This is a genomic window from Chloroflexota bacterium (genome assembly GCA_026706485.1).
Taxonomy (GTDB): Bacteria; Chloroflexota; UBA11872; order UBA11872; family UBA11872; genus JAJECS01.
The window spans coordinates 1-55,118 of sequence record JAPOYR010000006.1 but is presented as its reverse complement, the minus strand read 5'-3'; the positions used below and the strand labels follow the sequence as shown (position 1 = coordinate 55,118).

At 67.2% G+C, this 55,118-nt stretch carries 60 protein-coding genes and 1 pseudogene; 33 read left to right on the top strand and 28 right to left on the bottom strand.

The window, feature by feature from the left end:
* Positions 1 to 143 precede the first annotated feature (143 nt).
* Positions 144 to 995 (bottom strand): phytanoyl-CoA dioxygenase family protein, encoded by an 852-nt coding sequence (locus tag OXG79_05055; GenBank protein ID MCY3783136.1) that lies wholly within the window; start codon positions 993 to 995, stop codon positions 144 to 146.
* Between the two features lie 132 nt (positions 996 to 1,127).
* Here OXG79_05055 and OXG79_05050 point away from each other — a divergent pair, with 132 nt between their 5' ends.
* The 3 genes from OXG79_05050 to OXG79_05040 are packed head-to-tail and all read left to right on the top strand — an operon-like array spanning position 1,128 to position 2,992.
* The gene (locus OXG79_05050; GenBank protein ID MCY3783135.1) at positions 1,128 to 1,871 is read left to right on the top strand and encodes a hypothetical protein; all 744 of its coding nucleotides are present in this window, start codon (positions 1,128 to 1,130) and stop codon (positions 1,869 to 1,871) included.
* Between the two features lie 12 nt (positions 1,872 to 1,883).
* Positions 1,884 to 2,558 carry a DUF488 domain-containing protein gene (locus tag OXG79_05045; protein ID MCY3783134.1) on the top strand — a complete coding sequence of 225 codons (675 nt, stop codon included), beginning with the start codon at positions 1,884 to 1,886 and terminating at the stop codon, positions 2,556 to 2,558.
* A complete protein-coding gene (locus tag OXG79_05040) occupies positions 2,555 to 2,992 on the top strand; it encodes a DUF488 domain-containing protein (protein MCY3783133.1) in 438 nt (145 codons plus the stop codon). The genes OXG79_05045 and OXG79_05040 overlap by 4 nt, the downstream gene beginning before the upstream one ends.
* 39 nt (positions 2,993 to 3,031) lie before the next feature.
* On the opposite strand, the gene OXG79_05035 is transcribed toward OXG79_05040, so the two are convergent.
* The 4 genes from OXG79_05035 to OXG79_05020 form a co-directional block, all read right to left on the bottom strand.
* On the bottom strand, positions 3,032 to 4,147 hold the full coding sequence (locus tag OXG79_05035; protein MCY3783132.1) for a Xaa-Pro peptidase family protein: 1,116 nt from the start codon (positions 4,145 to 4,147) through the stop codon (positions 3,032 to 3,034).
* A 69-nt stretch (positions 4,148 to 4,216) separates the two neighbouring features.
* On the bottom strand, positions 4,217 to 5,125 hold the full coding sequence (locus OXG79_05030) for a TIGR01777 family oxidoreductase (GenBank protein MCY3783131.1): 909 nt from the start codon (positions 5,123 to 5,125) through the stop codon (positions 4,217 to 4,219).
* Between the two features lie 148 nt (positions 5,126 to 5,273).
* Positions 5,274 to 6,179, bottom strand: a complete 906-nt coding sequence (locus OXG79_05025; GenBank protein ID MCY3783130.1) for an acyl-CoA desaturase — start codon at positions 6,177 to 6,179, stop codon at positions 5,274 to 5,276.
* Positions 6,180 to 6,300: 121 nt separating this feature from the next.
* Complete coding sequence (locus tag OXG79_05020) at positions 6,301 to 7,545, bottom strand: cyclopropane-fatty-acyl-phospholipid synthase (protein MCY3783129.1); 1,245 nt, start codon at positions 7,543 to 7,545, stop codon at positions 6,301 to 6,303.
* Positions 7,546 to 7,774: 229 nt separating this feature from the next.
* Here OXG79_05020 and OXG79_05015 point away from each other — a divergent pair, with 229 nt between their 5' ends.
* The 3 genes and pseudogenes from OXG79_05015 (at position 7,775) to hisI (ending at position 9,451) form a co-directional block, all read left to right on the top strand.
* Positions 7,775 to 8,212, top strand: coding sequence for a Fur family transcriptional regulator (locus OXG79_05015; GenBank protein ID MCY3783128.1), 438 nt, complete (start codon positions 7,775 to 7,777; stop codon positions 8,210 to 8,212).
* A 150-nt stretch (positions 8,213 to 8,362) separates the two neighbouring features.
* Positions 8,363 to 9,073, top strand: a complete 711-nt coding sequence (locus OXG79_05010; protein MCY3783127.1) for a DUF169 domain-containing protein — start codon at positions 8,363 to 8,365, stop codon at positions 9,071 to 9,073.
* Positions 9,074 to 9,118: 45 nt separating this feature from the next.
* A pseudogene (gene hisI, locus OXG79_05005) lies at positions 9,119 to 9,451 on the top strand (phosphoribosyl-AMP cyclohydrolase).
* 25 nt (positions 9,452 to 9,476) lie between these two features.
* On the opposite strand, the gene OXG79_05000 reads toward hisI, so the two are convergent.
* The gene (locus OXG79_05000) at positions 9,477 to 10,778 is read right to left on the bottom strand and encodes a peptidoglycan DD-metalloendopeptidase family protein (protein MCY3783126.1); all 1,302 of its coding nucleotides are present in this window, start codon (positions 10,776 to 10,778) and stop codon (positions 9,477 to 9,479) included.
* A 195-nt stretch (positions 10,779 to 10,973) separates the two neighbouring features.
* Between OXG79_05000 and OXG79_04995 the strand changes: the two genes are divergently transcribed.
* Positions 10,974 to 11,669 carry an aquaporin gene (locus tag OXG79_04995; protein ID MCY3783125.1) on the top strand — a complete coding sequence of 232 codons (696 nt, stop codon included), beginning with the start codon at positions 10,974 to 10,976 and terminating at the stop codon, positions 11,667 to 11,669.
* Here OXG79_04995 and OXG79_04990 read toward each other — a convergent pair whose 3' ends face one another.
* The 3 genes from OXG79_04990 to OXG79_04980 form a co-directional block, all read right to left on the bottom strand.
* Positions 11,670 to 12,608, bottom strand: coding sequence for an aminotransferase class IV (locus tag OXG79_04990; GenBank protein MCY3783124.1), 939 nt, complete (start codon positions 12,606 to 12,608; stop codon positions 11,670 to 11,672).
* Positions 12,609 to 12,752: 144 nt separating this feature from the next.
* Positions 12,753 to 13,055: a Fis family transcriptional regulator gene (locus OXG79_04985; protein MCY3783123.1), complete on the bottom strand. Its 303-nt coding sequence runs from the start codon at positions 13,053 to 13,055 to the stop codon at positions 12,753 to 12,755.
* Positions 13,052 to 13,399 carry a type II toxin-antitoxin system RelE/ParE family toxin gene (locus OXG79_04980; GenBank protein MCY3783122.1) on the bottom strand — a complete coding sequence of 116 codons (348 nt, stop codon included), beginning with the start codon at positions 13,397 to 13,399 and terminating at the stop codon, positions 13,052 to 13,054. Before OXG79_04980 ends, OXG79_04985 begins: the two co-directional genes overlap by 4 nt.
* 109 nt (positions 13,400 to 13,508) lie before the next feature.
* Here OXG79_04980 and OXG79_04975 point away from each other — a divergent pair, with 109 nt between their 5' ends.
* Together OXG79_04975 and OXG79_04970 are read left to right on the top strand one after the other, a co-directional pair.
* Positions 13,509 to 14,687, top strand: coding sequence for a hypothetical protein (locus OXG79_04975; protein MCY3783121.1), 1,179 nt, complete (start codon positions 13,509 to 13,511; stop codon positions 14,685 to 14,687).
* 501 nt (positions 14,688 to 15,188) lie between these two features.
* Entirely contained in the window at positions 15,189 to 16,145 is a 957-nt protein-coding gene (locus OXG79_04970; GenBank protein ID MCY3783120.1) for an IS1595 family transposase, read from the top strand.
* 121 nt (positions 16,146 to 16,266) lie between these two features.
* Here the strand turns inward: OXG79_04970 and OXG79_04965 are convergent, their stop codons facing one another.
* From OXG79_04965 to OXG79_04955, 3 genes are all read right to left on the bottom strand, one after another.
* Positions 16,267 to 16,575, bottom strand: coding sequence for a hypothetical protein (locus OXG79_04965; protein ID MCY3783119.1), 309 nt, complete (start codon positions 16,573 to 16,575; stop codon positions 16,267 to 16,269).
* A 43-nt stretch (positions 16,576 to 16,618) separates the two neighbouring features.
* On the bottom strand, positions 16,619 to 16,822 hold the full coding sequence (locus OXG79_04960) for a hypothetical protein (GenBank protein ID MCY3783118.1): 204 nt from the start codon (positions 16,820 to 16,822) through the stop codon (positions 16,619 to 16,621).
* A 143-nt stretch (positions 16,823 to 16,965) separates the two neighbouring features.
* Positions 16,966 to 17,373: a hypothetical protein gene (locus tag OXG79_04955; GenBank protein ID MCY3783117.1), complete on the bottom strand. Its 408-nt coding sequence runs from the start codon at positions 17,371 to 17,373 to the stop codon at positions 16,966 to 16,968.
* A gap of 108 nt (positions 17,374 to 17,481) precedes the next feature.
* On the opposite strand from OXG79_04955, the gene OXG79_04950 reads away from it, so the two are divergent.
* Positions 17,482 to 17,628, top strand: coding sequence for a hypothetical protein (locus tag OXG79_04950; GenBank protein MCY3783116.1), 147 nt, complete (start codon positions 17,482 to 17,484; stop codon positions 17,626 to 17,628).
* A gap of 184 nt (positions 17,629 to 17,812) precedes the next feature.
* On the opposite strand, the gene dgoD is transcribed toward OXG79_04950, so the two are convergent.
* The gene (gene dgoD, locus OXG79_04945) at positions 17,813 to 18,955 is read right to left on the bottom strand and encodes a galactonate dehydratase (GenBank protein ID MCY3783115.1); all 1,143 of its coding nucleotides are present in this window, start codon (positions 18,953 to 18,955) and stop codon (positions 17,813 to 17,815) included.
* A gap of 209 nt (positions 18,956 to 19,164) precedes the next feature.
* Positions 19,165 to 20,130, bottom strand: coding sequence for a GRP family sugar transporter (locus OXG79_04940; GenBank protein MCY3783114.1), 966 nt, complete (start codon positions 20,128 to 20,130; stop codon positions 19,165 to 19,167).
* On the opposite strand from OXG79_04940, the gene OXG79_04935 reads away from it, so the two are divergent.
* Genes OXG79_04935 through OXG79_04920 form a run of 4 tightly spaced genes read left to right on the top strand, consistent with a single transcriptional unit; the run spans position 20,129 to position 24,272 of the window.
* Positions 20,129 to 21,085 (top strand): ornithine cyclodeaminase family protein, encoded by a 957-nt coding sequence (locus OXG79_04935; GenBank protein MCY3783113.1) that lies wholly within the window; start codon positions 20,129 to 20,131, stop codon positions 21,083 to 21,085. The genes OXG79_04940 and OXG79_04935 overlap by 2 nt on opposite strands.
* A 19-nt stretch (positions 21,086 to 21,104) precedes the next feature.
* A complete protein-coding gene (locus OXG79_04930) occupies positions 21,105 to 22,589 on the top strand; it encodes a proteasome accessory factor PafA2 family protein (protein MCY3783112.1) in 1,485 nt (494 codons plus the stop codon).
* A 3-nt stretch (positions 22,590 to 22,592) separates the two neighbouring features.
* Positions 22,593 to 22,766: a hypothetical protein gene (locus OXG79_04925; GenBank protein ID MCY3783111.1), complete on the top strand. Its 174-nt coding sequence runs from the start codon at positions 22,593 to 22,595 to the stop codon at positions 22,764 to 22,766.
* A 12-nt stretch (positions 22,767 to 22,778) separates the two neighbouring features.
* The gene (locus tag OXG79_04920) at positions 22,779 to 24,272 is read left to right on the top strand and encodes a proteasome accessory factor PafA2 family protein (protein ID MCY3783110.1); all 1,494 of its coding nucleotides are present in this window, start codon (positions 22,779 to 22,781) and stop codon (positions 24,270 to 24,272) included.
* On the opposite strand, the gene OXG79_04915 is transcribed toward OXG79_04920, so the two are convergent.
* From OXG79_04915 to OXG79_04905, 3 genes are all read right to left on the bottom strand, one after another.
* Entirely contained in the window at positions 24,269 to 24,727 is a 459-nt protein-coding gene (locus tag OXG79_04915) for a MarR family transcriptional regulator (GenBank protein MCY3783109.1), read from the bottom strand. The genes OXG79_04920 and OXG79_04915 overlap by 4 nt on opposite strands.
* A 249-nt stretch (positions 24,728 to 24,976) precedes the next feature.
* Complete coding sequence (locus OXG79_04910; protein MCY3783108.1) at positions 24,977 to 25,363, bottom strand: type II toxin-antitoxin system VapC family toxin; 387 nt, start codon at positions 25,361 to 25,363, stop codon at positions 24,977 to 24,979.
* On the bottom strand, positions 25,360 to 25,617 hold the full coding sequence (locus OXG79_04905) for a type II toxin-antitoxin system VapB family antitoxin (GenBank protein ID MCY3783107.1): 258 nt from the start codon (positions 25,615 to 25,617) through the stop codon (positions 25,360 to 25,362). Before OXG79_04905 ends, OXG79_04910 begins: the two co-directional genes overlap by 4 nt.
* Before the next feature lie 557 nt (positions 25,618 to 26,174).
* Here OXG79_04905 and OXG79_04900 point away from each other — a divergent pair.
* From OXG79_04900 to OXG79_04830, 15 genes are all read left to right on the top strand, one after another.
* Positions 26,175 to 26,390, top strand: a complete 216-nt coding sequence (locus tag OXG79_04900) for a type II toxin-antitoxin system HicB family antitoxin (protein ID MCY3783106.1) — start codon at positions 26,175 to 26,177, stop codon at positions 26,388 to 26,390.
* The gene (locus tag OXG79_04895; GenBank protein ID MCY3783105.1) at positions 26,390 to 26,611 is read left to right on the top strand and encodes a type II toxin-antitoxin system HicA family toxin; all 222 of its coding nucleotides are present in this window, start codon (positions 26,390 to 26,392) and stop codon (positions 26,609 to 26,611) included. Before OXG79_04900 ends, OXG79_04895 begins: the two co-directional genes overlap by 1 nt.
* Before the next feature lie 101 nt (positions 26,612 to 26,712).
* Positions 26,713 to 26,949: a ribbon-helix-helix domain-containing protein gene (locus OXG79_04890; protein MCY3783104.1), complete on the top strand. Its 237-nt coding sequence runs from the start codon at positions 26,713 to 26,715 to the stop codon at positions 26,947 to 26,949.
* Entirely contained in the window at positions 26,943 to 27,287 is a 345-nt protein-coding gene (locus OXG79_04885) for a type II toxin-antitoxin system PemK/MazF family toxin (GenBank protein MCY3783103.1), read from the top strand. The genes OXG79_04890 and OXG79_04885 overlap by 7 nt, the downstream gene beginning before the upstream one ends.
* Positions 27,288 to 27,568: 281 nt before the next feature.
* Entirely contained in the window at positions 27,569 to 27,844 is a 276-nt protein-coding gene (locus OXG79_04880; protein ID MCY3783102.1) for a type II toxin-antitoxin system prevent-host-death family antitoxin, read from the top strand.
* Positions 27,841 to 28,221, top strand: a complete 381-nt coding sequence (locus OXG79_04875; protein ID MCY3783101.1) for a PIN domain-containing protein — start codon at positions 27,841 to 27,843, stop codon at positions 28,219 to 28,221. The genes OXG79_04880 and OXG79_04875 overlap by 4 nt, the downstream gene beginning before the upstream one ends.
* Before the next feature lie 97 nt (positions 28,222 to 28,318).
* Positions 28,319 to 28,783 (top strand): 3-hydroxyacyl-ACP dehydratase FabZ, encoded by a 465-nt coding sequence (fabZ, locus tag OXG79_04870; protein ID MCY3783100.1) that lies wholly within the window; start codon positions 28,319 to 28,321, stop codon positions 28,781 to 28,783.
* Between the two features lie 222 nt (positions 28,784 to 29,005).
* Entirely contained in the window at positions 29,006 to 29,986 is a 981-nt protein-coding gene (locus OXG79_04865; GenBank protein MCY3783099.1) for a phosphoglycerate dehydrogenase, read from the top strand.
* Positions 29,986 to 30,840, top strand: coding sequence for an HAD-IIA family hydrolase (locus tag OXG79_04860; GenBank protein ID MCY3783098.1), 855 nt, complete (start codon positions 29,986 to 29,988; stop codon positions 30,838 to 30,840). The genes OXG79_04865 and OXG79_04860 overlap by 1 nt, the downstream gene beginning before the upstream one ends.
* A gap of 6 nt (positions 30,841 to 30,846) precedes the next feature.
* Positions 30,847 to 32,298, top strand: coding sequence for a menaquinone biosynthesis decarboxylase (locus OXG79_04855; GenBank protein MCY3783097.1), 1,452 nt, complete (start codon positions 30,847 to 30,849; stop codon positions 32,296 to 32,298).
* A 75-nt stretch (positions 32,299 to 32,373) separates the two neighbouring features.
* The gene (gene ubiA / locus OXG79_04850; protein MCY3783096.1) at positions 32,374 to 33,240 is read left to right on the top strand and encodes a putative 4-hydroxybenzoate polyprenyltransferase; all 867 of its coding nucleotides are present in this window, start codon (positions 32,374 to 32,376) and stop codon (positions 33,238 to 33,240) included.
* Positions 33,233 to 33,829 (top strand): UbiX family flavin prenyltransferase, encoded by a 597-nt coding sequence (locus OXG79_04845; GenBank protein MCY3783095.1) that lies wholly within the window; start codon positions 33,233 to 33,235, stop codon positions 33,827 to 33,829. The genes ubiA and OXG79_04845 overlap by 8 nt, the downstream gene beginning before the upstream one ends.
* A gap of 117 nt (positions 33,830 to 33,946) precedes the next feature.
* Positions 33,947 to 35,392: a cache domain-containing protein gene (locus OXG79_04840; protein ID MCY3783094.1), complete on the top strand. Its 1,446-nt coding sequence runs from the start codon at positions 33,947 to 33,949 to the stop codon at positions 35,390 to 35,392.
* A 233-nt stretch (positions 35,393 to 35,625) separates the two neighbouring features.
* A complete protein-coding gene (locus OXG79_04835) occupies positions 35,626 to 36,672 on the top strand; it encodes a Gfo/Idh/MocA family oxidoreductase (GenBank protein ID MCY3783093.1) in 1,047 nt (348 codons plus the stop codon).
* A gap of 25 nt (positions 36,673 to 36,697) precedes the next feature.
* Complete coding sequence (locus tag OXG79_04830; protein ID MCY3783092.1) at positions 36,698 to 37,696, top strand: TIM barrel protein; 999 nt, start codon at positions 36,698 to 36,700, stop codon at positions 37,694 to 37,696.
* Positions 37,697 to 37,718: 22 nt separating this feature from the next.
* Here the strand turns inward: OXG79_04830 and OXG79_04825 are convergent, their stop codons facing one another.
* The 5 genes from OXG79_04825 to OXG79_04805 form a co-directional block, all read right to left on the bottom strand.
* Positions 37,719 to 38,930: a sialidase family protein gene (locus OXG79_04825; GenBank protein MCY3783091.1), complete on the bottom strand. Its 1,212-nt coding sequence runs from the start codon at positions 38,928 to 38,930 to the stop codon at positions 37,719 to 37,721.
* Positions 38,931 to 38,964: 34 nt separating this feature from the next.
* Entirely contained in the window at positions 38,965 to 40,167 is a 1,203-nt protein-coding gene (locus tag OXG79_04820) for a sialidase family protein (protein MCY3783090.1), read from the bottom strand.
* A gap of 34 nt (positions 40,168 to 40,201) precedes the next feature.
* Positions 40,202 to 41,410 carry a sialidase family protein gene (locus OXG79_04815; GenBank protein MCY3783089.1) on the bottom strand — a complete coding sequence of 403 codons (1,209 nt, stop codon included), beginning with the start codon at positions 41,408 to 41,410 and terminating at the stop codon, positions 40,202 to 40,204.
* Positions 41,411 to 41,444: 34 nt separating this feature from the next.
* On the bottom strand, positions 41,445 to 42,650 hold the full coding sequence (locus OXG79_04810; GenBank protein MCY3783088.1) for a sialidase family protein: 1,206 nt from the start codon (positions 42,648 to 42,650) through the stop codon (positions 41,445 to 41,447).
* Positions 42,651 to 42,810: 160 nt separating this feature from the next.
* On the bottom strand, positions 42,811 to 44,493 hold the full coding sequence (locus tag OXG79_04805; protein MCY3783087.1) for a formate--tetrahydrofolate ligase: 1,683 nt from the start codon (positions 44,491 to 44,493) through the stop codon (positions 42,811 to 42,813).
* Between the two features lie 230 nt (positions 44,494 to 44,723).
* On the opposite strand from OXG79_04805, the gene OXG79_04800 reads away from it, so the two are divergent.
* The 3 genes from OXG79_04800 to xylB all read left to right on the top strand — a co-directional run bounded on the left by OXG79_04800 (position 44,724) and on the right by xylB (position 48,191).
* Complete coding sequence (locus tag OXG79_04800) at positions 44,724 to 45,740, top strand: NAD(P)-dependent alcohol dehydrogenase (protein MCY3783086.1); 1,017 nt, start codon at positions 44,724 to 44,726, stop codon at positions 45,738 to 45,740.
* 121 nt (positions 45,741 to 45,861) lie between these two features.
* Positions 45,862 to 46,632, top strand: a complete 771-nt coding sequence (locus OXG79_04795) for an SDR family oxidoreductase (GenBank protein ID MCY3783085.1) — start codon at positions 45,862 to 45,864, stop codon at positions 46,630 to 46,632.
* Between the two features lie 41 nt (positions 46,633 to 46,673).
* Entirely contained in the window at positions 46,674 to 48,191 is a 1,518-nt protein-coding gene (gene xylB, locus OXG79_04790; GenBank protein ID MCY3783084.1) for a xylulokinase, read from the top strand.
* A gap of 99 nt (positions 48,192 to 48,290) precedes the next feature.
* Here xylB and OXG79_04785 read toward each other — a convergent pair whose 3' ends face one another.
* Together OXG79_04785 and OXG79_04780 are read right to left on the bottom strand one after the other, a co-directional pair.
* Positions 48,291 to 48,692: a secondary thiamine-phosphate synthase enzyme YjbQ gene (locus OXG79_04785; protein ID MCY3783083.1), complete on the bottom strand. Its 402-nt coding sequence runs from the start codon at positions 48,690 to 48,692 to the stop codon at positions 48,291 to 48,293.
* Between the two features lies 1 nt (position 48,693).
* Positions 48,694 to 49,452 (bottom strand): HAD-IA family hydrolase, encoded by a 759-nt coding sequence (locus tag OXG79_04780; protein ID MCY3783082.1) that lies wholly within the window; start codon positions 49,450 to 49,452, stop codon positions 48,694 to 48,696.
* A gap of 272 nt (positions 49,453 to 49,724) precedes the next feature.
* Between OXG79_04780 and OXG79_04775 the strand changes: the two genes are divergently transcribed.
* Positions 49,725 to 51,062 (top strand): sialidase family protein, encoded by a 1,338-nt coding sequence (locus OXG79_04775; GenBank protein ID MCY3783081.1) that lies wholly within the window; start codon positions 49,725 to 49,727, stop codon positions 51,060 to 51,062.
* Positions 51,063 to 51,284: 222 nt separating this feature from the next.
* Here OXG79_04775 and OXG79_04770 read toward each other — a convergent pair whose 3' ends face one another.
* The 4 genes from OXG79_04770 to OXG79_04755 all read right to left on the bottom strand — a co-directional run.
* Positions 51,285 to 52,037 carry an HAD family hydrolase gene (locus OXG79_04770; protein MCY3783080.1) on the bottom strand — a complete coding sequence of 251 codons (753 nt, stop codon included), beginning with the start codon at positions 52,035 to 52,037 and terminating at the stop codon, positions 51,285 to 51,287.
* Between the two features lie 568 nt (positions 52,038 to 52,605).
* The gene (locus OXG79_04765; GenBank protein MCY3783079.1) at positions 52,606 to 52,920 is read right to left on the bottom strand and encodes a hypothetical protein; all 315 of its coding nucleotides are present in this window, start codon (positions 52,918 to 52,920) and stop codon (positions 52,606 to 52,608) included.
* A gap of 143 nt (positions 52,921 to 53,063) precedes the next feature.
* A complete protein-coding gene (locus tag OXG79_04760; GenBank protein MCY3783078.1) occupies positions 53,064 to 54,116 on the bottom strand; it encodes a hypothetical protein in 1,053 nt (350 codons plus the stop codon).
* A gap of 115 nt (positions 54,117 to 54,231) precedes the next feature.
* Positions 54,232 to 55,118, bottom strand: an 887-nt coding sequence (locus tag OXG79_04755; protein MCY3783077.1) for a restriction endonuclease, incomplete at its 5' end; no start/stop codon positions are given.

Here is a 55,118-nt window from a genome sequence, read left to right as displayed (position 1 = left end):
TCGAAACCGCTAGGAATGCTCTGAAAAAGCCCATCGATTCGACCCTGATCCGTTCGCCCTGAGCGAAGTCGAAGGGCCGTTCATGGTTCGACAAGCTCACCACGAACGGCTTGGCGCGGATTAGGGGTTTACTCAGAGATTTCCTAGACCAACTCCCAGCGGCTGGGGTTCATGCCCGGCGCCTCGGACTGCATTCCCTCGGGTTTGTTGCCGCCCTCGGGTAGCCAGTGGCGGGTGTTGCGGTCGGCGAAGAGCGAGCGCACGTGGTCGGGCAGCGCCGCCACGGCATCGGCGTCCCAGGCCGGCACGTCGCCCTGCGGCCCCGCCCAGGCGGGCCGATAGGCGATGGCGATCATCTCCCGCGGCCGATCGCCGGTGTTGGGGAAGTTGCCGTGGAACACGCGGTGGTTGATCAGCACGGCCGATCCCGCCTTGGCCGGGACCATGACTTCTTCGGGGTGGCCCTCGAACCGGAGATATGGATTCGCGTCGGCGTGGAACGAGAGATGCGACCGCGGTACGACGCGAAACGGCGAGACCTCGGGCGTCAGGTCGTCGAGGTAGTAGAGCACCCGGACCATGAACGGCGTGCTGCCGCCCTGACCGAAGATCCTGGATCCGTAAGGCTGGCCGTCGGTGTGCAGGCTGATGCCGGGATGGCCCGGCTCCGAGCGGGCGTAGGCCACCGACATCAGGATGATGTCCGGACCGCAGAGCGCGCGCAGGAACTCCAGCGTCGGCGGATTCGCGATGAGATCGTTCATCAGACCGCCGGCGAACTCCACGCCGGGGCGCACCTGCTGGCTCTTGCTGTAGTCGGTGGCAATGGTTTCCCAGGTCGCCGTGACCGCCTTGAGGCCGGCCACCTGCTCGGAGGTGAGCAGGTCGGGCAGCACCAGGTAGCCCTCGACCTCGATTTGCCGGATGCGCTCGCCAAGGGTCAGCGCCGCCCAGTCCCGGTCATCAATCCGCTGCGTCGCCGCCTCAACGGCCATCGCCGCCTCCGTCACAGATGCGTTGGTGGTGGGTTGACCTTCCCGCATGGGTGCATCGTGGTCAACTGTCGCCCTTCCTCGACCGGCGCCCAGCGGGGCTCGCCATAGAGATAGGGTGACAGCCTTAGGGTGTTGAGCCTGGACCAGTCGCGAACGATGAACTGGCTCGATCGACTTTGGGCGAGAAGCAATCCGAGGTCGTCCGCCACCACCAAGCGCATCGTCTGTCTCGCAAACTCGCGCAAGATGGGTGGGCGCTGCGTGGCCGGGAAAGAGCTCCTCGCGGACGGACGCACGGGCGGGTGGATCCGGCCGGTCAGCGATCGAGATCACGAGGAAGTCTCGGCGTACGAGCAGCAACTCGAAGATGGGAGCGAGCCGCACACTCTCGACGTCATCGACGTGCCAGTTCTTCGCGCAAGGCCGCAGGGTTACCAGCAAGAGAACTGGGTGCTCGACCCCAAGCGCCGTTGGGCCAAGATTGGCCGCATCGCCTGGAACACCTTGCCGCAGTGGGCCGACCAATCCGAGACACTCTGGATCAACGGGCACAACAGCGGAAGCGGTCTCAACGACAGCGTGCCGGAAGATCTGGCCAATTCTCTCCGCAGTTCACTACGCCTTATCAAGATCGAGAGATTGAAAGTACGTATTTCCCGCAATCTGGAGAACAATGCCTATCGGCTGCGGGGCAAGTTCAGCTACCACGGGAATATCTATTCGCTCCGCATCACCGATCCCGCCAGCGAACAAGCGGCCACGGAGTTGGGGGCGGGCTCATTCGTGGTCGACGACGACCGATTCCTGACCCTCAGCCTCGGCGAACCGTTCGAGGGCTTTGCGTATAAACTCATTGCCGCCGTCATCAGACCCTGACGCGGAAGTGCCGTGAGCGCAACGCAGCACCCGGTTCTCACCATCGGGCACTCCAACCATTCGCTTGAAGCGTTTCTGGAGTTGCTTCGGACGCATGGCATCGATGAAGTGGCGGATGTTCGGTCGTCGCCGTACAGCCGGTATACACCGCACTTCGGCCATCGAGTCCTGTCCGAGGCGCTGGAAAGCGCCGGAATCGGCTATGCGTTCCTGGGCGGAGAGCTGGGCGGCCGACCACGGGATCGGTCGTGCTATGACGCCGAGGGGAGAGTGCGATACGACCGGCTGGCGGAAAGCGACGAGTTCGACGACGGCATCCGGCAGATCGTTCACGGCGCCGATGAGCGTCGCATCGTGCTGATGTGCGCGGAGAAGGAGCCGCTGGACTGTCACCGCACGCTGCTGGTCGCCAGGGCGCTGGTCGACCGCGAGGTGGACGTGGCACACATCCATGCGGACGGCAGCCTTGAAGAGCACGCCGCCGCCATGGACCGGCTGGTGAGCCTGCACAAGCTGTCGCCAGTCCAGCAGATTGAAATGTTCGCGATGGAGGGTCCCGACAACGGGGGGACGCCTCGCTCCCGTGATGATTTGATCGCCGATGCGATGGCCCGTCAGACGGCGAAAGTGGCGTATGTCGGCGCGGAATCGACCGTCGGCGGGGACGACTGGGAGAATGGCTCTTGAGGCTCTACACCATCGGCTTCACAAAGACCTCCGCCGCCGACTTCTTTGGGCGCCTTCTGGCCTCGCGTGCGAAGCGAGTCGTGGATGTGCGGCTGAACAACGTCTCGCAACTGGCGGGCTTCGCCAAGCGAGATGACCTGGCCTACTTTCTCCGCGAGATTTGTCGGATGGAGTACGTCCATGCGCCCAATCTGGCGCCCACCAAGGAGATGCTCGACGCATACCGCAAAGAGCATCGCGATTGGGCGACCTACGAGCGAGAGTTTCTCGCGCTGATGGATGATCGGCGCATCCAGGAAACGCCGAGCGTACGGCAGGCCCTCGCCGACGGATGCTTGCTATGCAGCGAGGACACGCCGGAACATTGCCACCGGCGCCTTGTGGCGGAGTATCTCGGTCGGCATTGGGAAGACCTCGAAGTCGTCCACCTCTAGGCTCGTTTCGGCAGCAGGCTCGTCGCGGGTCTGAATCGGCTACACCAGCCCCAGCCGGTGATTCGAGAGCCGCTCCAAACCATCGGCGGTGACGCGATAGTTGTGCTCCAGGCGCACGCCGTGGAAGGGCATGCCGTAGGCGCCCGGCTCGAGGGCGATGACCATGCCCTCCAGCACCTCGCCTTCGACGCCCGGAACGAAGTCCGGCGCCTCGGGATGCTCAAGACCGAGCGAGTGTCCGGCGTGGCCCGGCAGACCCCAGTCCGGGTTGGCCCGCCGCAGCACGGCGTCCTGCACGGCGTAGATTTCGTGCGCGCGCACGCCGGGGCGAATCATGGCCTCGGACGCCGTCAGCGCCTCGTGCACCGCGTCGAAGGCGTCCTGCTGCCCCGGCGTGGGCCGCCCGCCGAGGGTGATGGTGTTGGTGAGGTCGCAGCGGTAACCGTTGACGTAGGGGAACAGGTCCATGACGACGTTGTCGCCGGGTTCCATGACGCGCGGGCCGGGGTCGCCGCGGCGCGGCACAACGCGGGGGCCGGAGATGAACTCGCACATCATCACAAACGGGCCTTCGGCCACTTCCAGGCCGGCGGTCACGATGGCGGCGTAGGCGTCGATCTCGCGCATGCCGGGCGCCAGGCACTCCCACGAGGCCGCGTGCATGGCCTCGCCGACGCGCACGGCGGCGCGGATCAGCTCCAGCTCATCGGGGTCCTTGACCTGGCGCATGAGGCCCAGGTGCGGCTCGATGTCCCGCACGTCGTGCGCCGCCTCGACGAACGCGGCGGGCACGGCGGCATGCTCGACGCCGACAATCGCGCTCCCGAGCTTGCCAATCAGGTCGATCGCCGCACGGGCCGTGCAGTGGGCGCGGGTCACGTCGGGCTCCGCCACGCCCCAGGGACCGTGGATCACCTCGTCAACGGCGGGCTCGCCGTCGAGCTTCGCGAATCCGTCGAGGACGAGCGTCGTCGGACCGTCGCGTTGGATGACCAGGTACTGCGGCGCGCGGTGGTGAATGTCGTTGGGCGACGGCATGTAGTTGGCCAGGTAGAAAACGTGCTCGGGCCGCGTGACGACGAGCGCCTCCACGTCGGCGTCGACGCATTCGAGCAAGCGGCGCGTGCGCGCCCGACATCCTTCAGTGCTGAGCATGGATTCCCTCTACCGTCGAGCGGCGCTGGACGCGGGCAGTCTCCCGCACCGCCGCGCGGCGGTCGAGTCTCAGGCGAACGGGCGACTGAGCGCGTGGCGCAGGGCGGGCTCCAGCATTGGAAAGTGGAAGTGGTAGCCGGACTCGACGAGCCGGGCCGGCTCGACGCGCTGGCTGGCCAGCAGCATCTCGCCGGCGATCTCGCCCATCGCCGCTCGCAGAAGCGGCGATGGCACCGGCAGCAGGGCCGGTCGGCCAAGCACCCGACCCAAGGTGCGCGCAAACTCGAAATTGGTGCACAGCTCCGGAGCCACGACGTTGACAGGGCCCCTAATGTCGTCGCGCGCCAGCACATGCCGCACGACCCCGACGACATCCTCCAGCGCCACCCACGGCCACCACTGGCGGCCGCTGCCCAGCGGGCCGCCCAGCCCAAGCTTGAAGGCGGGCGCCTGGCGCGTCAGAAACGCGGAGTGGCCCGCCACAACCGGCGCGCCGCGCAGATGCACTACCCGGATTTCGCGGCCGGTGGCGGGATGCGCGGCGGCCTCCCAGTCGGTCGCGACCTTCGCCAGAAAACCTGACCCCGGCGGGCTGTCCTCACGCAGGACTTCGTCGCCGCGGTCGCCGTAATACCCCACTGCGGAATAGGACACGAAGACGCGGGGGCGAGACTGCAACACGGCCAGCGTCTCGGCCAGCAGCCGCGTTCCGTCCACCCGGCTGGCGTAGATGCGGCGCTTCTTGGCGGCCGTCCAACGCCAGGCGGTCGTCGGCTCACCAGCCAGGTGCACGACGGCGTCGAGGCCCTCGAGACCGCCCGCGTCAATGGTGCCGCCGGCTGGATCCCAGGCGACCTGACCCTCGGCGGCGCGACGGGGCGGGCGGACGAGATGGATGACCTCATGGCCATCGGCCAGGAGCGCGGCGGTGACCGCGCCGCCGATGAGGCCGCTACCGCCGGTGAGCGCTACCCGCACGATGCCCCTCCGATCGCCCTTTGCCTAGTGTTGGCCGAACGCCGCCGACGGGCAAGAGGAATTGCCCACAGCAGCAGGCGAAATTTGGTCGGGTCGGTTCGCGAACCGCCCTCGCGAAGCGAGCTTCCGAGGGTGGCCGAGGGCGCCGCTAGCGCGAGGCGCTCTCATAGATGTGGCGCGGCGGACGGCGCAGGTCCCACACGAGGCCGAACCAACTGAGCACCGTGAGCAGCCAGTGCGTGACATCGACTTCGTACCAATAGAACCCGTTGCGCTCGGCCCCGGGATAGCGGTGGTGGTTGTTGTGCCAGCCCTCGCCCATGGTGACCAGGGCCAGCCAGAAGTTGTTGCGGCTGGTGTCGTTGGTATCGAACCGGCGGCTGCCCCACATGTGAGCGCCGGAGTTGATGAGGTAGGTGGTGTGCCACAGCATCACCGTGCTGATGACAAAGCCCCACACGAGCACCTGCCCCCAGGTGACGCCCGTCTGTGGGAATGCGTGCTCCAGCCAGAATCCAAGGCCAATCACTCCGCCCGCATAGGCCGCCATGCCGAGCCGGTAGTGGCTCTCGAAGAAGCGCAGCTCGGGATAGCGGGCCAAGTCCTTGACCTCTTCCCAGCGCGTGTCGTCGCGGCTCACGCGGATGAGCCAGCCGATGTGCGCCCACCAGAAACCGCCGTGCAGCGGCGAGTGGACATCCTCCTCATCGTCCGAGTGCCGGTGGTGAAATCGGTGGTGCCCGGCCCACCACAGCGGCCCCTTTTGCATGGCGGTCGTGCCCAGAAAGGCGATCACCGCCTGAAATACCCGCGACGTGCGATAGCTGCGATGGGAGAAGTACCGGTGGTAGAAGCCGGTGACGAAGAACACGCGCATCCAGTAGAGGCCCAGGCACACCACCACGGCCGGCCAGCTCACACCTGTCCAAATGGCGGCAAGCGCCAAGAGGTGCACCAGCGTGAAGGGGAGGTTGCGAACGACGGCGTGCACGCGCGACGGGGACTCGGACTCGGGAGCGTCCCGCCGGACGGCGGGTACGGTCTCAGAGGTCACGACGGGTCTCGGGCTTCTTCACCCACAATTGCTTTCGGGAACCAAGAGTCAGGACGCAGCCTTCGTTAGAAAGGGTGAGAGATTCCCGCGCCCCATTCAACTGAATGTTTGGGCGGGGCCGTTAGGAGGCCGTGCCGAGGGCGACGACCTCGCCGGAGGGCTCGGCCGCTTCTCCAACGTGCTCCAGCAATACCTGGACATCGCGCGTGTGCCCGGCGGCAAACGCCGCCGAGCACGTGGCCAGGTAGAAGTCCCACATCCGCACGAAGGTCTCGTCGAAACCCAGCCGCCGGACGTCGTCGATGCGGCTCCAAAAGCGCTCGCGCCACGTATCCAGGGTGCGGACGTAGTGCGGGCCGATCTCATCCACGGTCCGGACGGCAAGGTCGCCGCGCGGCGTCGCCGCGGCCTCGGCGATCTCGCACATGGCCGGCAACAGCCCGCCAGGGAAGATGTAGCGGCTGATCCATCCGGCGCCGCGGTAGGGCAGGTCGACGTCGGCGTCGGGAATGGCAATGGTCTGCAGCAGCATCCGGCCGCCCGGCCGCAAAACGCGCCCGCAGACTTCGAAGAAGCATCGCCAATAGGCACGCCCGACGGCCTCGAACATCTCAATGGAGACCACGCGGTCGTATTGCCCCTCGATGTCGCGATAGTCGCAGTACTGGATATCCACGCGGTCGCCCAAGCCCGCCTCGGCGACACGCTTTCGTGAAAGCTCGAGCTGTTCTCGCGAAATCGTGATGCCGGTCACGCGGCACCCGGTCGTCTGGGCGGCGTGAAGCGCGAAGCCGCCCCATCCGCTCCCAATTTCAAGCACGTGGTGGTCGGGGCTCAGCTCCAGCTTGTCGCAGATGTCTTGCAGCTTGGTTCGCTGGGCCTGGCCAAGGTCGTCGCAACCTTCCGGCCAGCGCGCGCAAGAGTAGGTGAGCGACTCGTCGAGGAACAGCCGGTAGAAGCTGTTGCCGAGGTCGTAGTGCGCGTGAATGTTTCGCTCGCTGCCGGCCTTGGTGTTGGCCCGCCGCCGGTGGCGCCAGGCGTTCAGCAGGCGCGCGAGCACGCTGGCGTGCGACTCCAGCCCTAGGCGCGGTCCGTTGCGCAGCGCCTCTTGCAGCAGGGCTGTCAGGTCGGGGCTGGACCAATCGCCGGCCATGTAGGACTCGCCCGCGCCGGTCGTCCCGCCGAGGAGCAGGCGCGTAAAGAACCGCGTGTGGTGGACATCCACCTGCACCCGGCGAGGTGCTTCGCTGGGACCGAAGACGCGCCGCGAGCCGTCGGAGAGTTTGAGCCGCAGCGTGCTGCCGGACCACCGACGGAGACGACTGAAGACGAGGGCGCCCGCCGCAGCGTGGATGGGATTGATCATCTCGAGCGGTGAGGCTCAGCCGTCGGAAACGCAGTGGGAATTGTGCCACGCGAGCCGCCAGGGCCATGCGTGTGTGGGCAAGGCCACGCACACCGCACGAGCCGCGCCCAGAAGACCGTGACCGGTCCGTCGGTGACTTCAGTAACAATCGGAAGCCGTAACAAATGGCGACAGGCCGTACAATTGGACCGCGCCGCTCCATTTCACGCGTTTGCGCCGGCAGGCCGCCATGAAGTCCGCCTGGATCAACCGCACCCTCGCCGCCCTGCGCGACGCGGGCGGCCGCGTCACCGAACAACGGCGCCTCATCCTTGCGGCCATCGACGCGGCGCCGGCCGGAATTTCAGCCGAAGAGCTGGTCAGCGCGGTGCAGCGATCCGATGGCGACGCGTCGCGAAGCACCGTGTACCGCACGCTGGACCTCCTGCGGGACATCGACGCGGTGGAAACGGTGCACCCCTCACCGGAGCAACACCGCTATCTGGCGCGCCGGTCGCCCGATCAGCACCACGTCGTGTGCCAAACCTGCGGCACCGTCGAAATCATCGAACGGTGCACGTTCGACGCGATCACCAACGAGGTTGAGCTCGAGACCGGATTCGCCGTGACCGGCCACAGCCTGGAAGTGTTTGGGCTGTGCGGTCCGTGCCACAGCACCGCGAACTAGCGAACGGCGCCAGTCGCCGGCGACCGACAGCCGGTGGTCGACCCAATTGAGACGTTGTCCCCCGGGTGTGTCACCATCGAGTGACTCGCTAAAGAACTCGGCAGTGCCTACCTGCTGACGCCGGCGGCCTTGCCGCCCTATGGAGCAAGCATGACGTCCACGCCCCACGCCGATCTGGCCGCCCGACTTCAGACCGCCCTTGACCTCGAGTATCCGCCGGTGGCGGTCGCGCGCGTGGACGCGCGCCCGGCAGGGATCGCGGCGTGGACCGACGCGGTGCCGTCGGCGTGCACGTTTTGGCGCCGCGCCGAGGAGCAGGTGTTCTTCGCCGATGAGGCGGCGCACATGGGCTGTCCCATCGGGGCGATGGTGATGGGATTCGAGCTGCCCGCCCCCAAACAGGAAGAGCTGATGGGCCTGGTCGGCGACATGTGCGCGCTGGCCTACATCCGCGAAGAGGAGATTCCGCACATTCCGCACTTCGATCAGGGTCCGAAGGGCGCGGTCTACGGTCCCCTGGCGACGTTTCCGCTCGCACCCGACAACGTGATCCTGTGGCTGACGCCCAAGCAGACGATGTATCTCGAAGAGAGCCTGGGCGGCACGCTGTGGACCGGTCCGCAAGACGGCGTGTTCGGCCGTCCCGCCTGCGGCGTGCTGCCGACGGCCGCGGGGCGCGACGCGGCCTCGATTTCGCTCGGTTGCATCGGCATGCGCACGTTTACCGAAATCCCCGACGCCTACGTGCTGGCCGCCATCCCCGGCAGCGCGCTGGAGACGCTGGCGGATGGCCTCGACGCGACGCTGGTGGTGAACGGAACCATGGAGGCCCAGTACCAGCAGATGAAAGCCGCCGTCTAGCCCGGCGGCCCGCGACGCACGTCGGAGAGGATCGACCCAATGTCCATGCGCGCTGCCGCGCCAGCCGAGACCGTCCAGCCCGCGTTTGACGATCGCGGGTTGGTGCCCGCGATTTGCCAGGACGCCTCGACAGGCGAGGTCTTGATGCTCGCCTACATGAACCGCGAATCGCTGGCGCGCACGCAGGCGTCGGGCGAGGCGTGGTTCTGGAGCCGCAGCCGGCAAGAGCTGTGGCACAAGGGCGCCACGTCGGGCAACGTGCTGACGGTGGAGTCGATTCTCATCGACTGCGACGCGGACGCCCTTGTCGTAAAGGTCCGTCCAGCCGGGCCCGCCTGTCACACCGGCGAGCGGACGTGCTTCTTCCGGCGCCTGGATTGAGCGGGCGAGCCGCCGGAGTGGGCTAGACCAGCACCTGCCGCGGGTCACTAGCGGCCCCGCCAACCCGGTATTCCAGGTGGAGGTGGGGGCCGGTGGTCCAGCCGGTCAGGCCAACGAACCCAATCGTCTGCCCGCGGCTCACAAACTGCCCGGGCGTGACTGGCGGGGGCCAGGTGAGGTCGTCGAGATGGGCGTAGAGGGTCTCTTCGGTTTCGCTGTGGGCAATGATCACGATCATCCCGTAGGACGCGCGCCGGTCGCCCGGCACCACAAGGCCCGCGGCGAGCACCACGCCGTCGTTGGCCGCGACGATGGGCGTGCCCGACGAGGCGGCAATATCCATGCCCAGGTGGGGGCACTGCCCGAAGGTGCACCCGCCGTACTCGGTGGTGATGAGGCCCAGCAGCGGCCAGATATAGGGGCCGGCCGCGCCGGGGTTCTGCTGCCTGATGACGTCGCTCGCGAACTGTTGCGCCCGCTCCAGCGCCTCAGCGGCCGCCCGCCGACGCTCCTCTTCAACCAGTTGCCGTTCGTAGATGTCACGCAGGAGCCGCACGCGGTAGGCGATGGCCTCCGACTCACGTTCAAAGGCCCGCACATCCTCCTGGCGCTCCGCCTGCTCCTGCTGCACGTTGAAGATGAGGTCGCGCTGCTCCTCGGACCGACGCACCAGCTCGGCCTCGATCGACTCGGCTTCGGCCTGCAGCTCCTGCTGCCGGTCGAGACGGGCCGTCAGATCGGCCGTGCGCAGCTGAATCTCGCTGCGCCGCAACCGGAGCTGGCCAATGTCGGCGACGCCGCGCGCCAGCAACCGCTCGAGCGACGCCGCGCGGTCGAGCGCGCTGGCGAAGGAGTCGGCGGCGAGGACCTGTTCCAACAACGTCGTGCGGCCCGCTTTATACAGCGATCGCGCCTTCCGCTCGAGCACCGAGGTCTCGCTGGCCAACGCGACGTTGAGATCGCCGATGGACTGGTTGATGTCGAAGACTTCGAGCTCCACGGTCTCGAGCTCCCGCTTGACTTGGATGAGCCGCTGGGCGGCCAAGTAGCGGTCGCGGTCGATGACGGCCAGTTGCTGCTGCAGCGTGCTTTCGCGCGCGATCGACGCCGCCACGAGCGCCTCGGCGGCGCGCCGCTCACTGTCCACACGCTCGATTTCCTGCTCGGTGGCCTCGATCTCTTCCTCGGTCACCGATTGGGCGAGCAGCGGGGTCGTCGCCACCGCCGCCGCGCCGAGGAGCGATACGCCAAGCAGCGCACGGCGGTTGATCGGCTGGCCAGGTCGCCACAAGTGCGAGTGCGTCACGTCCGGCGGTTCAGGCATAGACCTCCACGATCGCCGGTCGCGGTGGATGCCGGCCGATCGTCCCCATTGTCAACGATTGCGGATTCACTATTGCGATAATATCGCAATAAGGCTCTCCCGTTGTCACCGGGACGGCCCCACTGGAATTATCGAGGCGCGGCTGAGGTTTCGTTATTCCCGCGGCCACGGGAATCCAGGACCGGGAATTGCCCCATGACCATGTCGCTCCAGCCTCGAGTCCTGCTGGCCGAGTTCGTCGGCACGACGCTGCTCGTGTTCGTGGCGATGATGACGACATCCATGGCGCAAGTCGGGTTCGGCGGCATCGCCGCCGGCGACCTGCTCATCCCAGCCTTTGGCCACGCCTGCATTCTGGCGGGGCTGGTGTACGCCATCGGCCACGTGTCCGGCTGCCACATCAACCCCGCCGTGACGCTGAGCCTGGCGTCCATCGGCAAGTTCCCGCTGCGGCAAGTCCCTCCGTACGTCGTGGCGCAGATCGCGGGAGGACTGTTCGGTGCGCTGCTGCACGCCTGGACCTGGCCGATGGGTCATGGCACGGCCATGACGCTGCCCGCGGCGGAGGTGAGCGCCGGCCAGGCCGTCCTGCTCGAAGCCGTGATGACGTTCCTGCTGGTGACCGTGATCATCGGCGTAGCTCTGAGCGGCAAGGTGCCGGCGGCCGCGGCGGGCGTCGCCATTGGCTCCACGCTGGGAGCCTTGATCCTCGTGGGAGGCGCGATCACCGGCGCCTCGATGAACCCGGCGCGCAGCCTGGGCCCCGCCATCGTGAACTGGAAATTCGAGGCGCACTGGATCTATTGGCTCGGACCGATCGCCGGCGGACTCGCCGCGGGCGTCGTCGGCGTGCTCACGCACAACCTGCGGCGCGGCGCCGATGACGGTTAGCTAACCGGCGCGGAGGCGCCGGCCGTAGGCTTTGGCCTGGGCGACGATGTCCACGCCCACGGTCTCGCTGAAGGCGTCGAGCAGGCGCAATGTGATCGGTCCCACGGCGCCGTCACCGACGGGGCGGTCGTTGAAGCGCGTGGCCGGCATCATGACGAAAGGCGTCGAGGCGAAGAACGCCTCTTGCGCCACGATGACGTCGTAGGGCTCGAGGTTGGCCTCACGGACCGGCACGCCGATTTCGGCAGCCAGGTCCAGGATGGACTGCCGCGTCACGCCGCGCAGGATGTGCCGCGGCTCGGGCGTGAGCAGTTCGCCGTCGCGGACGACGAAGAAGTTGGAGCCGGTGCCTTCAGTCAGATAGCCGTCCTCGTCGACCAGCACGGCCCAGGTGTCGTCGCCGTGCCGCTGGGCCTCGTTGAGCGCCAGCCGGTAGTGCATGCGCGAGCGGCTCTTGACCTTCGGATCGAGCAGGCGCCCGGGAATCGCATGCTGCCGCGGCACGTGGGCGTGCACGCCGGTGTCGAACCAGTCCGCCATCGGCCCGATGTAGGGAATCAGCGGCCAGGTGTGGATCGCCACCGTCGGCTGCCCGGCTTCGGGCGCCACGTCCGCGTAGAGCGCAAAGACGCCGGGCGATACGTTGTGCACGATGGTGAAGTCGACGTCGGGCGGATAGAGCGGCGCGTTGCGGCGCACGAGCTCGTCGGTGGCTTCTTCCAGCAGGTCCAGCGTCATGCCGCAGTCAATGTCGCTGGCGATCATGGACGCGTTCAGCCGCTCCAGGTGCTCGCGCAGCTTGAACGGGCGATGCCCGAACGAGCGCGTGGTCTCGAACACCATGTCGCCCCACACCAGCGCCGAGTCGAACACCGACACGCGCGCGTCGGTTTCGGGCACGAACTTGCCGTTCATGAAGACCGTTCGACCGTTATTCATCGGATTTCTTCCTTGAGCTGAGCGGGCGCGCGCGACGGTCCATTATGGACCTCGCCCCAACGGTACTCCGAGAGACGTTCCAAGTCGGCGTGCCGATTGCAGCAGGTCCGGGCTTCGCGGGCACGTGCGGACTTCTGAGTCTGGCTAGGTGCGGGAGTCGACCAGCCCGATCTCGAGTCGCTTGTCGAGGGCGGCAGCGGCCTTGTGCAGCGTCCGGAGCGTCACTGAGACGTTGTCGGGATCCAGCAGGCGGTCCAGGGCAGCCCGGCTCGTATTCATGCGCCGCGCCATTTCGGCCTTGCCGAGGCGTTCGGAAGTCATCGCCTCATCGATCTGCCAGGCGATGACGCGCTTGACCGCGACGGCCTCAGCTTCGGCACGAGTACCGTCGGAGTCGAGCAGGTCATCCAGGGTAGACCCAAGGTGTGGGTTGGATGTAGTCGTCACGATGCGTCCTCCCAGGCCCGCTGGCGCGCTCGTGCCAGGTCGAGATCAGGCTTAGGCGTCTTCTGCGTTTTCTTGATGAATCCGTGCAACAGGATCATTCGACTGTCCCCGATGCAGAACAAGACTCGGGCGATCCTGTTGCCCAGGGTCGTGCGCACCTCGTAAAGGCCCTGTCCAAGTGGTCGGCAGGTCGGCATTCCGATCGGCCAGCCGAACTCAACCGTTTTGAGGTCCGTTCCAATCCTGAATCGATCCTGCTTATCCAGTGACCTCAGCCAGTCCCGAACCGGCTCCGCCCCGGACCGGGAACGGAAAAAGACTGCCGGGACGCGCTTCAGGTCCACGCGCACCCGCAAGTGTATCGAAAGTGGTACATCTCAGCAATGGAGTACGGGCGACGGCAGCCACGGCTTGGCAGCCTAGGATAGGACTGCAACCGCCGAGGAGACCGCGATGCATCGCCGAATCTCCGTCTGGGTCTATCCGTGGGACCTGGCCGACGAGGGCGTGGCGGCGGCGCTGGACTGGCTGCGGGACGCGGGCTTCGAGGCGATCGAGCTTTGCCCCAACTACCACGCCATCTCGACCTTCGCGCCGCGCAACCTGGGGCGGTCGATTCACTACTCCGAGCAGGGCGCGGTGTATTTTCCGGCCCGCGCCGAGCGGTACGGACGCATCGAGCCCCGCGTCTTCGCTGAGCCGGAGGTGCTGAGCGCCTACGCGCAGGCCGCCGAGCACGCCCCGTCACGCGGCATCCAACTCAATGCCTGGGTGATCGGCATGCTCCAGCCGTGGATCGCCCGCACCTATCCCGATACGGCGGTGGAAAACGCCTTCGGCGCACGCAGCTTTGCCACCACGTGCCCGGCGAGCCCGGACGTGCAGGAGTATCTGGCAACGCTGGTGGGCGATCTCTGCGACCAGTACCCCGTGCACAGCGCGCTGCTGGAGCGGCCGGGGCATCCGGAGTTTGCCTACGGGTGGGTGCGCGAGCGCATTCTGATCGATTTCGATCCGTGGACCCGGTTTCTGGCCGGGATGTGCTTTTGCGAGAACTGCCTCACGGCGGCGCGGGCGCACGGCGTGGACGCCGTGGAGGTGCGCGAGGCTGTGGCGCGGGAGCTACGCAATCGCCTGTCACGCAGACAGGAGTCCGGCGACCTCGAGGCCATGATCGCGGCGCGCGGCGAGGCGGACGAGGAGTTCCGCGGCTACCTGGAAGCCCGCGAGCAATCGGCGACACGCCTGGTGGAAGACGTGCAGCGCGCGCTGCGAGGAACCGGAACGCGCCTGAATCTGACGCACGCGTCGGCAGGCTGGGGGCCCACCGGTCTGCGCCTGGCCGATTTGGCATCCCGGATCGACGGCCTGCTGCTACCGGACCCGACGGACGAGGCCGACGAGGCCAAGCGACAGGTCGCGCTGGCGCGGTCGGCCCGGCGTGAGATCGAGCTGGCGGTCATGCTGTGGGGCTCCGATGAGTTCGACCCCGGCGGTCCCGATTTCGCCGCGCGGCTGGAGCGCATTGCGCAACTGCCGGTCGACCGCGTGGCGGTCTACAACTTCGGCCTGCTGCGGCCTGACACGCTGCGGCAGATTGGCGGGCTTCTGCGGGAGGTCTTGGCGAGCTAGACGGCCGTCGTCGCCAACCCCGGTTTCGCCCAGGGCAGATCCCCTCACCCTAACCCTCTCCCTGTGGGAGAGGGAACCGGACTGTCGCCCGCGGGCCGACCGAGCGGCGACGGGAGAGTTTCGGTGGCGGCATCTCCCAACCCGGCAGCTGGTCCGGCTCCTTCTCCCCAGGGGAGAAGGGTGGGATGAGGGGACCAGACTCGCTGCGTCAGTATTCCTAGATGAAGGGGATTATATACTTGACTTGACAAACGGGCGGGATTCCACTACGCTTAGGGCAGGAAGTGAAGGGAGCACACGACATGGCCCGTCCGGTTTCTGTTCGATTGACGAGCGGCGGGCCGCCGCGCATCCTGGGAGATGGAGCTGGAGGGAATCGAACCCTCGCCGCCTGGATTAGAAGCCCACGGCCCTCGCCAGAGGCAGCCCCACAAGACGAGAGTGTAGCGACCGGGTATCTCGTCGGCCCGGTCGCTACACACATTTAACGGAGGTCAACGCATGGCGACCAAGGGACCCGGACGAGCGCACCGCGAGGGCATCAGCGTCATGGAACTGGCCGACCGGTTCCCGAACGAGGAATCCGCCCGCCGGTGGTTTGAGGCCCAGCGCTGGCCCGATGGCGTCCGGTGCGCGCGCTGCGACGGCGAGCACGTGACGCCGGTCGCCAGCGGCAAGCCCATGCCCTACCGGTGCCGTGACTGCCGCCAGTACTTCAGCGTGCGGATCGGCACCGTCATGGAGCGCTCCAAGATCACGCTCCGCCAGTGGGCGTGGGGCATCTACCTGAGCACCACGAACCTCAAGGGCGTGTCGAGCCTGAAACTCCACCGCGACCTCGAGATCACGCAGAAGTCCGCGTGGTTCATGGCCCACCGCATCCGCGAAGCGCTGGCGGCTGACGACCACTTGCTGGACGGGCCGGTCGAAGTGGACGAGTCCTACTTCGGCGGCCGCGAGAAGAACCGCCACGCGCGGGATCGCCAGCACCGCGGGCGTGGGACGATCGGCAAGGCTCCGGTGATCGCCATGCGCGACCGCACGACGCGCGAGGTCCGCGCCCAGGCGATCACCCACATCAACCGCAGCGTGCTAGCCCTCTTCATCACGGCCCACGCGGCGCCGGACGCCATGGTCTACACGGACGAGCACCCGGCCTACGACCACCTGCCGCACCACGAGACCGTCCGCCACAGTGTGGGCGAGTACGTGAACGACCAGGCGCACACGAACGGCATCGAGTCCTTCTGGGCCATGCTCAAGCGGGCCTACCACGGGACGTACCACCACTTCAGCCCCAAGCACTTGCAGCGCTACGTGGACGAGATGGCCACCCGGCAGAGCCTCCGGGAACTCGACACGGCGGACCTCATGGGCGAGGTTGCGGCCCGGATGGTGGGCGAACGCCTGACCTACGCGGACCTCACGGCCGGCGGGCGGGCCTACCCCAAGCGGTAGGCGGTTGGGGTAGTATCAGGGGTTCCTGAAGGGCAAACACAAACCGCGCCCGGCTTGGCAGCAACCAATATGCCGGACGCGGTCTGAAAGGCAGCCGATGGTATCACGGCGACGACGATCCTCACGACGCTCCCGTTGGCGCCTGGAACTCAATCAGAACCACACGCTCAACCTCACCTGCCCGGACTGCGGCGAGGATTTCCCGGCAACGGTCCGGGAGTTGAACTCGGGCAATGACCTCACGTGTCGAGTGTGCGGATTTACGCTCCAGACTGAGCGTGGGGCACTCGCCAAACGCTTTTACGAACTGCTTGGCCACTGAATCCTGAACGTCGGGTGAGAGGTGCGCCGTCAGCGTTTCGATCTCGGCCAAGGCGTCCTCTAGGACCGTCGCGTCAACGTCCGCGAGGCGACCCGTTTTCGCGATCATGCGTGCTCCCATCGAGACGCGCTGGTCATCCGTCAGCACGCCTTCAGTCTACGTCCCGCCGATAGTCCTGCAGGCTCAGGGCGAAGCACAGCGCCAGCGGCCCCAGGCACAGGCCGCAGATGAACCATCCCAGCCAGTGGTGCCCGCGCTGTGTTGCTGACGCGGACGTCGCGATGGCGAACAGGAACCCAATGACCACGAGAGGCAGCAGGCTGAGGATTTCTAGCGGCCCAATGGATGTAAACACACGACCCCTCCAAACGACAGCCCCAGCCGTGTGCTGGGGCGCATATCCCATACCACTGGATCACCCGAGCAACGCCTGAGGCTGCCGGGATATGACGCGCGCGAGCGCGCATCCAGTGGTGCGCGAAGGGTACCCGCTGGGCCTCAGGTGCGCGAGCCGCGGTCGGTCGTGTCACTTGACGGACTCTCGGGGCTGTCCTTGCGGACGGTCCGCCGCTGTTCCCCACCGGACGCGGCCACGAACAGCCAGACCAACAGCCAGAGCCCGAACGTCGGGATGCAGAGCAGCAAGTGCAGGATGTGATTTACGCGCTGGCCCTTCACGAGAAACACGTGCGTGCCGGTCTCGGATTCGGTGCGCCATCCCTCGCGGTAGAGCTCCGCAAGGTCCGTCGTCCCGCCATGATCCTGCGCCTCCTGACGTGATTGGAGCGCCAAGCGAATGACGCCGCCAACGACGATCACGACCAGGAATATGACCAAGTACCCGGTGAAATCCATGCCCGACTCCTTGACGTAGGGCAGCCCCAGCGGCTGCCGGTGGATTCCCATAGCATCAGGTCACCCGGCCCCCGTCTGGGGCTGCCGGGAATCCCACGCCACGGGCGCGGACCTGATGCTGGCGCGAAGGGTACCAAAGGTGGCGGGGTATACTTCGGCATGGCCCGACGATCGCGGAAACCGACGAAGCCCGCCAAGCGACTCCGGGTCGTGGTCCCACCGAACGACGCGACGCCGGAGGAGCTAGCCAAGGCGCTCCTACGGGTGCAGGCGTCGGACGGCGACGACTCGAAAGGCCAGCGCTAGCGCGGTAGCGTGCTAGGCTGTGGTGTGGAGCTGGAGGGGATCGAACCCTCGCCGGCAAGCTCTAACCTTCGCGGCCCCCACCAGGGGCAGCCCCACGAGCGAAAATGGTACCGCCCCGTTGGTTCCGGCCAGCGGGGCGGACCAGCGTTCCCGCGCCTTGGCATCAAGTCAAGTATATAATCCCCTAGATGAACGCCAACATCCCGTCCGCCTTGGTGGGGCGGCCGCGGCGCCAGGGGCGGTAGGGGTATTTCTCGAACACCTCCTCGTTCAACTCGACGCCCAGTCCCGGCGCGTCGGGCAGCACTACGTAGCCGTCCTCCAGCTTCAGCGGCTCGTGCAGGATTTCGGCCCGCAGGCCCACGTCGTCGGCGTGATACTCGAGGATGAGGAAGTTGGGCGCGGTGGCGGCGAAGTGCACGTTGGACGTCGTCGCCAGCGGTCCCAGCGGGTTGTGCGGCGCGACGCTGACGTAGTGCGCCTCGGCCATGGCCGCGATCTTCTTCATCTCCGTCAGCCCGCCCGTGGCGGCCACGTCGGGCTGGATGATGTCGGCGGCGCCCGTCGCCAGCAGGTCGCGGAACTGGAACTTGGTGAACACCGCCTCGCCGGTGGCGATGGGGATGGGACTCTTGGCGGTGAGCTTGGCCAGGGCCTCGAAGTTCTCGGGCCGCACCGGTTCCTCGAAGAACATCGGACGATAAGGCTTCAGTCGCTCGGCCATCTCCAGCGCGCGCACGGGCTCGAAGATCTTGGCGTGGGGATCGACGCCGATGTCGATGTCGGGACCGACCGCGTCGCGCACGGCCGCCAGTCTTTCCTCGGCGCTATCGACCTGCCGGCTCCACGGCCAGGCGTCGGCGGCCGCGGCGAAGGGGCCGATCTTGAGCGCGGTGAAGCCATAGCGCTCGACCAGGCGGCGAGCGTCGTCCGCAAGCGCGGCGGGCGTCTCGCCCTCGGGCGACTGGTAGACGCGGATGCGGTCGCGCACCTTGCCCCCGAGCAGCTCGTAGACCGGCACGCCGAGCGCCCGGCCCTTGATGTCCCACAGCGCCTGGTCGATGCCGCTGATGGCCGACGTGATGATCGAGCCGGTGGGAAAGCGGCTGCCGGCGTAGAGCTCGTGCCAGACGCGCTCGATGTCGAACGGATCCCAGCCTCCGATCCACGATTGGAAGTAATCGACTGTCTCGGCAATGGCGCGGTCGGGTCCGATCGGAAACGCCTCGCCGATGCCGGTGATGCCCGCGTCGGTGTGCACGCGCACGATGAGCCAGTTGCGGGAACCCGTCCAGATGAAATCGCATTGCAGCTTGGAGATCTTCATGCGCTGCTTCCGGGGATGCCGACGGACGTAGGCTAGCCGCCCGACATGGGCCGCGGCCAGAGCCGACCGCCAGTCCGTTCGCCCCTTCGGCTAGCTCAGGGCGGGCTCTGAGCTTGTCGAAGGGTCGTGGTTCGACAGGCTCACCACGAACGAGGCGAGCGCAGCCACATGCGCGTGGGCACGAGTTTGCTCGCCCGCAACCGCCGCTTTCAGATGCTGACGAGCACCAGCCCAACCGCGGCCAAGCCGGCTCCCGCCAGCGTCCCGCGGCTGTGGCGCTCGTGCCAGAGCAGGTAGCCCGCGGCGATGGTGAGCAGCGCGGATCCGGCGCTCTGGGCCGGAAAGACGATCGTGCCCGGCACGTCCCGCAGCGCCAGCAGAATGAGCACCAGCTGGCCCATGTTGACGCCGCCGGTCACGACTCCGAGGCCCAGCGGTTCGCGGAAGAACCCGCGCCCGAAGCCAAGTGAACCTGGCGCGTCGGCCGGGCGAGGCGCCGGCTGGATGCGCCGCCGCATGAGGTAGGTCGCCAGCGCGATGGCGGTGGCCGCCGCGAATGTCGAGGTGGCGTAAAGCGGCAAGTTTTCGATGGGGGCGACCTCGACGAACGCTTTGGCGGCGATGAGGCCGGCGCCGGTCACGCTGAGCGTGCCGATGACCACCGGCCAATACCACCACACGCGCAGCCGGGCGTCCTCGCTGCGGCCGCTGCGCGTGAGCAACGGCAGCGCGGCGAGCAGCAGCGCAATGCCGACCACCGTCGGTGGGTCGGGCCGTTCGCCGAACCACACGATCGAGGCCACGGTGGGCACGATGACGGACATGCGCAGCAGCACGAAGGTGATGCCGACGCCTGTGCGCACCAGCAGCAAATAGATGGCCACGACGGCCAGCGAGAAGCGCGCGCCCTGCACGATTCCCAGCAGCACGGTCGGGGCGTCCACCGTCGCGGTTCCGGCGACGGCCAGCCACGCGACGCCGATGACCAGACCGGTGGCGTAGTTCGTCCCGGTCATGAGGAAGAAGTCGTAGCCGCGGGTCTGCGCCCGGCGCAGGGCGAGCGCAAAGCCCACCACGAATAGAATGTGTGCAACGAGAAAGCCCATGGCGTTCGCGGCATGGTCGGCTGCGGCTCCGCGGGTGGCAAACCCCTTGTGAGACGGACGGAACGACATGGCGAGGTACCTGACCGAAGCGGACGTCGATCGCCTGGCCGATATGGACCTGGCGCTGCGCACCGTCGAGGCGTCGTTCGAGCGGCAGGGTCGCGGCACGTCGGCGAACGTCGGTCGCCGACGAGCGCGCACGGCGCAGGGCGCGCTGCAACTCATGGGCGCGGCCGATCCCGAGCTCGGCGCCATGGGCGCCAAGCTTTATCCGACCGTTCCCGGCGGGCGCATCAGCTTCGTGGTTGTGCTGTTCGATGCGGCCAGCGGGGCATTGAGCGCGGTCATCGAAGCCGGACGTCTCAGCGGTCTTCGCACCGGCGCCGCGAGCGGTGTCTCGGTGAAGTATCTGGCGCCGCCCGAGGTTGAAGCCATTGGCATCATCGGCTCGGGCCGGCAGGCGCGAACGCAGCTCGAGGCCGTGTGCGCGGTGCGACCGTCGGCGCGGGTGCGGGTCTACTCGCGAAATCCGGCCAACGTTGAGCGGCTCATCGCCGAGGTGTCGCCCACGCTCGATGTCGACTTGGAGCCCGCCGCCACGGCAGAGGCGGCAGTGCGCGGCGCGCAGGTCGTCATCACGGCCACCAACGCCACCGACCCCGTCGTCGAGGCCGACTGGCTTGAACGCGGCGCCCACGTCATCGCCATGGGCACCAACCATCCACAGCATCGCGAACTGGACAGCGCCGCGGTTGCCCGCGCCGACCGCATCTTCGTCGACGATCTGGAAGGCGCGAAGATTGAGTGCGGCGACCTGATCTGCGCCGTCGAGGATGGGGCCTTCCAGTGGGGCGAGGCAGTCGAGTTCGGCCAGGTGGTGGCCGGGCGCGCGCCCGGTCGCACGAGCCCCGACGAGATCACGCTGTTCGAGTCGCAGGGCATCGCCTTGTGGGACATCGCGCTCGGCCAGGTCGTGCTCGAACGCGCCGAAGCCGCGGACGTCGGAATCCCCGTCGGGGAATAGCGCACAGCGGAGCTGCCGAATGAACCGGCCGGTCGGCATCGAGACGGAATACGGCCTCAACTGCGAGGGATTTGCCGGACCGCCCGACTTTGCGTTCGAGTCGGCGATGCTGATTCATGCGGCGCCACTGCCGGTGGCGTTTCGCGGCTGGGACTACACCGACGAGGACCCGCGGCGCGACCTGCGCGGCACCCGCGTGGACGCCCTGGCGCGCGATCCGAACGACCTCCTCGGCTCCACGGCCCAGAGCTCGCGCATGTCCCGCGAAGAGCTGCTGGCCGACACCGTGCTGCTGAACGGCGCGCGGCTCTACAACGATCACAACCACCCCGAGTACTGCACCGACGCCTGCCGCACCGTGACAGACCTAGTGGCGCAGGACCGCGCGGGCGAGGCGCTGATGCACGCGGCGGAGCAGGCCCACAACGCGCGGCTGGACGGCGGCCGGGTGCGGCTGGTCAAGAACAACACGGACTATCACGGGCGCAGCTATGGCTGCCACGAGAACTACCTGACGCTGCGCGCGGTGCCGCTCGACGACCTCATCGACGCCCTGGTGCCCTTCCTGGCCACGCGCCAGGTCTTTGCCGGCGCGGGGCGCGTGGGCATCGAAGACGGCGACGCGGGTGCACTGCAGCTGTCCCAACGCGCCGACTTTTTCGAAACGGTGGTGGGCATCAATACAACGGCACGCCGGCCCATTTTCAACACGCGCGACGAGCCGCATGCTGACCGTAGCCGCTACCGACGGCTTCACGTGATCGCGGGCGACGCCAATCGCAGTGAGTGGGCCACAGGAATGAAGGCGGCGACGACCGCGCTGGTGCTCGATGCGGTCGAGACCGGATGGCGGGCGCCTATCCGGCTGCGCGATCCCGTTAAGGCTGTTCGGGAGGTCTCGCACGATCTCTCGCTGGGCGCGGGTATCCAGCTCGACGACGGTCGGCTGGCATCACCCCTGAACATTCAATGGTGGTGGCTCGACGCCTGCGAGCGCTTGCGGGGACGCGACGCCGAAACGGATTGGGTGCTGGATGAGTGGCGACAGGTGCTGGACGACCTGCGAAGCGACCCGAGCGCCGCCGCCGACCGAGTCGACTGGGCAGCCAAGCTGGCCCTCCTGCGGGAGCTAAGCCCAGGCCCCGATGCCGCGCGGCGCATCGACTTTGGGTATCACCTGCTCGACCCGGCGCTCAGCGTGCATCAGTGGCTGGCGGATCGGGGACGCATGCGCACGCTGGTGACGCCGGCGCAGGTTGAGGCAGCCCGCACCACACCGCCGTCAGGCACCCGGGCCGCCGTACGGGGCAGGTTGCTGGCGAGGTTCGGCCAGGCAATCACGGCTATGGAGTGGGATCGGGTGCACTTGCACCACAATGGCGTTGGCGTCACGGTGCGGCTGGACGAGGTCGCCGGACCCGGCATCGACCGGCTTAGCGCCCTGGTTGAAGAAGCCGCAACCATCGATGATGTAGTGGCCGCGCTTGACGCCGAAGGAGGATGAGGAATGAGCATCACGTGGCGAGCCGTCCCGCTGGGCGAGATCGAAGCGCCGCCCGATCCCGCCAAGACGGCCCCGGACGAAGAGACCGCGCCGGCAGAGGACGACGACCTGGGCGAGCACGTCCGTCGCATCATTCGTGAGATCCCGGATCCGACGCCGCAGCCCGGCGGGGAGTAGCCCCCGCGGCTGATGAAGGACGCGCTGTTCGGCACGGAGATCGAGTACGCCAGCGCCGGCGAGTTTCCGCCGTCGCGGGCCGCGACGATGGTCAAGAACGTGATCTTCGCCGAGCGCCGCTTCGGCATCATCGACCCGGCGCCACGGGAGTGGGACGAAGCCCCGGGGAACGGCGGCTTCCTGTTCAATGGCGCGCGGCTCTACCTGGACTCCGGCCACATCGAATACGCCACCGCCGAGTGCCGCACGCTGGACGACATCGTGGAGCAGGAGAACGCGGCGGACGCCATCCTGCTCGACGCGGTGGAGAGCCAGGAGCTGAATCGCCGCCTGTTCTTCATCAAGAACAACACGGACTACCTGGGCAACACCTTCGGCTACCACGAGAACTACGCCGTGCGGCGCAGCCCGCTCAGTCTCGACATGGCGACGGGGCTGATGCCCTTCCTGACCACGCGCCAGCTCTACGCCGGCGCCGGCATGACGATCAGCGATCGGGACGACGGCGGCTTGCCATTTCACATCTCGCAGCGGGCGGCGTTCGTGACCATCGATATGAGCCAGCGCGTCCGCTTTGGCGGTCGGCCCATCGTCAATCTGCGCGACGAGCCGCTGGCCGACGACGCGGGGCTGCGGCGGCTGCACGTGATCGTGGGCGACGCCAACCGCAGCGAGTTCGCCACCGCGCTGAAGATCGGCTCAACGGCGCTCGTGGCGCAACTCCTCGAAAGCGGCTGGAGTCCGGATCTGGCGCTGCACGCGCCGGTGCAGACGCTCAAGGAGATCTCAAGCAATCCGGCCGGCCCGTGGTCGGTTGAGTTGGCGGACGGCCATAGCGTGTCGGCACTCGACATCCAGCGCATCTATCAGGACGCCGCCGAGCGCGCCTTCCGCGGGCGCGACAGCGACACCGACTGGACCCTGGACGCCTGGGCCGAGTGTCTGGACGGCCTAGAAACCGACCCGACGATGCTGGTGGGCAAGGTCGACTGGGTGACCAAGCTCGAGCAGCTGCGGCGCTTCGCCGACGACTCGCCCGACGGCTGGGCCGATCCCGATCTGGTGAAGGTGGACCTGTCCTATCACCACATCGATCCCACGGTGAGCCTCTTTGCCGAATTGCAGCGCCGTGGCGTGGCGCCCCGCCGCACGCAGGGGGACGTGAATCCGCTCGCGGTGCCCTCCGGCACGCGGGCGCGCGCCCGCGGCCGCATCGTGCGGGCGCTGGTCGACGCGCAGGCCGACACGCTTATCGACTGGAAGGACGTCCACCGCAACCTCGGCGCGCTGACGAACTGGAACGACCAACTCTTTCTTGTCTACCAGTACATCGAGGACTGGCACGAACTCGACGCCTACGGGGGCTGGGACGTCATCCCCTACCTGATCGACTGGACCGGCATCGGGGTGCGCGGAAAGCTCTGCGAGCTGCCCAATCCATTCGAGAGCTACACCGCCGCCGCGGAGGAGTTCGCCGACAAGCTCGGCGGGTATCTGCGCCCCTAGGCTGATGCGGCGCCGTTGAGCGCGGCGGCCAAGTCGTCGATGGCGCCGGCAAGCTCCGTCAACTGTCGCTTGCCATAGCGGCGAGTAATGTATGCCTCCGCGGCCTCGAGCTCCGCGCGCACGCCCTGCCACTTGGAGTGGCCACGGCTGGTGAGCGCCAGCTGAAACGAGCGACGGTCATTGGGGTCGATGTCCGCGGTGATCTGCTCGCTGTTGACAAGCCGCTTCACCAACTCGGAGGTGGCCGCCGGGCTGCGACCGAGCTCGCGCGAGAGCTCCGTGGGCGTGACCGGGCCTTCGGCCTCGGCCAGGAACTGCAATGCACGCGCCAGCGGCAGCGACACGCCCGCCCGCTCGCAGGCCGAGTTGAGGTACTCGGAAACCTGATGGGACCCAATCAGAACCCGGTGGATGACGAGGTCCGTTTTTCCGTTGCTTTGGCTTCGCGTGCTCATACCCGCAGGTCTCTCCTTGGTCGTGCCGGCGCGTAGCTATCGCGTGGTCGCGCGCGGGGGGTGTGCAAACGGCTAGGTCGCCGTGCCTGTTTCGTTATACGGCATATGACAATTTCACACAACACGACCGGGCGGATGGTGAGGGATGTTGGAGATCGGGGGCGCGGTGACGAGGGGTGCGATTGGACCCGAGGTCAACCTCGCAGTGTCGGAGGCAACCACCGGCAGCTCATTCGAGGACGTAAGGAATCAGGCCGCCTTGACATCGGTTAGCGCGAAGTCCGCGCCCTTGAACAGCAACGGCTCGCGCGCAGCCTCCGCCAGCGCATAGCTGAAACAGTCGCCGAAGTTCAGTCCCGCCAGGTGGTTGCCCTTGCCGAACCGCCGCCAGGCCACGCGCGCGGCCCGCGCGTGGTCGGGGGTGACCGGGACCAGCTCAATCTCCGCTGCTTGCAGGAACGCATCGAGCTCGTTCCCAGCCACAGGGCCGCTACGGCTCTCCAGGACGATGGCCGCCTCCAGGAATCCGACGGCCGACATCCGGCAGCGCGGCGCCCGTGCTATCGCCTCGTCAAAGCGCTGCGCGTCCGGCTCGCCAAACAGCACCGCCAGCAAGGCTGAGGGATCGACGATCACTTCGGCAGGCCCCGCTCGTCATAGAGCAAGTCGCCGTGATCAGCGGCGGATGGACCGTCGCCAAGCTGGCTGGCACAACGCGCGGCAATCGCGCGCATGTCCCGCAGGCGCTCTTCGACGCTGCGTTCGCGCCGCTCGCGCTCTAGACGCTCCTCCAGCGCAACCGTAATCGCACCGGTCATGGTCTCCCCCGTCAGCTGCGCCAACTCGCGCGCCAGGCGGCAGGTCTCTTCGTTCTTGATGTTGAGGCTCATCGAGATTCTCAGGGTAGAAGCATGGAGAGCATTTCTACCATAAGCCGCGGACGGTTCGGATGCATGCCTTGGAGCCTGGTCTGCTGTCTGGCGCCCACATCGAGCGCGACGGACTGGATGGAGCCGGCTCCTGCACCATCCGCGGAGCATGCTATCGTCGAAGAAGTAAGAGAAAGAAGAAAGAACTCCGGGGATACTTGATGGAGTTTCGGATTCGAAGCGCGCAGTACACGATCACGCCGGAGATCGTCCGGGATGTCACGCGGGGCGTTGAGCCCAACGCTGCCGACGGGCGCCACAAATACTTCATTGACCTTCACGGGCGCCGATTCCCGATCAGGCAAGTGCTGCAGTTGGTCACCGGTCTGACGTCGCCGGGATTCACCTCACAAGACGCCTTCCGAATCCTCAGCAGACTCGGGTTTCAGATCTCGGAGCGGCCGGACACGAGGGTGTACAGAGCTTCCGCGTCCATGCGGAACGCCGCGGCTCATGCGTCCGAGCCCACGCCGGGGGCGACGGTGGCGTTGGATGCGCCCGGGGCCGGCCAGGACCTCCTGAACCTGCTGGTGGTCTTCGAGCGCGACGAGGACGGCTGGGAGGCGGTGAGCTGTCCCACGCTTCCGGGATGCCATAGCCAGGGTCGGACGCGAGACGAGGCGCTCGCCAATATCCGCGAGGCCATTCGCGGCTACCTGGCGAGCATGCGTGAGCACGGGGAGCCTCTGCCCGCCTCGTCCGAGTTCCAGGTCCTGGAAGTCTCCGTCGCCTAGTGGCGCGCCTGCCCGTTATTTCGGGTGACGAGTTCGTCAAGGCCGTGGCTCGGATTGGATTCACGCGCGATCGCACGCAGGGCAGCCACATGATCCTGATCGGACCGGCGGGCCGCAGGCTCTCGGTACCCCGACACCGCGAGCTTGGCCGTGGACTGCTGCGGGCGCTGATCCGCGACGCCGGCCTGACCCGCGAGGAGTTCCTGGGGCTTCTGCGTTAGTCGCAGGCGGTGGCCCGGGTTGCGGGCAGCCCGGGAGCGCACGGTGTCGCGAGGCGGATGCCGACATCTTTAAGGTGGTCATACTAAGGTATGATTAGAGTATGAAAGTTGCCATCTCGCTCCCCGATGACCTCTTCGAGTCCGCCGACGCGCTGGCGGACGCATTGGGAATGTCCCGCAGCGAGCTGTACGCCACCGCCGTCGCGGAGCACCTTGCAAAGCACCGGGATCAAGACGTGACGTCGCGCCTGAACCAGGTCTACGGCGAGCAGCCGAGCGGGCTGGCACCCGAGCTCAGACAAGCCCAGGGACGCAGTCTGACCGCCGACGGGTGGTAGTCGAGCGCGGCGAGGTGTGGTGGGCCGACCTGGCCGAGCCGCGCGGCTCCGAGCCCGGATTTCGGCGTCCCGTCCTCATCATCCAGGCCGATTCGTTCAACCGCAGCCGGCTGCGCACAGTGATCGCTGTGGCCCTCACGACGAACATGCGCTTGCTCGACGCCCCCGGCAACGTCCTGGTTCCCGGTGCGGACGTGGGCCTTCCCAGGGATTCGGTGGCCAACGCGACCCAAGTCGTAACGCTGGATCGCGACTATCTGGTCGAGCGGGCCGGCCAAGCCCCAAGGCGGCTGCTGTCCCGGATCGCGGCCGGCGTGCGCCTGGTTCTTGATCTGTGAGCGCCGCGAACGGCGCGGGCGGTGGACGAAACGGCAGCGGTTGACCTGTGGGGATGGACTCCCGTCTTCGGAGACCCTTGCCAAGTCCATTCGGGCTTGGGGATGACCGGGCGCATACCTTCCGCCCCCAGGTTCAACTAGGGGTGGATTTCCGCCTTCACGGGAATGACGGAGGGGCTAAGGAAAAGCGTTCCGTCGAAGGAATGACGAGCTCGACGCGGCCCACCGCCGACGAACTTACAATTGGTACTTGACTAGTCTGACTGGTTATACTACCGCGCATGGGCATTATCTATTCGACCTATGAAGCCAAGGCGCGCTTTGCCGAGGTCATGCGGCAGGTGCGCGAGGGGAAGACGGTCACGGTGTCGTATCGCGGCGAGCCGGTAGCCGAAATCCGACCGCTCCAGCCGGAACCGGCCACGATCGAGGAACGGCTGGAGGATCTGGAGCGGCGTGGCGTCCTGGTTCGATCGAGCCTGGCGCGTCGCCCGCTGCAGGTGGTGGCCCGTCGTCCCGGCGCCGTGGAGCGGTTTCTCACCGAGCGGAACGAGTGAGCGTCGCCTACGTCGATACGTCCGCGCTGATCGCCGTCGCCTTCGATGATCGGTCCGGATCGGCGATCGCCGGACGCCTCGATGCGTGCTCGCGCCTGCTCGCCTCGAATCTGCTCGAGGCCGAGTTGCGCGCCGTGTTTGCGCGCGAGCGCCTGGACTTCGCGACCAACCTCGTCGCCGGCATCGACTGGGTCCTGCCCGACCGGCCCTTGGGTCCCGAGATGGCGGCCGTTCTCGAATCCGGCCATCTACGCGGCGCCGACCTGTGGCACATCGCGATGGCCCTCTACGCCGCGCCGGATCCCGGCCAGATCGCATTCGTCACGCGCGACGAGCAACAGCAGGCAGCCGCCGCGGAGCTCGGCTTCCAGGTGTAACGCCCACGCCGCACGCGGGCGCCGAGTGGCATCTCCCGGCAATCCAGACGCGCGCGCATGCCACAATGCCGCCGGCCGAATCCCCGAGAATTCCTGCATGACGGAACCGCCGCTGGACCGCGCCGCGATCGAGGCGGTGATTCCCCATCGGGAGCCGTTTCTCTTCGTCGACCGCATTGTGGAGATCGAGTACGGCCGGCGGGCCGTGGGCTACATCGACGACATCGGGTCGCTGCAGGCGAACGTCTTGCGGGGGCACTTTCCCGGGTTTCCGGTGATGCCGGGCGTGATCATCGTCGAGGCGCTGGCGCAGGTCGGCGGGGTGGCGGCGCTCGGGCTGCCCGAGAATTCCGACAAGATCGCCATGCTCACCGGACTGGACAAGTGGAAGTTTCGCACGCCAGCGCGTCCGGGCGACCAGGTGCGGCTGGAGACGGAGCTGCTGCGGGTGCGCGCCAACTTCGGGCGTGGGCGGGGACGGGCGACCATCGGCGATCAGCTCGTCGCCGAGGGCGAGATCAGCTTCGCCATCGTGGACCGGCCCGAGGAGTGGGGCCGGTAGCGGCTCCGAGCTTCGGCGACGTGGGCCGGATGGATTCCCGCCTTCGGACACCATTGCAATGCCCGGCCAATCGTGAGGATGACCGCGCGAATACTCTCCGCCCCCAGATTCAATGATGGGTGGATTCCCGCCTTCGCGGGAATGACGGAGTGCGGTCGGGTAAGTCTCCGTGAGCGCGTCGTTAGAATGACCGCTCACACGCCCTTGCGTTAGGAGCACCCTGTGGCCCGCGTCCTCGTGACCTCTCGGCTCGCCGTCAAGTCCCTCGACACCACCTGGCGCGACCTGCTGGAGCAGGCCGGCCACGAGGTGGTCATCGCCCAGGTTCCGCAGGAGCAGATGTATCCCACCGAGGAGCAGCTCAAGGACCTGCTGCAGGGCATCACGGCCACGGTGGCGAGCAGCGAGTCGTATACCCGCGCGGTCTTCGAGAGCGCGCCCGAGTTGCGCGTGGTTTCGCGCGTGGGCGTCGGCTACGACGCCATCGACACCGCCGCGGCCGCCGACCACGACGTGGTGGCCATGATCGCCGCGGGCTCGAACGACACCACGGTCGCGGAGTCGGCCGTGGCGATGATCCTGGCCCTGGCGCGCGAGCTGTACGCCTACATCACCAACACCGCCGAGGGCGATTGGTCGCGCGGCCTGATGAACGAAATCCGCGACAAAACCATCGGCGTCGTGGGCCTGGGCCGCATCGGCAAGAGCGTGGTGCGGCGGCTGGCCGGGTTCGATCCGGTGCTCATCGCCGCCGAGCCGTATCCAGATCAGGAGTTTGTGGCCCAATACGGTATCGAGCTGGTGGAGATCGACGATCTGTTCCGGCGCGCGGACTATGTGACCCTGCACGTGAACACGACGCCGGATACCGTCAATTTCGTCAACGAGCGACGGCTGGGATTGATGAAGCCCACCGCCTATCTCGTGAACACCGCCCGCGGCGGTTTGGTGGACGAGGACGCACTCTACGCGGCATTGACGCAGGGCGTCATCGCCGGCGCCGCGCTGGACGTTCGCGCGAAGGAGCCGCCGTCGGACCATCGGCTGGCCCAACTGCCGAACGTGATCGCCACGCCCCACGTGGCCGGCATCTCCACCGACTGCGTGGTGCGCATGGCTGATCTGGCAGCGCAGAACATCGTCGACGTCTTGCAGGGATCCTGGCGGCGCGAGATGGTCGTGAACGGCCTGTACTCGGACTAATGACCACGGCCGCGCCGCACCGGCACGACGACGAGCCGGCGCTCGTTCCGATCCGGCGGCGCGCTTTCGCCTTCGACATGGACGGCGTGATCTACCGCGGACCCGAGCTGATCCCGGGCGCCGCCGAGGCCGTGGCCGCGGTGCAGCACCTGGGGCTCCCAACGCTTTTCATCACCAACAACTCGCGCCAGACACCGGTGGAGCTGGCGGCAAAGCTGCAGGGGCTGGGCATCGACGCCGGCCCTGAGAGCATCGTGTCGGCGGTGGTCGCCAGCGTGTCCTACCTGCGCGCGCACCATCCAGCGCCGTGCCGCGTGCTCGTGCTGGGCGGGGACAGCCTGGCGACGCAGATTGCGGCCGCCGGCTACGAGTTGGCGACCTGGGACGGCGACGACGTTCCGGAGGTCGTGGTGGTCGGCGTGGACTTTGGGTTGACCTACGACAGGCTGCGGCGCGCGACCCGCGCCATCATCATGGACGGCGCCGAGTACCTGGCCGTAAACACCGACCCGCAATACCCCACGCCCAGCGGTCCCATTCCGGGCGCCGGCGCGATGACATCCGCCGTTTCGGCCGTCACCGGGCAAGAGCCAGTCATCGTGGGCAAGCCCTCGGCGCACATGTTTCGGGTCATCATGGAACGCGCCGGGGTTGAGGCCGCCGACCTGGTGGTGCTGGGCGACATGCTGACCGCGGACATAGCCGGGGCGCGGGCCATCGGCGCCGAGTCGGTGCTGGTCCTCACCGGCACCACGTCGGCCGCCGAGGCTGCCGCCGCGCCCGCCGATCAACGGCCGGACCACGTGATCGAGTCCCTCTACGACCTGCCGCTGCCCGCGCTGGTTGGGATCTAGATATCGATGGCATTCAACGACCTGCGCGCCTTCATCGACCACATCGAGCGGCAGGGGCAGCTGCGCCGGATCAAGGTCGAGGTCGACCCGCATCTCGAAATCACCGAGATCGCCGACCGCGTGATGAAGTCGGACGGCCCGGCGCTGCTGTTCGAGAATGTGAAGGGCTCCAACGTGCCGCTGGCGATCAACCTGCTCGGCACCCAGCAGCGAATGGCCTGGGCGCTTGGCGTGGACGACTGGTCCGAGTTGGAGACCCGCATCGAGCACTTGCTGAATCTGGCCATGAGTCCGCCGCCCGCAGGCATCTGGGGCAAGCTGCGGACCCTGGGCGAGATCGTGCACATCGGCCGCATCGGCCCGCGAACGGTGCGCGGCGGCCCCGTGCAAGACATCGTCGAGACCGCCGCACCCACGCTGGACGGCCTGCCCATTCCCACCTGCTGGCCGGATGACGGCGGTCCCTACATCACCATGCCGCTGGTGTTCACCCACGACCCGGCCAGCGGCAAGCGCAACATGGGCATGTACCGCTTGCAGGTGTTCGACTCGCAGACGCTGGGCATGCACTGGCAGCTGCACAAGGGCGGGGCGGAGCACTGGCGCCGCAGCGGCGAGTCGAGCACCCGGATGGAAGTGGCCATCGCCATCGGCGCCGACCCGGTGCTGCTCTACTCCGCAACGGCCCCCTTGCCGCCGGACGTGGACGAGCTGGTGTTCGCCGGATTCCTGCGGGGCTCGTCGGTCGAAATGGTGCCTGCGCAGACGGTCGACATCCTGGTTCCAGCGCGCGCCGAAATCGTGCTCGAGGGCTACGTTGATCCCGCGGAGTCCCGCATGGAAGGCCCGTTCGGCGACCACACCGGCTACTACTCGCTGGCCGAACCCTACCCGGTGTTCCACCTGACGGCGGTGACGCGGCGGCGCGACCCGATTTTCGTATCCACCATCGTCGGACGACCGCCGATGGAGGACGGCTGGATCGGCAAAGCCACCGAGCGGCTATTCCTGCCGCTGGTACGGCTAGTCATTCCCGAGATCGTGGACATGAACCTGCCGGTGCACGGCGTGTTCCACAACTTCGCCATCGTGTCGATTCGGAAGCGCTATCCCGGCCAGGCGCGCAAGGTCATGCACGCCATTTGGGGCACGGGTCAGCTCATGTTCACCAAATACGTGATCGTGGTGGACGCCGACGTGGACGTGCACGATTTGAGCGAAGTTCTCTGGCGCATCGGGGCAAATACGGACCCCGGCCGCGACACGGAGCACGCCCAGGGCGTGATGGACGCGCTGGAGTTCGCCACCACGCACGCAAACGTGGGCGGCAAGCTCGGCATCGACGCGACGCGCAAGCTGCCCGAGGAGGGCTTTCCGCGTGAGTGGCCGCCGGACATCGTGATGGACGAGGACATCGTGCGGCGAGTCGACGAACGGTGGACAAGCTATGGCATCTAGGAAGAAAACTGGGATGTGCGCAGCCGCGCGACGCGCTAGGCTCTGGATAGCTCCACCAGACTGCACGAGTCGCGAATGAACCCGGCCGCCGCCGCGATGCGCCTGCGTCTGTATCTCGACGCGATCAAGTTCGAGCACACAATCTTCGCGCTGCCGTTTGCCTTTCTGGGGATGGTGCTGGCGCAGGACGGATGGCCCGGCTGGCGCACGTTCTTGTGGATCACGGTCGCCATGGCCGGCGCGCGCACGGGCGCCATGGCGGCAAACCGCCTGATCGACGCCCGACTCGACGCGGCGAACCCGCGCACGGCCGAGCGCGCCCTGCCCGCCGGGCGCATGTCCCGCGTCGAGATGCTCGGGTTGGCGTCGGCCGGATTCGCGCTGCTGCACATCGCCGCGTGGCAGCTCAACCTGCTGGCGCTGGCGCTGGCGCCGGTGGCGATGGTCACCGTGACGCTCTACTCGTTCACGAAGCGGTTCACCTGGCTGAGCCATTGGATGTTGGGCCTGGCCGACGGCATCGCGCCCGTCGGCGGCTGGATTGCGGTGCGCGGCGAAATCGGCGCGGAGGCCATCGTCCTGGCGCTGGTGGTGATGTTCTGGATTGCGGGATTCGACGTGCTCTACTCCCTCCAGGACTTGGCGTTCGACCGAAAGCGCGGGCTGCATTCGGTGCCGGCGCGATTCGGCACCCGTCGCGCGCTGCAGATGGCACGGGGATCACATGCGCTCACGGTGGTGGTGCTGATTGTGTTGGGTCTGATCGCCCCGCTGTCGTGGCCCTACTGGGTGGGCGTGGGCCTGATCGGGGCGCTGCTCATCTATGAGCACGCGCTGCTGCGCAACGACCTGTCGCGGCTCAACCTGGCCTTTTTCAACATGAACGGCTACGTGGCGATCACCGCGCTGGTGTTCACCATTGCCGGCGTGTGGGTTGCCTGACCACGGAGGGCCGCGCCCCAGTCTGATCCTGGGCATTTCGGGGGCGACGGGCGCGGTGCTGGCCGACGCGGCAGCCAAGGCGCTGCTGGATCGCGGCGAGAGGCTCGACGTGGTGTGCAGCGACTACGGCGAGCTGATGTGGCACCACGAAATGCAGGAGCGCTTTCGCGACGCCGCCGCCCGCTGGAAGTCCCACGGTGACTTGACGGTGCATCGGCCGCAAGACGTGGCGGCGCCGATCTCGAGTGGCAGCTACCCGGTGCGCGGCATGCTCATCGTGCCGTGCAGCATGGCGACGCTCGGCGCGCTGGCCAGCGGCGCCGGAACGAACCTGCTCCACCGAGCAGCCGACGTGACGCTGAAGGAAAAGCGCCGCCTGGTGATCGTGCCGCGTGAGACGCCGCTGTCGACTATCCACTTGCGCAACCTGCTCACGCTGGCCGAGGCCGGCGCCACGGTGCTGCCGCCGGAGCCGGCGTTCTACCTGCGACCGTCGAAAGTCAGTGAGATCGTGGACGCGCTGGTGGACCGCATGTTGCAGGCGCTGGGAGTGATCGAATCCCCCGCCGACGAGCACCGTTGGGCGTAGACGCGGGAGCGGGGGCGTTGGGTCCGCAAACGAGATGGGCGTGGCTCCCCACCTCCAATACAAGCTTCGCGACCTGCAACCCGATCACCCATGGACATTCGGTGGCAAGATAGGCGCATGACTCGGCTTCCGGTCGACGGCGACCGGCAAATGCGTGAGGAACGGGCGATGCGAGAAATCTGGGAACGCACAAGGGCCAACGGAGATTCGGTATTGGCGACGGTCGCCGGCATCCTCGCGATCGTCGCGCTCATCATTGCCATCAATGCGACGACGGGAATCTCGCGCGAGGCAACCGAGGAGATGATCGACGACGCCGTGTTACGCGTGGCCGATCCGGCTGGCTACACCCAGGCATTCGTGGCGGGGGCCATCACTCGATATGAAGCCGAAGGGCGGGACGCCGCGGTGGCGTACTACAACACCCGGGAGAGCATGGACGGGCCGTGGTACGCCATCATCTACGACGAGGACACCGAAACCATTGCGCATCCCACGCGCAAGGACTTCATCGGCCAGTCCCCCCGCGAGCGTTCGGATATCACCGGCAGGTCCTATGGCGAGGAAATCGCCTCCGCCAGCGAGGACGGGCGCTGGGTGAGCTACGTGTTCGTGAATCCGGCGACGGGCGAGCCGGAGCGCAAGCACACCTGGGTCATCAAGCACGACGGGTTGTTGTTCGCCTCCGGCTGGTATGAGCCCCTCTCGCGCGCGGACGATCCTGCGACCTATACGCAGGCTGTGGTGGCCTCCGCCATCAGTCGCTACGACTCCGAGGGACGCGAGGCGTCCATCGCCTATCACCAATCCACCGAGAGCATCGACGGTCAGTGGTACGTGTTCCTGCTCGACGAAAACGGCTACGTCCTGGCGAACCCGGCGCGACCGGACTTCGTGGGAACCACTCCCGCCGTGCGCTCCGACGTCACCGGCAAGCCCTACGGGTTGGAGGTGGTGGCCGCTGACGAGAACGGGCGCTGGGTGGACTACGTGTTCGTGAACCCGGTGACCGGCGAGCCCGAGCGCAAGCACACCTGGGTGATCAAGCACGACGGCTTGTCCTTCGCCTCGGGCTGGTATGAGCCCATTTCGCGAGCGGACGATCCCGCGACGTTCACTCAAGCGTTCGTCGCCCGTGCCGTCAGCCGCTACAACGCGGAGGGGCTAGATGCGACCGTGGCGCACTACAACACGCCCGAGAGCCTCGAGGGCCAGTGGTACGTCTTCATCTTCGACGAAGACGATCGTCTGCTCACGCATCCCGATCCGAGTCTGCTCGGCGACGACTTGAAGGGTCCCCTGGGAACGGACATCACGGGGCGTGTGTTCGGTCTCGAGATGCTGCAGGCCGACGAGGACGGTATCTGGGTGAGCTACGTATTCGCTAACCCAACAAACGGGCAGCCCCAGGTCAAACACTCCTGGGTCGTGCGGCACGACGGTCTCCTCTTCGGGTCGGGGTGGTACGAGTTCGTCCCAGGCGAGGACGAGCTTCCCGTCTCCGGCGGGGACCAGTTTGCGGCGGTGGTGGTTCCAAGCGGCGGGCTGAACATTCGCAACTAGCCCAACGGGGGCGTGCCGTACGTTGCGCGGGGCGGGGAGCAGCAGTACATGACGGGTGTCTACCAGGACATCTACGGCGTCCGTTGGTACGAGCTCATGGATAGCAACTGGGCCAAGGTCAATACGTGCGTGTCGAATAGGCACCCACGAGGTCCGGCTGGTACGAGGAGTAGGCGAGAGGGCATCCTTGAACCGTCCGGCACGTTGGCCGGGCGGTTAGGAATGGTGGCCCAATGCTGAACGTCGGGATCATCGGCCTGGGCGGCATAGCGCGCTCGCACTGTGAGGCGATCGCCACGCTGGACGACGTGCGGGTAGTCGCCGTGGCCGACCTGCTGGAGGAGCCGCGGCAGCGCTACATGCGCCAATACGACATCCCACGCGGCTACATCTCACACACCGAGCTGCTGCAGGACGACGAGGTCGACGCCGTCGCGGTGGTGCTCGGGCACCAGCTGCACCACCGCCTCACGATCGACTCACTCAACGCGGGCAAGCACGTGCTGGTCGAGAAACCCATGGCCCTCAGCCTGGCCCAGTGCGACGCGATGATCGCCGCCGCCGACGCCAACAATCGCAAGCTCATGGTCGGGCTCACCCAGCACTTCTACCCCACCAGCATCACCGCCAAGTCGATCCTCGACTCGGGCACGCTCGGACCGGTGATCACCGCGGTCTGCTACATGTCCAAGAATTGGAACCATGCGGATCGCCGGCCGCAGTACCGCAGCCGCTTTCACGGCGGCGGCATGTTGCTGGCCAACGGCGTGCACGTCGTCGACCGCCTGACGTGGCTCATGGGCTCGCAGGCCATGTCCGTGTCGGCGGCCGTCGGCACCCACGCGAATTACCAGGCCAGCGACGACTCGAACGTGATCTTCGTGCGCTACAAGAACGGCCGGGCCGGCGTCGCGGTCGCCGTGGGCTTCGCCGACGGCGCGCCGGACTATTCGAGCCACGTCATCTGCGCCAACGGCACTTTGAAGTTCAGCCACCACTTCGAGGAATACGTGCGCGTCGGCAAGGACGACGTGTGGGAAGACGTGCCGTTCACGCACCCGCCCGCCGAGTTCACCGACGAGTGGCGGACCTTCGCCGAAAGCATTGCGCGCGACATTGAGCCGGCCACGCACGGGCCGTACGCGCGTCACATCATGGAGATCCTGTTCGCTGCCGAGCAGTCGGCGATCACAGGCCGTGAGGTCGTGCTGGAAGGCGGCACGGAGTGGACCCACCAAACCAGCGGCACGCCGATTCACCCCGACCACGGGTGGGTCTAGGAAACGCCTTTCGGAAGGCCGCGCCATGAGGCTCGGCGGCTCGCAGGCGGCCTATCGCTGGGTGTCCTATCCCGGCCTGCGCATCGACCGGCCCGAGTTCGGCTTCCGCGGCATGGCGTATCCCTATGGCACCACCACGGTCGGCCCCGTGGGGCTCGACGACCACGTGGATTGGTGGATCGACCGCTGCGTGGAGCACAGATTCGAGGCGCTGCACATGGGGAGCAGCTGGTTTGCCGACACCGAGGCCAGCGCGGCCACCGGCCGCCGCATGGCCGAGCTTGGCATCGAATGGGTCGGCTCCGTCAGCGGCGCCTGGGCCGTCCCTCGTGACGAGTGGCCGCCGGTTCGCGCGGAGGCCGTCCGCTGCCTCGAGATTCTGCGCGCCGGCGGTTGCCACCTCACCGAGATCGTCAACGCCGATCCGCCGGGGCCGCCCGGCCAGCCGGTACCCAACGGCGGCTTACGCTTCGGGCACTTCAGCCGTGAAGTGCCGATGGCCGTCCAGATCGACTGCATGATCGAAAACCTGCGCGACCTCGTCGGCGTCGCGGAGGACCTGGGGATCGTGCTGGCCTTCGAGAACCACATGGACTACCGGATCAGCGAGATCGTGCCGGTGGTCCAAGGCGTCGCGTCGCCCTGGCTGCGCATCAACTACGACTTTGCCAACAGCTTGGCGGTCGTTGAGGATCAGGTCGAGGCCGCCCGTCTCGCGGCGCCCTACGTCGCAATGGCCCACCTACGCGACATGCGCGTGCAGTCCATCACCACCACCGGCGAGCCCAAGTTCTTCCACGCGCCCGTGGGCCACGGCAGCGTCGAGATCGCCGAAATCTTCGCGATCCTGCAGGACGGCGCGCCCGCTCCCGACGCAATTCCCGTCTGCCTGGAACCGCCCTGCCTCCCCGACTACGACCCGCAGCTCTGGGTGCGGCTCAGTGTCGAGTGGCTGGGGGAGCATTGCGCCCAGTACTTCCCCACCTACTTCGACACTGCCGCTTGGACACCAGCCGGCTCCTAGATCGAGGTGGCCGTCGCCAGCGCTATCCCTCGCTCAGCTGCACGTCCAGCACCGCCCGCCGGATCTTCTGATTTGGGAGGGCGTGAGTGCCCATCTCGCGGGTGAAGTCGGAGTGGGAGAACATCACGTGCAGCTTGCCGTCGCGCTGCATGGTGGTGGTGTAGGAGCAGCCGGGGCCGGTGTGGAAGTAGAAGGGCGCCTCCCAGTGGTTGCCCGTGCCGTCGAGGCTCAGCATCACGTGCGTCACCTGGGGGTTGCCGTAGCTGCCGCGTCCTGCCGCGCAGGCCAGGACGCCGTTCGGCAGCACTTCCAGCCGCGGCTTGACGCCCTGCCAACCGGTCGACTCCGGCTCGCTCCACGTGTGGCCGCCGTCGCGTGACCGCGCCTGGAACATCGGGGCGTACGAGTCCGTGCGCATTACGCAAAGAACGTCGCCGTTGGGCAGCACCGCGAGGTCGGCCTCGTCCAGGCCCTCGTCCACTCCGCGGTCGAAGATGCCGTAGACCGGGTTGACCACCGCCGGATCGAACGTCGCGACGGACTTCCAGGTCCGCCCGCGGTCGCTGGAGCGCACGATGAACGTTCCGAAACGGAACTTGCGCACCCGCCCGCTCCCGTCGATGTGCTGCTCGGACTCGGACAGCAGGTCGACCCACTCCAGCGCCACCAGGATGTCCCCGTCGTCCAGCTCCAGGATGCGGGAATAGCACTGGTACGACGCCCGCTCGCGCGGCAGCTCGGGGACCTTGAATGTCCAGTGCTCCAGCTTCGAGCCGTCGCGGGCGTAGCGATGCCAGCGGAATTCCGGGTCCTCCTGCTGGAAGCGCTCGTGCATGTGACCTTGCGAGCGGTCATGCCCCAGGGTGTGCTGCTTGTGGGTGTTGTGATCGACACGGGCGATGGAGCCGTCGCGCAGGAACCCCCACGCGCCCGAGTCCCAGTTCTCGGTCATCCAACCGGTGCGGGGGTCGCGGGTGACCATGGGGAAGTCTCGCGGGGCTTCGGACCACGTCTCGCCGGCGTCATCGGAAAGGTAGGCGCGGGTGGGGTCGCCAAACTTGCCCTCGTCGCCGTGGCGCGACCAGTGAATCGTCATGAAGAGCCGGTCGCCGTCCAGCGGAACGATGCCGGGAAAGTTGATGACCGTTTGGTCCTCTTCGAGCCACGTGTCGATGCGCTCGAGGGTGATGGTGGCAGTGCGGGTGCCGTCGCTGTAGCTGGCTTGGTTGATCATGGCTGCTCCCTACTTTGGGCGGTATGAGCGGTGCTCATGCGGCGTCGGTCGAGATATCGATCACGGCTCGGCGAATGCGCTGCACGGGCAGTCCGTGCGTCCCCATGTCGCGGGTGAAGTCGGAGTCCGAAAAGATCACGTGCAGCTTGCCGTCGCGCTGCATGGTCGTGGTGTAGGAGCAGCCGGGGCCGGTGTGGAAGCAGAACGGCGCTTCCCAGCGATGCCCGGTGCCGTCGATGCTGATCATCACGTGGGTCACCTGCGGATGGCCATAGGCCCCGCGCCCGGAGGAGCACGCCAGCACGCCGTTCGGCAGCACCTGCAGCTGCGGCTTGACCGCCTGCCACCCGGTCGACTCGGGCGCGTCCCAGGTCCGGCCGCCGTCCCGCGACCGCGCCTGCCACAGGGGCGAATAGGAGCCAGTGCGGAGCATGCAAAGGATGTCGCCGCTGGGCAGCTTGGCCATGTGGGCTTCGTCGAACCCCTCGTCCACGGTCCGATCGCTGATCCCGTAGACCGGCTTGACTTCGTCGGGGTCGAACTGGGTCACGTACTCCCAGGTATGCCCGCCGTCAGCGGAGCGCACGATGAAGACGCCGAAGAGGTATTTCCAGACGCGGCCGTGGGCTTCATGGCGCCACCGCTCCTCCGGCAGCATCTTGACCCACTCCATGGCCGCCAGCAGGTCCCCGCTGTCCAACTCGACGATGGGCGAGTAGACCTGGTAGGACCTGCGTCCCCACGGCATTCCGGGCACCTTGAACTTGATTGTCTCGAGCAACTGGCCGTCGCCCGAGGCCCGCTGAAAGCGAAATGTGGGGTCGTCTTGCTGGAACCGGTCGTGCATACGCGATCCGTCGTAGCCCACGTCGTGCTGCAACTGGGTGTTGTGGCCGATGTGCACGATGGTTCCGTCGCGCAGATAGCCGATGGATCCGCCGAATGCGTCGATCTGGCGGCCCGTCATCGGATCCTTGAACGAGAGCGGAAAGTCGTCCGGGGCGGGCTGCCAGGTCTCGCCGTCGTCATAGGACTCCAGGATGCGATTGGGGTCCTCGTCGGCGGTGTGCTCGGCGCCGTGACGCGAGCGCGCGTGGTACAGCACCAGCCGGTCGTCCAGCTCCAGGATTCCCGGGAAGTTCACGATGCTCTCGGCGTCTTCGACCCAGGTGTCGATGCGCTCGAGGGTGACGGTGGCGCTGCGGGTCCCGTCGTTGTAGCGGGCTTGGCGAATCATGCGTGCTCCCTGCGTGGGACGTGACGAGCCGCGCTCATGCGTCGGTGGAGATGTCGATGACGGCCCGGCGAATGCGCTGCACGGGCAGCCCGTGCGTCCCCATGTCGCGCGTGAAGTCGGAGTCCGAGTAGATCACGTGCAGCTTGCCGTCGCGCTGCATGGTCGTGGTGTAGGAGCAGCCTGGACCGGTGTGGAAGTTGAAGGGCGCTTCCCACTGATGCCCGGTGCCGTCGATGCTGATCATCACGTGCGTCACTTGGGGATGACCGTAGGACCCGCGTCCCGAGGCGCACGCGAGCACGCCGTTCGGCAGGACCTCCAGCTGCGGCTTGACCCCGGGCCACCCCATGGACTCGGGCGCGTCCCAGGTCCGACCGCCGTCGCGCGATCGCGCTTGCCACAGGGGCGAATACGCGCCGGTGCGCATCACGCAGAGGATGTCGCCGTTCGGAAGCCTGGCCATGTGGGCTTCGTCGATGCCATCGTCGACGGACCGGTCGGTGATGCCGTAAACCGGCTTGACCTCGTCGGGATCGAACTGGGTCACGTAGTTCCAGGTGCGACCGCCGTCGCCGGAGCGCACGATGAATGTGCCGATGAGATATTTCCAAACGCGGCCGTGGGCCTCGTGGCGCCACCGTTCCTCGGGGAGCAGCTTGACCCACTCCATGGCCGCCAGCAGGTCGCCGTCGTCCATTTCGAGGATGGGCGAGTAGACCTGATATGCCCGGCGCCCCCAGGGCATGCCGGCAACCTTGAACGGAAACCGCTCGAGCAGCCGACCGTCGCTCGAAGCCCGCTGAAAGCGGAACGTGGGGTCGTCCTGCTGGAACTGCTCGTGCATATGCCCCCGGGAGCGGTCATAGCCGTTCTCGAAGTGCATCATCGTATTGTGGCTCATGTGGACGATCGTGCCGTCGCGAAGTCGTCCGGACCCGACGACCCCGAAGTCGTCATTCTTGTGGCCGCTGAAAGAGTCGTAGGTGACGAGAGGGTCGTCGTCCGGTCTGGGCTGCCAGGTCTCCCCGTCGTCATAGGACTCCAGGATGCGATTGGGGTCCTCTTTGTGGGAGTCCTCGGCACCGTGGCGCGAGCGCGCGTGGTACAGCACCAGCCGGTCGTCCAGCTCCAGGATTCCCGGAAAGTTCACGATGCTCTCGGTGTCTTCGACCCAGGTGTCGATCCGCTCGAGCGTGACGGTGGCGCTGCGGGTGCCGTCGCTGTAGCGGGCTTGGCGGATCATGCGTGCCCCCTGTGCGGGACGTGACGGACCGTGCTCACGCGTCGGTGGAGATGTCGATGACGGCGCGGCGAATGCGCTGCACGGGCAGCCCGTGCGTCCCCATGTCGCGCGTGAAGTCGGAGTCCGAGTAGATCACGTGCAGCTTGCCGTCGCGCTGCATGGTCGTGGTGTAGGAGCAGCCTGGACCGGTGTGGAAGTTGAAGGGCGCTTCCCACTGATGCCCGGTGCCGTCGATGCTGATCATCACGTGCGTCACCTGGGGATGACCGTAGGACCCGCGTCCCGAGGCGCACGCGAGCACCCCATTCGGCAGGACCTCCAGCTGCGGTTTGGCTCCCGGCCACCCAATGGACTCGGGCGCGTCCCACGTCCGACCGCCGTCGCGCGATCGCGCTTGCCACAGGGGCGAATAGGAGCCGGTGCGCATCACGCAGAGGATGTCGCCGTTCGGCAGCTTGGCCATGTGGGCTTCGTCGAAGCCCTCGTCGACGGACCGGTCGCTGATCCCATAAACCGGCTTGACCTGGCCCGGATCGAACTGGGTCACGTAGTCCCAGGTGCGCCCGCCGTCGCCGGAACGCACGATGAACACGCCGAAGAGGTATTTCCAGACGCGGCCGTGGGCCTCGTGACGCCACCGCTCCTCCGGGAGCAGCTCGACCCACTCCATCGCCGCCAGCAGGTCGCCGTCGTCCATTTCGAGGATCGGCGAGTAGACCTGATAGGACCGGCGCCCCCAGGGCATGCCGGCAACCTTGAACGGAAACCGCTCGAGAAGCTGCCCGTCGCTCGTGGCCCGCTGAAAGCGGAACGTGGGGTCGTCCTGCTGAAACTGCTCGTGCATATGACCCCGAGAGCGGTCATAGCCGTTGTCGAGGTGAATCACCGTGCTGTGGCTCATGTGGACGATCGTGCCGTCGCGGAGCCGACCGCACCCGCCGCCAAATCCGTCGTTCGTGTGGCCGGTTATCGGGTCGTACGTGTTGAGCGGGTTCTCGTCGGGCCCGGGCTGCCAGGAATCGCCGTCGTCGAAGGACTCCATGCTGCGGGAGGGGTCCTCTTTGTGGGAGTGCTCGGCGCCGTGGCGCGAGCGGGCGAAGGTCAGGATGAGCCGGCCGTCCAGCTCGAGGATTCCCGGAAAGTTCACGATGCTCGCGGTGTCTTCGACCCAGGTGTCGATGCGTTCGACGCGGATCGTCGCGGTGCGCCCGTCGCGGGTGTAGGTGGCCTCGGTGATCATCGGCGCGCTCCCCAGTCAGCCGCCGCGCGCATGCGCGGGCCGATCCCATCTGCGCCCTACCATGCCTCAATTCGTCGCCGCGCGCCGAATCGGGCCATGGGATGTGGATCCGCTATCCGATTGAAGGTGTGGCGCGGCGGTCGGCGGCGGCTGGAAACGCCTATGCCAGCCCCGAGATCGTCCCGTCCGGCGTCACGTCCATGCCCACCGCAAACGGTCGCCGCGGCAACCCCGGCATCGTCAGAATGTCGCCGGTCAGCGGCACCACGAATCCCGCGCCCGCCGACAGCCGCACGTCGCGCACCGTGATGCGGAATCCCTGGGGCCGACCCCGCAGCGACGCGTTGTCGGACAGCGAATACTGCGTCTTCGCCATGCAGACCGGGAACCCGCGCGCCACTCCGCGATCCATGCGCCGCAACCGACGCTCCACACCCCCCGCGTAGTCCACGCCGTCCGCCCCGTAGACTTCGCGCGCGACCGTCTCGATCTTCTCGGTCAGGGTGGCTTCAGGCTCGTACAGCGGCGCGAAGTTGTCGCCGCCGGCCTCCAGCGCGCGCAGCACCTGCCGCGCCAGTGCCTCGCCGCCGGCGGCGCCGTCGGCGAACACGGTGGACTCCGCCGCCGGCACGCCCAACGCACCGGCCGCCTGAATCACCAGGTCCACCTCGGCGTCCGTGTCGCTGGGGAAGCGATTGACCGCCACGACCACCGGCAATCCGAACTTGGCCATGTTCTCCGCGTGCGCCTGCAGGTTCGGCAGGCCCGCGCGCAGCGCCTCCAGGTCCTCGGTATCGAGCTCGCGGCGGTCGGCGCCGCCGTGCAGCTTGAGCGCGCGCACCGTGGCCACCAGGACCGCCAGCCGGGGCCGCAGCCCGCCCGCCGGACACTTGATGTTGAGGAACTTTTCCGCGCCAAGATCGGCGCCAAACCCGGCTTCGGTCACCGCCAGGTCTGCCAGCTTCAGCGCCAGCCGGGTCGCGATCAGCGTGCTGCACCCGTGCGCGATATTCCCGAACGGCCCGCCGTGAATCAGCGCCGGGCCGCCCTCCAGGTTCTGCACCAGGTTGGGCTGCACCGCGTCGCGCAGCAGCACGGCCATGGCGCCCTGCGCCTCCAGCTCGGCGGCCGTGACGTAGGCGCCGCGACCCCGGTCGGCCACGGCGATGCGGCCACAGCGGTCCTTCAGGTCCGCCAGGTCACGCGCCAGGCAGAGGATGGCCATCACCTCGGACGCCGGTGTGATGTCGAATCCGGTCTCCCGCGGTACGCCGCGCGTCCGACCGCCCAGGCCCACGACGATGCCGTGCAGCGCGCGGTCGTTCATGTCCATCACCCGCCGCCACAGCACGCGCCGCGAATCGATGTCGAGCGCGTTGCCCTGGTGCAGATGGTTGTCCAGCATGGCCGCCAGAAGGTTGTGCGCCGAGGTCACCGCCGCGAAGTCGCCGGTGAAGTGCAGATTGATGTCCTCCATCGGCACCACCTGTGCGTAGCCGCCGCCCGCCGCGCCGCCCTTGACGCCGAACACCGGTCCCAGCGATGGCTCGCGCGTGGCGCTGATGGCCCGATGCCCCAGGCGTTGAAGCGCCTGCGTGAGCCCGATCGTGGTCGTAGTCTTGCCCTCGCCGGCCGCCGTGGGCGTGACGGCCGTGACCAGCACCAGGTCACCGTCCGGCGCGTCCCGCCGTGCCGCCATCGCCGCCTGGGTGACCTTGGCCTTGGTGCGGCCATACGTCTCGATCTCATCGCCGGTCAGTCCGACCTGCGCCGCGATCTCCTCGATGGGACGCAGCCTGGCGGCTTGCGCGATTTCGATGTCCGGCGGTTGCGAAGGGCTCATAGGCTCTCCCGCGCTGGCATGCGGCACGACACGATCGGCGCGGATTCTATTAAACCGCAGGCCGTATCGGCTCGCCGATTCCGCTCGTCCTGAGCTTGTCGAAGGACGTGGTTCGACGAGCTCACCACGAACGGAGTCGAACCACCACGAGCCGGGCCAAGTCCCCCGCTGCCGCCGCCGCGCGGTATCGTGCAGGAAGTCCGGCTGGCGCAGGTGAGCGAAGATCGAGCATGAAGGCCGCCTATCTTGAAGGGACCGCCAACATCCGGGTCCGCGAGAGCGCCGTCCCGGCTCCGGCGCCCCATGAGGCGCTGGTTCGCATTCGGTCGGTCGGCATCTGCGCGTCCGACATCCACTACTACGAGCACGGGCGCATCGGGCGCTTCATCGTGGAGCAGCCGCTGATCCTGGGCCACGAGCCGTCCGGCGAGATCGTCGCCGTCGGTACTGAGGTTTCACACCTCGCGCCCGGCGACCGGGTGTCGATCGAGCCCGGCGTCCCCTGCCATGGGTGCGAGCACTGCCAGGCCGGCCGCTACAACCTCTGCCCCGACGTGGTGTTCATGGCCACGCCGCCGGTGCATGGGGCCTTCGCCGAATACGTGGCGCACCCGGCTTCGCGCTGCTTCAAGATTCCCGACGGTATGAGCTACGACGCCGCGGCTCTCATCGAGCCGCTCTCGGTCGGGCTGTACGCCGTCGAGCGCGGTCGAGCCGTCCTGGGAGATCGGGCGGTCGTGCTGGGGGCCGGGCCCATCGGGCTCGTGACCCTGCTGAGCCTGAAGAGCCAGGGCATCGACGCCGTCACCGTCGTCGACGTCGTCGACTTCCGTCTCGAAAAGGCCCGCGAGCTTGGCGCCGAGCGCACGGTCGACGCCCGCGAGGTCGACGTCGCCTCCGAGCTGGCCGACAGCTTCGACGTGGTCTTCGAGACCGCCGGCGCCCCGGCCACGGTGGTGCAGTCGATTGGTCTGGCCGCGCGCGGTGGTCGCGTGGTCCTGGTGGGGCTGAGCCCCGACGACACCGCGCCGATCGACACGAATCACATCATCGACAAGGGCCTAGACGTGGCGGGCGTGTTCCGCTACGCCCACACCTGGCCCAAGGCCATCGAGCTCGTGGCCTCGGGGCGCGTCGATCTGGAACCGCTCGTCTCGGCCCACTACCCGCTCGACGACGTGCAGGAAGCCATGGACTTCGCCCGGTCGCGCAAGGACGCCTGCATCAAGGTCATGGTCGAGCCCTGATGCAGCCGCTCCATCTCGGTCCAGCCCCCCTCTGTCATTCCGGCCCCCTTTGTCATTCCGAGCGCAGCGAGGAATCCAGAGTCCCCAACCTCGGCCGCCCCGGCCGCCGCAGTCTGCGCCCATGAGCGTCCTTGACCGCTTCCGACTCGACGGCCGCCGCGCGCTGGTCACCGGCGGCGGCACCGGCATCGGCAAAGGCCTGGCGCAAGCGCTGGCCGAGGCCGGCGCCGACGTCGCCGTGTGCGGTCGCACCGAGGAGACCCTTGAGCGCACCGTCGCCGAGATCGAGTCGCTCGGCGTTCGCTCCAAGGCGATCCACGCCGACGTGACTAGTTCCGATCAGGTGCGCGCCGCGGTGCAGGCCGTGGTCGACGAATGGGGCGGCCTGGACATCGCGGTCAACAACGCCGGCATCACCACCTGGGTCGACGCCGTGGACATGCCCGAGGACGACTGGGACCGCGTGCTCGACACCAACCTCAAGGGCGTGTTCCTGTGCTCGCAGGAGGCCGGCCGCGTGATGATTTCGCAGGGGCGGGGCGCGATCGTCAACGTGGCCTCGATCTCGGCGCAGATCATCAACCGCCCACAGCAGCAGGCGCACTACAGCGCATCGAAGGCCGGCGTCGTTCACCTCACGCGCGCATTGGCCGCCGAGTGGGCGGAGCACGGCGTGCGCGTCAATGCCGTGAGCCCCGGCTACACCCGCACCGAGATGGTCAACGCGCCGCACATGATCCCGGCCCGGCCGATCTGGACGCGCGACACCCCGATGGGCCGCATGGCGGAGATCGAGGAGATCCAGGGAGCGGTGGTCTTTCTTGCCAGCGATGCCGCGGCCTATGTGACCGGCCACGACCTGGTCGTCGATGGCGGCGTCACCGCCTGGTGAGCGGTTTCGGCTGAGATGTCCGCGCCCCGCTTGATGCCCCAATGACCGACGACCTGCTGCTGGGCCTGGACCTCGGCACCACCAGCGCGCGGGCGGTGCTCGTCGCGCGCTCCGGTGAGATTCTGGCCACCCACGCCGCCGAATACCCCATGGACACCCCGCGGCCCGGCTGGGCCGAGCAGGATCCCGACGCCTGGGAACGGGCGGCGGTGGAGGCGCTCGGCGCGTGCGTCCGGGCCGCGCCCGACCATTCGGCCATTCGGGGGATCGGGCTCACCGGCCAGATGCACGGCGCGACACTATTGGACAAGCGCGACCAGTCGATCCGGGCGGCCATTCTCTGGTGTGACCAGCGAACCGCCGCGCAACGGCAGGCCATCGAACGCGAGATCGGGCTGGCTGAGGTCATCGCGCGCACCGCCAACCCGCCGCTGGAAGGCTTCACCGCGCCCAAGCTGCTGTGGGTGCGCGAGCACGAGCCCGATTCCTACGCCCGGATTCGACGCGTGCTGCTGCCCAAGGACTTCATTCGCCTGCGTCTCACCGGCGAGGCCGCCGCCGACGTCGCCGACGCCTCGGGCACCGCGCTGTTCGACGTGGCCAAGCGCGAGTGGTCGGACGCCATGACGCGCGACCTGGAGATTCCCCGGGAGTGGCTACCGCGCGTGGTCGAATCACCCGAACCGGCCGGCGCGCTGACCGTCGCGGCGGCAGAGGCCCTGAGCCTGCCCGCCGGACTGCCCGTTGCCGCGGGCGCGGGCGACCAGGCCGCGGGAGGGGTGGCGGCGGGCATCGTCGCCGCGGGCGATGCGCTCGTAACCATCGGGTCGTCGGGCGTGGTATTCGTGGCCGGCGACTGGCCACGAATAGATCCCGCCGGTCGCGTGCACACGTTCTGTCACGCATTGCCGGGGGCATGGCACGTGATGGGCGTCACCCAGGGCGCCGGAATTTCGCTGCGGTGGGTGCGCGACACGCTGGGCGCGCCGGACGCGGGAGACGGTGATCCCTACGACGCCTTGACCAGCGAGGCGGCAGTCTCGCCCGCCGGGAGTCGCGGGCTCGTCTGGCTGCCGTATCTGCAGGGCGAGCGCACGCCGCATCTGGATCCCAACGCGCGCGGCGTGCTCTTCGGCCTCACGACGGCCCATGGGCGCGGCGACGTGGTCCGCGCCGTGCTCGAAGGCGTGGCGTTCAGCCTGCGCGATGGACTGGAGATCATCCAGGAGCTCGGCCTGCCCGCGCGCCGGGTCAAGATCGCCGGGGGCGGCGCGCGCAGCCCGCTCTGGCGGCAGATCGTGGCCGACGTGCTGGGCCTTCCGATCAGCCTCGAGCCCGAGGACCGCGGCCCGGCCTTCGGCGCGGCTCTCCTGGCGGGAGTTGCGGTCGGGGTGTACGGCTCGGTCGAGGAGGCATGCGCGGCGACGGCGTCTCAATCCCAAAAGGTCCCGCCGGACGCGGGCACCCACGCCGTCTACGAGGCGACCTACCGCCTATACCGGGACCTCTATCCGGCGCTCGCGGGTTCGTTTGCTGAGGTTGCGTCGCTGCAGGAATGACCCTGCCCCAATCTACAGGCCCCAATCCGTTCGCCCTGAGCCTGTCGAAGGGAGTAACGAACGGATTGGAGCAAGGGCAAAGGCCCCGAAACGTCGCCCTTAGACCAGGCGCAGCTCGACCGTGCGCGTGCGCGGGCCATCGCACTCGACGAGCAGTACGTCCTGCCACACGCCGACCTGGAGCCGACCGTCGACGATCGGCACGAGCAGTTGATGACCCAGCAGGGCGGCGCGGACGTGCGCAGCCGCGTTGTCCTCCGACCCGCGGTTGTGGGCGTAGGAGCCGCGCCAAGGCACCAGTTGCTCCAGCGCCCGGGCCAGGTCGTCGAGCAGTCCCGGTTCTGGTTCGTTCAGCGTCACGGCGCAGGTGGTGTGCGGGACGCTGACCAGCAGCAGGCCGTCCGCGACGTCCTGCGTGTCGAGGGCCGCCTGGATCTGCCGGCCGATTGGGTGCACGGACGTTCGCGCGGCGGTGGCGACGCGCAGCGTGGCCGGCCGCACGTCAGGCGTCCGCCGATGGCGGCGTGCATCCGCTGGGGGACAACTCACGCCAGCCGGACCCCAGCGCCAGCCGGGCGGCGTCCACCAGGTTTCGCGCCGTGGCCACGCCCGGCGGGGCGTCCGATCCGTCCCGCGCGAGCCACACCACGGGCATGCCACAGCGCCGAGCGCCGTCGACGTCGTTCACGAAGTCATCGCCGATGAGCACGCAGTCGGCAAGATCGGCGCCCACAGCAGCGGCGGCGGCGGCGAAGATGCGCGGGTCGGGCTTCTCGGCGCCGACGGCGGCAGAGAAAACGATTGGGTCCAGGCGGTCGCCGAGTCCAACCTCGTCGAAGACCAGCGGCAGCAGGTAGCTGAAGTTGCTGAGGACGGCCGCGCGCACGCCGGCCGCTCGCACTAGGTCGATGGCCGGATGCGCGTCGGGAAGCACGCGGCTCTCGAAGGCCGCCGCCAGCTCGTCGGCGACGTGGTTCAGGTCGAGCGGAACCGCACCAGTGTCGCCCAGCGCATCCAAGTACACCCGGGCGTCCTCGATGCGAAGCCGTTCCAGATCATCGGCCGTGCGCACGGAGGCGTAGTGCGCCTTGTAGTAGCGCATCTCGGCGTGCAACGCGTCGTCGAGGCGCGCGCGCGGCAGGTCGACCCCCGCCCGCTGTAAGGCGCCGGCCATGTAGTCGAACGGCGAGGGGTCGTCCGGGAAGTGGATCAGCGTGCCGTAGGCATCGAAGAACACGGCCGCCGGGAGCGAGGTGGTCACAGCGGAACCTACCACCCGCGACCTCGGGACCTTTGCGAAATGGCGTGTGGCAAAGGATGGCCGCGAGGACTCCATTCACCCCCCAGGTTCAGTGAAGGGTGGATTCCCGCCTTCGCGGGAATGACGAAGGGGGCAAGCGTCTCGGATCCTCCGGGATGAGCATGGTCTCCGCCAGGGTGGGATGATGGAAGCGCTTTCGTCGGGATGGCGTTGGCCGTGACCGGGCCACCGGTGCTCGAGGCCGCGGCGTCCCGCCTTTGAGGGTGCTTTCCATGCCTCCGAAATCGACCGCCGCCGCTCGCTGGCGCGACGCCCTCCGCACGAATCCTGACTACGTCGTCTACGTTCCCGCCGACGACGACACGCCGGAGCACGACACCGGGCCGCGTCCCGACGGGCCGTGGGACAACGGCAACACCCACTTCATCGTCACGGTCACGACCACGGGAGCCTTCCTGGCCACGTGGACCCAGGCCGGGGACCACTTCCACGGCGTGAATGTGCGGATCGTGACGGCCCGCAGCGAGGACCGCGGGCGCACCTGGAGCCGCCCCACCGTGGTCGAGGCGCCGCCGGACGACTCCGGCAAGGTACCAGTGTGGTCGGTGCCGGTGGTGGTGCCGCATAGCGGTCGCGTCTGGCTCTTCTATCACCGCAACACCGGGCCGGTGGACTTCGACCGCGGGATGACCGGCGTGCTGTCCTGGCGCGTGTCGGACGACGACGGCGTCACCTGGGGCGAGCGGCACGACGCGGTCATCGGGCGCGGGGCCATCGACGATCCCGACCCCGCCATGCTCAGCAGCTGGGTGCCGACCGGCTGGCAGGCGCCCATCGTCAATCGCCGCGGCCAGGTGATCTGCCCGATGACGCGCTGGGCATCCAACCACTATCAGCGACAGTTCGAGACGGTGACGCCGGAGATTGGCTTCAACTTGCGCCATCACGAGGGCTGGTTTCTGCGCTTCGACAATGTGATGACGGTGGACGACCCGGCGGACCTGGTGGTCACGACCTGGCCGGACGCCGATCACGGCATCCAGGTGCAGCATCCCCGCGACGCGCGCATCAGCTGCGCCATGGAGCCGTCCATCCAAAACCTCTCCGACGGCCGCATCCTGGCCGTGATGCGCACCATGACCGGCTGGATCTGGTATTCGGTGTCCGAGGACTACGGCGAGTCGTGGTCCGAGGCGGCGCCCCTGCGATTTCAGCCCGGCGGACCGCCCATCCCGCACCCCTCGTCGCCCTGCCCGCTACACAAGCTGCGCGACGGTCGGTTTCTGCTCTTCTTCCACAACAATGACGGCACCGCGCATGGGGCCGACGGACCCGGCGACGGCAAGGCGCGCCGACCCGTCTGCGTCAGCGTGGGACGCGAGATCGACAACCCCGGCGGTCAGCCGCTGGTGTTCGGGCGTCCCCACGTGCTGGCCGACAACGAGTACGCCGTCCACTCGGTGACCGGTCGCGGCGGGGGCATGCCCCTCTACGGCAGCTTCACCGACTACGCCGGCGAGCAGGTGCTCTGGTATCCCGACAACACGACCTATCTGCTCGGCAAGCGGCTGACTGAGGAGGTCCTCGACGACGCCTGGCTGCCGCGCTAGGCCGCTGAGTCCGGGCGCCTTCCACCACAGATCCATTCGCCCCCGTATCGAGTACGGGGCAGGCTCTGAGCCTGTCGAAGGGCCGTTCATGGTTCGACAGGCTCACCACGAACGGCAGGCGAGCGTCCCCCTTCTGTCACTCCGAGCGCAGCGAGGAATCTAAGGGGCCGGCAAGTTGGCACAACGCTTGCCGTCGCCTCGGGGCAGTCACCCCTCAGCCCGTTAGGTTGGCGTCTCTGCAGCGTCCAGCTCCGCGATGGCCGGAATCAGCCCGCCCAGATCGTCGATGATCGCGTCGGGCGTGACCGACCCGAGGCCGGGTGCGGAGTCGCGGCGCAGCCAGATCGCCCGCAGGCCCAGCGCCTGCGGCGCGCGCACGTCGATTTCCAGGTCGTCGCCCACCATCACCGCGTCGGCAGCCGGGACGTCGAGACGGCGCAGCGCCTCGCGGTAGGCCACCGGATGCGGCTTCATCCAGCCGGACTCGGTGCTCAGCACCAGGGCGTCCACCAGCCGCAGCAGATCGAACGCGCGCAGGCGCTCGACGAGCAACTCCTCGCCATGGATCAGGTTCCCCACGACGGCCGTGCCCACGCCGGCCCGGCGCAGCAGTTCCAGCGTGCGGACGGCGAGCGGATCGACGGTCATCCGCGCGTAGTGCGGCCCGAAGTACAACGGCAGCAGCAGGTCGATGAGCTCGGACGGCGGCTCGATGTCGAAGCGGTCGAGGACTTCCAGGAAGGCCCGCCGGGCGTCCGGCACGGCGCACTCACCCTGGTAAGACTCGATCAGCGCCTCTTGCAGGGTTTCGCCCAGCGGATCGGTGAGCTGCTCGGCGGTCGGCGCGACCTCCGTCAGCCGCCCCAACGCCTCGGCAACCTGCGCCGCGCCCTGGCGGTTGCTGGGAGACCCGACCAAGGGCTCCTGCGTGACCAAGGTATCGCCCAGATCGAACAGCACACCCCGAATCGCCATGCCGCGAGTCTAACGAGCGGCGCGGTCTGAGCCACGGTCCGTGGGTTCCGTCCGCGGCGGTTCCATGTAGGGGCGTCCCTAGTGGGCGCCCGACGCCTCGGCCGCGCCGGGTGTGCCTCCGGTCCCTTCTCCCCCGGCGGGAGAAGGTGAGGATGAGGGGGCGCTCGCCTCGGCGCGTCGGTTCGGCCTTCTGGCGCAACCTACCTGTCATTCCGAACGAAGGCGAGGAATCTAAGGACGCTGTGCCGTCCCTTTGCCCCTTAGACTCCTCGCTGCGCTCGGAGTGACATGTGGAGGCGCTCGGAGTGACATGGCGGGTGATTCGGGCGCGGGCTGCGGGCCTGCACTCCGGCGCAAGGCCGGAATCACGGGCAATTCAGCGGCGCACGTCGGGAGTGCGCGGCGCGGTCGCCAACCTGGAGGCCCGGGGTTTTTATACACGTTCGGGGTTTAACTTCGACGGCGAACTAAAGACCTGGGCATGCGCTCTGAAATCTTGCGCGCCCCATGTGTCATTCCGAGCGCAGCGAGGAATCTAAGGCGCAGAATCACCGCCCCGAGGCCGTCGCTACCTGGAAGCCGGGTCATAACCATAGGCGCTTAGTCGATCCCGCGCCGCCCGGCGCTCCTCGTCGCTGAACAGCGGCGCCCACCGCTCCTGCACCACAAGCGCCTCCATGGAAATGTCCAGCCGTCCAAGCTCCCACAATGTGGTCAACCCCGACTGCGCCATGGGTCCGCTAAGCAATCGCTTGGCCGTCCCCACCCCGCCATGCTTATGGACCATTTGCCGGAAGCGGGTAGGCCGGTAGCCGAGTTCGGCAGCGGCCTGATAGATGTCGAGCATGGCCCGGTGGAACTCACCTTTGAGGCTCGCCGTCATCCTTCGCTCCATTTTGCCGCCACCCTTTTGATGGCCATGCTCTTCGGCGGCTCGCGCTGCGTGCGGCGTGAGACTGGACCCCGGTCAGCCCGGATTCCCTGCTATCTAGGTGTGGACGATCGAATGTGGCAAATCACGTGGATCTAGTCTTTGCCTGCCCTCGTGCGGGTATCAAAGATCGTAGCATCTCGAATCGGAATTCCCCGAAGGCTTTCGAGGTGTCCTGTGAATTCGTCAATCACTAGTGCCACCAGATCGAATATCTCCTCAGAACTATCTTTCCTGAGCCTCAGATTTAGATCGAATCTATGGACTACACCGTGACGAAACTCAATCAATCTTGTAAGCTCGTCTTCTAGCCTAGGCAATCGATCGCCGAGTCTCTTGCGTTTGCGAAGAATCGACCACACATCAACATTCAACCATTCGTTATATGCCTTATGTATGCCCGCGATGCTCTGAAAGCTATACCAGTTTGCAACGATGTCCTCCAGGGATTTAGATCCGTCCCGAATTGCAACGACATTAGCAATGTCCACTTTACGATTCTGATCCAAGAGATTCGTTTGGGCGTTCTTATCATATTGGAGCAGAATCTTGAATGAGTTTGAAAAGAAGTGTTCCAACGCTGCAACCGCAAACGGAACGAGGGCATTGTAGACAACACGCGCTGGATCCAAGCGCGACAATGGTTCAAGGTCGGTCTCCGCCAGCTTCTCAAAAGTCTCGTTCGGCTCTGGAAGTGCATACTTTACAGCTGAGATTCTCTCGCTTACGTACTCGTACGATAGATAAATCCCTCGAGCTACAGCATCTCGTGGATCTGGACCGATTGGCGTATACCTATTCGTACCGTACCAGTCATTTGTGAATGAGCCGCCGAATCGTCTGCGGGCCGATCGAATCACTTCATTCTGCTTGTTCTTGTCACCGATGCTTGCCGACGCCCGAGTTCTAGTGTGCAACGCCCAGGTTGACTGCGAGAAGTTCTTTCGTTCCTTCTCACTAGTCAGATATACAGTTGCTTCGACACCGTCGAAGGAGGTGTAGTCGACGGGCTCGAACCAATGGAAGTGTTTTGATCCAGCGGGCCAATTCCAAAGATGCTTCGTGGGTTGGAAGTTCGAAGTGCGGAGGTGATCGCACAGAGACGATCTTGTCACAGATGGCGGATAGAGGACAATCTCGATGCTCATGGGATGCGCTCGCTGCAGATTTGATGTGGAGATACGGCTGGTCTACGGCCCATCAGGCTGTGGAGGACTTGTGACACGCGATGGATCCAAAGATGGTGCGTTGAAATAGTAGGCCTCATAGCGAGACTATGGTCTCTGTGTCGGCCACTGCGAGAGCATTCATGTAGGCGAGGATGAGGTCTTTGGTGCGGTAGCGGCCGTTGAATTGGGCTTCGTCTTCGCGGCGGACGATGGGGAAGGTGTCGAGGACGTAGGCGGCGTCGGCGCGGTCGAGGCCGTAGAGGTGGAAGTAGAGGGCGTCGAGGCGGGCGCGGAGGTGGCGGCGCTCTTCCTCGTCCCAGGTGAAAGGCGGGCCGCCGTAGCCGAGGTCGCGGGCGAAGGGCTCCATGTCGTGCGCGGTGTAGGTGAGGCGCAGGACGTGGTCCCGCACGAGGTCGGCGGCGGTGACCCCGCCGAAGCGACGGTCGTAGGCGTCGGGGGCGATGACTGGGAGCTGTTCGACGATGAACCAGTTCAAGTGTTGCCCTTGGACCTTCTGTCTGGCGATGAAGTCAAACGCGAACGAATTCATGCAAGCGACCCAGAGGCAAGCACTCTCTCGATAGTCGTGGACGTCTGCGGGGTCGGGGATCAGAAGCGGCAAGGTGTTGCCAACGCCCGAGCGCGGCACGATTGACGCGATCATGGTGCGGACGTTTGTCGGAGCGGTGACGTCCTTGAAGCCGACTGCCCAAGCCAGTTCTTCCGGCCATTCAACGGCCTTTTCGTCGATCCAGAACTGCGGATCGGGCAGCCAGTTGGGATTGGCGTGCTCTTCGGGCGTGGCTTCGCGCGGATGGGCGGGGCGGTTCAGGTTCTCGGGGTTGACGACGACGCTGGAGGCGCGGTGGTCGAAGGCTTGGACCATCTTGCCCTCGTAGAGCGGCACGTACGCCTCGGCGCCTCGGTTCCAGCGGTTGCCCTGGACCGGATAGCACCCCTCGTCCTCGAGCTGCGCCGCGG

Bases quoted from the DNA above. Each gene is read 5' to 3' on its own strand.
- OXG79_04940 (MCY3783114.1), bottom strand. From the start codon at position 20,130: ATGTCGTTCCGTCCGTCTCACAAGGGGTTTGCCACCCGCGGAGCCGCA.
- OXG79_04905 (MCY3783107.1), bottom strand. From the start codon at position 25,617: ATGAGCCTCAACATCAAGAACGAAGAGACCTGCCGCCTGGCGCGCGAG.
- OXG79_04970 (MCY3783120.1), top strand. From the start codon at position 15,189: ATGGCGACCAAGGGACCCGGACGAGCGCACCGCGAGGGCATCAGCGTC.
- OXG79_04810 (MCY3783088.1), bottom strand. From the start codon at position 42,650: ATGATCACCGAGGCCACCTACACCCGCGACGGGCGCACCGCGACGATC.
- OXG79_04995 (MCY3783125.1), top strand. From the start codon at position 10,974: ATGACCATGTCGCTCCAGCCTCGAGTCCTGCTGGCCGAGTTCGTCGGC.
- OXG79_04770 (MCY3783080.1), bottom strand. From the start codon at position 52,037: ATGGCGATTCGGGGTGTGCTGTTCGATCTGGGCGATACCTTGGTCACG.
- ubiA (MCY3783096.1), top strand. From the start codon at position 32,374: ATGAACCCGGCCGCCGCCGCGATGCGCCTGCGTCTGTATCTCGACGCG.
- OXG79_04920 (MCY3783110.1), top strand. From the start codon at position 22,779: ATGAAGGACGCGCTGTTCGGCACGGAGATCGAGTACGCCAGCGCCGGC.
- OXG79_04890 (MCY3783104.1), top strand. From the start codon at position 26,713: ATGAAAGTTGCCATCTCGCTCCCCGATGACCTCTTCGAGTCCGCCGAC.
- OXG79_04950 (MCY3783116.1), top strand. From the start codon at position 17,482: ATGGCCCGACGATCGCGGAAACCGACGAAGCCCGCCAAGCGACTCCGG.
- OXG79_05015 (MCY3783128.1), top strand. From the start codon at position 7,775: ATGAAGTCCGCCTGGATCAACCGCACCCTCGCCGCCCTGCGCGACGCG.
- OXG79_04815 (MCY3783089.1), bottom strand. From the start codon at position 41,410: ATGATCCGCCAAGCCCGCTACAGCGACGGCACCCGCAGCGCCACCGTC.
- OXG79_05000 (MCY3783126.1), bottom strand. From the start codon at position 10,778: ATGCCTGAACCGCCGGACGTGACGCACTCGCACTTGTGGCGACCTGGC.
- OXG79_05055 (MCY3783136.1), bottom strand. From the start codon at position 995: ATGGCCGTTGAGGCGGCGACGCAGCGGATTGATGACCGGGACTGGGCG.
- OXG79_04800 (MCY3783086.1), top strand. From the start codon at position 44,724: ATGAAGGCCGCCTATCTTGAAGGGACCGCCAACATCCGGGTCCGCGAG.
- OXG79_05035 (MCY3783132.1), bottom strand. From the start codon at position 4,147: ATGCTCAGCACTGAAGGATGTCGGGCGCGCACGCGCCGCTTGCTCGAA.
- OXG79_04860 (MCY3783098.1), top strand. From the start codon at position 29,986: ATGACCACGGCCGCGCCGCACCGGCACGACGACGAGCCGGCGCTCGTT.
- OXG79_04990 (MCY3783124.1), bottom strand. From the start codon at position 12,608: ATGAATAACGGTCGAACGGTCTTCATGAACGGCAAGTTCGTGCCCGAA.
- OXG79_04830 (MCY3783092.1), top strand. From the start codon at position 36,698: ATGAGGCTCGGCGGCTCGCAGGCGGCCTATCGCTGGGTGTCCTATCCC.
- OXG79_04925 (MCY3783111.1), top strand. From the start codon at position 22,593: ATGAGCATCACGTGGCGAGCCGTCCCGCTGGGCGAGATCGAAGCGCCG.
- OXG79_04965 (MCY3783119.1), bottom strand. From the start codon at position 16,575: ATGATCGCGAAAACGGGTCGCCTCGCGGACGTTGACGCGACGGTCCTA.
- dgoD (MCY3783115.1), bottom strand. From the start codon at position 18,955: ATGAAGATCTCCAAGCTGCAATGCGATTTCATCTGGACGGGTTCCCGC.
- OXG79_04915 (MCY3783109.1), bottom strand. From the start codon at position 24,727: ATGAGCACGCGAAGCCAAAGCAACGGAAAAACGGACCTCGTCATCCAC.
- OXG79_04935 (MCY3783113.1), top strand. From the start codon at position 20,129: ATGGCGAGGTACCTGACCGAAGCGGACGTCGATCGCCTGGCCGATATG.
- xylB (MCY3783084.1), top strand. From the start codon at position 46,674: ATGACCGACGACCTGCTGCTGGGCCTGGACCTCGGCACCACCAGCGCG.
- OXG79_05010 (MCY3783127.1), top strand. From the start codon at position 8,363: ATGACGTCCACGCCCCACGCCGATCTGGCCGCCCGACTTCAGACCGCC.
- OXG79_04795 (MCY3783085.1), top strand. From the start codon at position 45,862: ATGAGCGTCCTTGACCGCTTCCGACTCGACGGCCGCCGCGCGCTGGTC.
- OXG79_04835 (MCY3783093.1), top strand. From the start codon at position 35,626: ATGCTGAACGTCGGGATCATCGGCCTGGGCGGCATAGCGCGCTCGCAC.
- OXG79_04855 (MCY3783097.1), top strand. From the start codon at position 30,847: ATGGCATTCAACGACCTGCGCGCCTTCATCGACCACATCGAGCGGCAG.
- OXG79_04825 (MCY3783091.1), bottom strand. From the start codon at position 38,930: ATGATCAACCAAGCCAGCTACAGCGACGGCACCCGCACTGCCACCATC.
- OXG79_04840 (MCY3783094.1), top strand. From the start codon at position 33,947: ATGACTCGGCTTCCGGTCGACGGCGACCGGCAAATGCGTGAGGAACGG.
- OXG79_04775 (MCY3783081.1), top strand. From the start codon at position 49,725: ATGCCTCCGAAATCGACCGCCGCCGCTCGCTGGCGCGACGCCCTCCGC.
- OXG79_04805 (MCY3783087.1), bottom strand. From the start codon at position 44,493: ATGAGCCCTTCGCAACCGCCGGACATCGAAATCGCGCAAGCCGCCAGG.
- OXG79_04760 (MCY3783078.1), bottom strand. From the start codon at position 54,116: ATGAGCATCGAGATTGTCCTCTATCCGCCATCTGTGACAAGATCGTCT.
- OXG79_05020 (MCY3783129.1), bottom strand. From the start codon at position 7,545: ATGATCAATCCCATCCACGCTGCGGCGGGCGCCCTCGTCTTCAGTCGT.
- OXG79_04765 (MCY3783079.1), bottom strand. From the start codon at position 52,920: ATGACGGCGAGCCTCAAAGGTGAGTTCCACCGGGCCATGCTCGACATC.
- fabZ (MCY3783100.1), top strand. From the start codon at position 28,319: ATGACGGAACCGCCGCTGGACCGCGCCGCGATCGAGGCGGTGATTCCC.
- OXG79_04930 (MCY3783112.1), top strand. From the start codon at position 21,105: ATGAACCGGCCGGTCGGCATCGAGACGGAATACGGCCTCAACTGCGAG.
- OXG79_04880 (MCY3783102.1), top strand. From the start codon at position 27,569: ATGGGCATTATCTATTCGACCTATGAAGCCAAGGCGCGCTTTGCCGAG.
- OXG79_04975 (MCY3783121.1), top strand. From the start codon at position 13,509: ATGCATCGCCGAATCTCCGTCTGGGTCTATCCGTGGGACCTGGCCGAC.
- OXG79_04820 (MCY3783090.1), bottom strand. From the start codon at position 40,167: ATGATTCGCCAAGCCCGCTACAACGACGGGACCCGCAGCGCCACCGTC.
- OXG79_04955 (MCY3783117.1), bottom strand. From the start codon at position 17,373: ATGGGAATCCACCGGCAGCCGCTGGGGCTGCCCTACGTCAAGGAGTCG.